This window comes from Agrobacterium sp. K11, from assembly GCF_059429395.1.
Genome location: NZ_JCAHRB010000008.1, coordinates 172,073 through 229,743, shown reverse-complemented (window position 1 = coordinate 229,743; position 57,671 = coordinate 172,073). Strand labels below are relative to the sequence as shown.

Genomic DNA, 57,671 nt, shown 5'->3' with positions numbered 1-57,671 from the left:
AGCGTCCGGTAAAGCAGATCGGAGAAGAGATTGATGCCGACGAAGATGGCGCCGATCACGATCGTGCCGCCAAGAACGGCATTCATATCCGCATTCTGCAGGGAATTGGTGATGTAGAGGCCGAGCCCCGGCCACGCGAAGATGGTTTCGGTCAGCACCGAACCTTCCAGCAGACCGGCGTAAGATAGCGCAATCACGGTCACCAGCGGCACGGCGGCGTTGCGCAGAGCGTGAAACCAGATGATGCGCGTTTCCGAAAGCCCCTTGGCGCGCGCCGCAACGATATATTCCTGGGCGAGCTCATTCAGCATGAACGAACGCGTCATGCGGCTGATATAGGCCAGCGAAAAATAGCCGAGCAGCGAGGCGGGCAGGATGATGTGGCGGAACAGATCCCACAATACGTCCCATTGCCGTTGCCAGATCGCGTCGATCAGGAAGAAACCCGTGACCGGCGTGAAGGTGAATTCGTAGACGATATCCATCCGGCCGGGATAGGCGACCCATTGCAACCGGGCGTAAAACACCAGGAGCGCCAGGAGGCCAAGCCAGAAAATCGGCACGGAATAGCCGATAAGGCCGATGACGCGCACGACCTGGTCGGCAAAGCTGCCGCGCTTGACCGCGGCAAGCACGCCGAGCGGAATGCCAAAAACGGCGCCGATGATGGTGCCGAGCGTGGCAAGCTCTATGGTTGCCGGGAAAACCCGCTTGATATCCTCCATCACCGGGTTGGTGGTGAGGACTGAGATGCCGAAATCACCCGACAGCGCCTGCTTCAGATAGATGAAGAACTGCTGCCAGAGCGGCAGGTTGAGGCCGAGCTGCTCACGCACGCGCTCGACCACATGCGCAGGCGCGCGGTCGCCGACAATCGCCAGTGCGGGATCGATCGGCACAACGCGGCCAATGAAAAATGTGACCGCCATCAGCCCCAGAAAGGTGGTGATGACGGTGACGGCGAAGCCAAGAATGGCCTTCGCGCGGGCGTTGGCACGGCGTTTGCCCTGCCTCGCCCGGCTGTTTGCTTCAACGATGCTCAAGAGACCGATCCTTCCGGATCATTCCTTGGAGATCGTATAGACGTAGTTGGTGTCGAAGCTCGGTCCGAGCTTCAGGCCCTTGAGCTTCGCGGAGTATCCCGCCACTTCCGTCTGCTGGAAGATGATGACGAACGGGCCTTTTTCGAGAACTTCCTTCTGGAGGTTCTGATAGATGGCGGCGCGCTTGGCATTATCCTTTTCCAGAAGTGCCGACTGCGTTTCCTTCGTCAGCTCCGGAACGTCCCAGGCGTTACGCCAGGCAAGCGTCTTGTTCTTGCCTTCTTCGGAGTTGTCGTAGTTGATCGTGAAGGTTTCGGCATTCGAGTTCGGGTCGAAATAGTCCGAACCCCACTGGCCGATGTAGATATCGTGCGTGCGGGCGCGGTACTTGGTCAGCGTCTGCTTGCCGTCGCCGGGAATGATTTCCAGCTTGATGCCAGCCTGCGCCAGCGTCTGCTGTACGCTTTCGGCAATTCCGGTCACCGGCTGCGTGTTACGCACATCCATGGTCACGGTGAAGCCGTCCTTCAGACCAGCCTTTGCCAGCAGTTCCTTGGCCTTTGCGACGTCGAGCTTGTATGGGTTCTCGTCAAGCGCGCCGAGCTGGCCCTTTGGCAGGAAGGTCTGGTGGATTTCGCCGATGCCCTTGATGATCGTCGCGCCGATCGCGTCGTAGTCGACGAGATATTTAAAGGCCTCAACGACCTCAGGCTTCTTCAGGTTCTCGTTCTTCTGGTTGAGGCTGAAGTAATAAACGGTGCCCTTGGGCGCGGAGGTGACGGCAAGGCCTTCCTTCTTGGAAACGGCTTCCATATCACCCGGCTCGAGGTTGCGGGCAACGTCGATATCACCATTTTCAAGCGCCAGGCGCTGGCCGGAGCTTTCCTTCATGTGACGATAGACCACGCGCTTCAACTTCGGCTTCTCACCGTAATAGTTGGGGTTGGCCTCCAGAATGACGGCTTCGTTGGCCTTCCAGCCAAGGATCTTGTAGGGGCCGGAACCGGCATAACCTGTTTTCAGGAACGCATTGCCGAAATCGGTGTCGTATTTGTAATCGGCGCTCGGCGTGACGGGCTTGGCCTTTTCGGTCACCAGCTTCTTGTCGACAACTGCGGCAACGGTCGCGGTCAGAACGTTCAGCACGAAGCTCGGTGCATAGGGCTTGTCGACCGTCAGTACGAAGGTGTTGGCGTCCGTTGCTTTCGCCTTCTCAGTGACGTTGTCGCCCTTGAGGCCGAACTGCGTCAGAAGGAATGCTGGCGACTTGTCGAGCTTGATGGCACGTTCAAAGGAAAAGGCAACATCATCTGCCGTCACCGGATTGCCGGAGGCGAATTTCAGGCCTGTCTTCAGCTTGAAGGTATAGGTGAGACCGTCTTCAGAGGTCGTCCAGCTCTCGGCTAGATCGCCGATCACCTTGGAGGTGTCGTTGAGATCGATGGAAACCAGCTTACTGTAAGTGTTGCCGGTAACTTCAGCTGCCGAAAGCTCGAATGCCTCACCCGGATCGAGCGTGATGATGTCGTCGATGGCGAAACCTTCAACCAGCGTATCGGCCGGCGTGGCGGCAAAAGCGTGCGGCGCAGACAGCATCATCAGCGACAGAGCAGCGCTGGTGCTGAGGATACGCATGGACTTGTTGAGCGATTTGATCATAGGATCTCCCCTTTTGTTATGAGATTGATTTAGTTCGCTTTTATTTGCCTTCAGGCCGGCTCGTGCCAGGCCTGGGATAGGACGCGCAGCCAGTTTTCCCGGCATATTTTAGCAAGTTCTCCATCACCGTAGCCCGCCGATTTCAGCGCCGCAACCAGATTGTGGTTGCCGCTGGCATCGGCAACGCCAACGGGTACCGTCGCGCCGTCGAAATCCGATCCGAGCGCCACGCAATCGACGCCCATACGCTCCACCATGTAGTCGATGTGGCGCACCATGTCGGAAAGCGGCGTGTCGGCAATGTCGCGCGCATCCGCCCGCAACATGGTGACCGCGTAGTTGAGGCCCACCAGACCGCCGCTCTCCTTGATGGCATCCATCTGCCGGTCAGTAAGATTGCGGGCGACGGGGGTGAGCGCATGTGCGTTGGAATGGCTGGCGATCAAAGGCTGGTTCGTGGTCTTCGCCACATCCCAGAAGCCCTTTTCGGTGATGTGGGCGAGATCGATGAGAATGCCGAGCCGGTTGCACTCCTTGACCAGCGCAAAACCGGCATCGGTAAGGCCGGGCGCGGTATCGGGCGACATTGGATAGGAGAAGGGAACGCCGTGACCGAAAATATTGTGCCGGCTCCAGACCGGACCGAGCGAACGCAGGCCGGCGGCATAAAAAACCTCAAGCGCATCGAGATCGGCACCGATCGCCTCACAGCCTTCCATGTGCAGCACGGCCGCGAAAATATCCTCGGCAAAGGCCTTGCGGATATCGGCCGTCGAGCGGCAAAGGCGCCAGGCGCCGGCACGGTCAAGCCTGAGCGCGATCGCAGCCTTTTCCATCGCAATATCGAGCGAGGGCTGGCGTTCGAGCGGCGCCGCAAGCGGTGTGTCGTAATGACCCTGCGCGTCCGGCTCCTGCAGGACCAGATCGCCGGAAGGAATGTAGATGGCGCAGATGCCGCCGCCGAGACCGCCTGCACGTGCACGCGGACCGTCGATATGGCCTTCGCGGGTACCGTTCTTGAATTCAGCCACCGGATCGCCACCGGCCTTGCTGTTGCGCCACAACCGAAGCAGCACATCATTATGACCGTCGAACACTGCATGCATGTCAAGAAATTCCAGTAAGCGGCAAAACCAAAAGGGGGCGGGCAGACGCCGGAATAACACCGCGCGAGAGCAAACCGGCGCATTTTTCGCCGACTGCTATAGTCTGTCAGAAACGATCTTAGGACGATCTCTCACGGCTCCGCAAGACGCAAATTAGGCACCGATGAAATTATCACCACTTGCCTTTTGCCGGGAATTGCGCAACGTCAAGCCTGCCAGCCGCCTACGGCTTTTTTCAGCAGCGGCGTCGCGAAAACACCCCTCACCCGCTCCGGCCATTCCGGCCCGAAAGCAGCGATTTTTTGCACCCAGCGATCCGATTGCAGCATGGCAGCGCCGATTACCACCGGCTTGATGCCGGATGAGGCGAGAAGCGAAAGACCTGAAATGATCGAGCTGCCGCTGGAGATGACATCGTCCACCAGCACCACCCGCCTGCCCTCGATGAGGGGTAACATGCGCGGATCGATGTAAAGCCGTTTTTCCTGCTTGGTGGTAATGGAGGACATCGGCACCGACAGTTCCTCCAGATACCAGAATTTGCGCGAAGTGCCGAGCGGCACATATCGCGAATGGCCGAGGTGACGGGCAACGGCTGCGGCAAGCGTCAGCCCCAGAGTCGGCAGGCCGATCACGACATCTGGCTTGAGGGGGCGAAGCTTTTCCGCAAGGTCGGCGGCCAGCACTTCCAGCACGTCAAAAGAGGCCTGATTGACGATGAGCGAGGCGAGCGCATGTTCGCCATCCGCCAAGGGCCGGATCGGCAGGCAGATCTGCCGCCCGTCATCCAGCTCCGCCGGAAAGAAAGCCGAATGCGGGCCTGTCGTATCGAATGAACGGGGCGGTAGAACATCCTGCCAGAACTCATGCGGCGCGGCGGGGGATGATGCGGCGGGCGATGCGGATTGCGGCATCGGTTTTCCTTTCAGAAGCGGGACGGCAAAAGCGGAAGTGATTTTCATCCGCGCCATCCCCGTTCGGCATATCAGGCATTTCGACAACCGCAGGCATGCGGCGGGTTCATTTCATTGGGTTTTTCAGCTAGAAGGAAACAAAGCAACAGGCATTCGGACAAGCCCACCTATGGCGTGGGTTTTCCCCATATTCAAGGACAAGCTACCCATGAGACTGCTGGACCGCATCGGCGAGGACCTGCCATTCCTGACGGAGCTTCGCCACGATCTCCACGCCCATCCGGAACTGGGCTTTGAAGAGGAGAGAACCAGCGCCATCGTCGCCGATCTTCTCGAAAGGGCGGGAGTGAAGGTGCATCGCGGCCTTGGCGGTACCGGCGTGGTCGGCACGCTGCAGGTGGGCAACGGCACCCGCAGCATCGGTCTTCGCGCCGATATGGATGCGCTGGCCATGCCGGAAATTCCCGACCGGCCCTATAAATCGAAGTTCCCCGGCAAGATGCATGCCTGCGGCCATGACGGCCACACCGCCATGCTGCTGGGCGCTGCGCGTTATCTCGCCAGTACCCGCGATTTTTCCGGCACCGTCCATTTCATCTTCCAGCCGGCCGAAGAAGGCCGTGGCGGCGCCAAAAAAATGGTTGAGGACGGGCTTTTCGACCTGTTTCCCTGCGATGCAGTTTATGGCCTGCACAACATGCCGGGGCTTGGCATTGACGAAATGGCCGTGGTGGAAGGACCGCAGCTTGCCTCTTCCGATAGCTGGCGCGTCACCTTCAGGGGCATTGGCACCCACGGCGCCAAGCCGCATCTCGGCCGCGATCCGGTAACGGCGGCGGGCACCTTCCTCGCTTCGCTGCAAAGCATCGTCGGCCGCGTCGTCGATCCGCTGCAACCTGCCGTCGTCAGCGCCTGCTCGGTGCACGCGGGTGACCCCAAGGCGCTCAACGTCATTCCCGATCTGGTCGAAATCGGCGGCACGGCGCGGGCCTATGCGCCGGATGTGCGCAGCCAGCTTGAAACGGAAATCGGCAGGCTCGCCAACGGTACGGCGGCGATGTTCGGCATCGAGGCAAGCTATGAATTCATCCGCCGCATTCCGCCCGTCATCAACGATGCCGATGCGACGAAACGGGCGCTCCGAGCCGCCAAGACCGTCTTCGGCAACAAATCCCGCACCGCCTTCCCGCCCTCGACCGCCGGCGACGACTTCGCCTTTTTCGCGGGCGAAGCCCCCGGCTGCTACGTCTGGCTCGGCAACGGCCCCGCGGTGGATGGCGCGCTGCACCACAACACCTCCTACGACTTCAACGACGCGGCAATCGTTCCCGGCGTCGCTTTCTGGGCAACACTGGTGGAGCAGGAACTGGCGGCGGAATAAGGCCGAAAGCCACTTTTTGCATTCCCAAATCTGAAAAGCCGGGCAGCGGCAGACGCGCTGCCCGGCTTTCTCGCTTAGATATTCCGGCGGTTCAACAAATATAGCGCCGTCAGGACAAGGCAGGCCATGATCGATGAATAGGCGATCACCGGCCATGCCGCATCACCCGGCAGAATGACGACAGCCAAGGTGCCCGCTATTCCCACAAACAGACTTTGAATGCAGAAATAGAAGGCGACGGCTGTTCCAGCCATGTGCCCGAACTCCTCCAGCGCGCCATTGGCGGTGACTGAAACCGTAAAAACGATTCCGACCGCCATGACCCACATCGGTACGATAAACGTCAAAAATGACGGAACCGCCCCGACTTCACCTGCAGTGAACAGAAACGCCCCCACCAACAACAGGGCCATGCCCCTCACGAGACTGCCCTGCACACCCCATCTGGCAACGAAAAACTTCGCAAAACGGGTGGTAACGATCATTGCGATTGCGACGGTTGCAAAAGCCATGCTGAACTCCACCTCGGAGAGACCTGCCCTGCCGATCATGACAAGCGGAGCGGTGGAGAAGAATACGAAAAACGTTCCCATGGCAGTGCTGAACCCAAGCGTATAGGTCCAGAAGCGACCACTGCCCAACATGCGCAAAGGCGATGGGCGTGACATCGTTGCCGTCGCCGGTCGGGTTTCGCTCCAGTTCATCCCTGCGGCAACCGTCGCAATGAAAGCTGCCGCGCCCAGGGTGACGAAGATGGCACGCCAGCCGAATTCATTGGCGATGACCGCCCCGACAATCGGACCGAGTGCCGGGACGAATGCGAGAATGGAGCTGAACGTTCCGTATATCGTCGTTGCTTCCGGACGATCCGCATAGACGTCGCGAACGGTGGCGAAAGTGGCGACCAATGCCGCCGCCGCGCCGACCGACTGAAGGAACCGGAAAACGATAAAGGCGCTCGCCGTTGTCACAGCTGCGAGGCAGAACGAGGCCACGACGAACAGCAGGGCACCGCCGATCAAGACGGGCCGGCGGCCGATGCGGTCGGAGATGGGGCCAAACACGATTTGCCCAAGGCCGAGCATCACCATGTAAACGGTGAGCGTGAGTTGAACCACCACCGGTGTCGTGCCGAGGGCTTCCGGCATGATGGGGACGACCGGCAGGTAAATATCCATGGCCAGCGAGGCGAGAATATCAAAGGGAGCCATGAGCAGCATTGCTGCCAACAGCGATCTCCCCCAAACGGGAGTTGGAATAGACATTAGAATTGATCCGCTCAAATGAGGACATTTGGCGGCGTCTGCCCGAAGAAACAGGGATCGTTCGACAGAACGCCGCAACAACGAAATATCGTCGTTGCGGCTACTTATCTGATGACTTCGAGGCACCCATGTTCAACATCCATATAGAGCGACAGGTAAACAGGGGTTGGATTTAGCAATATGCCGGCTTTTTGGCAACGCTCGACCCTGGGTTACTTCACCACCGCAAGCACCGGGCTATCCATCACCCGTCCCGTCAACACATCGGCAATGCCCATATCTGTCTGGTGAGGACCGATGTTGCAGGCGAGCGTGGCACCGAAACAGGCCTTGAAAACGAGATAGGGCGGTTGCCATTCGACCACCTTGCCGACAGCGGCGCGCAATTCCTCGAAAGCCTGTGCTACGTCTTCAAGCGGCGCATCGGAAACGAGGCCGGAGAGCGGCAGGGGTAGAAGCGCGGTCACCTTACCCTCAGAGGCGACAGCCATGCCGCCGCCCGTCGCAATCACCGCATTGGCGGCCAGCGCCATGTCTTCGGCATTACCGCCGAAGACAGTGAGGTTGTGGCTGTCATGCGAGACGGTGGTGGCGAAGGCGCCGTTCCAGCGTCCCCAGCCTGTAAGGAAGCCGGTCCTGGTTACTGGCTCGGCCTTGCCGTGGCGGTGGGTGACGGAAATCATCGTGGCGCCTTCGGGGGGAACGACGAAACCATCCTTCACCTCGGCTTCCGCCTCGCCCCATTGCGTGAAGCGTGGGCGGTCGATGGTGGCAAGGCGCACCCTCGCGCCCTCGCAGGCAACCCTGAAATCATCGGCTGCGCGCAGCGGCAGCTTCATCGAGCCTTCGAGCGCCGTCGCATCGCAGGCCGGAACGTCGATGAGCATGCGCCCGCCTTCAGCGACTGCTCTGCCACCGGCCAAGACATGACGGGCTGAAAAACCACTCAAATCCTCGAAAACGACGATATCGGCGCGGCGACCGGCGGCGATGAGGCCGAGATCGGCACGGCCAAGCCTTTGCGCAGCATTCAGTGTTGCGGCGCGCAGCGCCCATTCCGGCTTCAGGCCATAACGGACAAGGCGGCGCACCACATCATCCAGCCCGCCGCCCCGCAACAGATCGTCCGGGAAAACATCGTCAGTGCAGAGCGTCAGCGTCTGCGGCAGGTGGCCGAGCGCATTCAGCGCCTCCACAAATTCCGGCAGCAGATGATCGTGCGAGCCGCGCAGCTCGATGGTCAACCCCGCCCGAAGCTTCGCCATCAGGTCTTCAGCCGAGACCAGCTCGTGATCGGAAGAAACGCCTGCCACCATGAAGGCGTTGAGATCGGCGTCCTTCAGGCCGCGCGCATGGCCACAGATCAGCTTTTCCGAGACAAGACCGGCCTGTACGATGCCGCTCATCCGTGGATCGCGGTCGATGACGCCGCGCATGTTCATGATTTCCGCAACCCCGCCAATCTGCGGCCACGACAGGATATCAGCGAGAATTCCGGCATCGAAATCAGCGCCGCCGCGCTCCAGACCCGGTGCTGATGGCACTGAGGAGGGTGCAAGCAGAATGGCGCGCAGCGGCAGGTTTTCGATGGATTTCGCCGCCCAGCGCACCCCTTCGACACCATGGACATTGCCGAATTCATGCGGGTCCCAGACGATAGTGGTGACGCCGCGGGCAACCACGGCTGCCGCATAGGCAGCGGGCGTTATCATCGAGCTTTCGATGTGCATATGCGTGTCGATCAGGCCGGGCGAGACAAAGGCGCCCGACGCGTCGACGAGCTGCGCAGCATCGCTGCGGCTTGCCGGTTCGTGAACGCTGGCGATTAGCGGACCGACAATGCCGATATCAGCGGCGCGAAGCTCCCCCGTCACCACATCCACCAGCGTTCCGCCGGTAATGAGAACATCGAAAGCCGCATCGCCGCGCGCAGCGGCAACCGCGCGGGCGCGCAGCGCATCGTCGTTGAGATCGACCGGCTCGCGTATCGGGGATTGTGCACTCATCGGGCAGCCTCGCGGCGCAACGCCTCGAGAACCGCAGCCTTTGCCGCTTCGGCATTCACGGTGTCGGCGAAATGCGCGTTGAAGGCGGCAACCTTGTCGGCACGCGGCTCAACCACCGTTCGCCCGCGCGTTAGCGCCGCGTGAAGCTCGACATCGATCCGCGTATGGCGCCAGCCAAGCAGCTCGGAGGTGAAGCCGACAGCGGCAACGGGATCGTAAAGCGCCATGCCCGGTCTGCCGCGTCTCGTGGCGATGCCGATGAAACCTTCCAACAGGTCGGCAATCAGGCCGGCGTTTTTGCCGCCAGCATTTCGGATCGGCAGCACATCGGCTGGCGAGGCGGTGACCTTGCGGCAGGCGTCCAGATCGACCATGCGCAGCGGCAGGTCATGGGAAAGCACGATGGCCAGCGCTTCCGGATCGGCAAAGGCGTTGAATTCGGCAGATGCGGTGTGGTTGCCGCTCGTCACGCCGCCACCCATCCAGGTCAGATCGGAAATTTTCGCGGTAAGATCGGGCCGGGCGAGGCAAAGGGCGGCGATATTGGTAAGCGGGCCGAGCGCGAGGATACGCTTTTCGCCTGCCCCCTCAAGCCAGCCGCACAGCGCAGTGAAAGCGTCGCTTTGCGGTAGAGCGGGGGCATCCGGCAGGCTACGGCCGACGGTCGGAATGCCGCTGTCACCCAGAATGCATTGTGCGGTTTCGAGCGCGCCAAGGACGGGTTTGACACGGCCCTGATGGACCGGCATGGACCAACCGAAGGCGGCGACCGCGCCTGCGGCGTTGCTGCAGACAACATCCAGCGTCGCATTGCCGAAGACCAGCGAAATGCCGTCTATGGCAAGGCCTGCCGATTGCACCACCATGATGGCGGCGATATCGTCAAAGCCCATATCGGTATCGATCCACACACCCATGATCAGCCAAACACCTTGAGGCTTGCCGCCTTTTCGACCGGAAGGTCGAAGGCGAGCGTATCACCAATCGTATGGGCGGTCAGCGCAGCATCGGTCTCCGCCTTGATGGGACCAAGCAGCGTATCCAGCAGGTACTCACGGGTATTTCCGGCAAAGGATGTGCCGCGCACGGTTGCCTGGAAAGGACCTGAACCAAGGGTGACCATGCGCGGCCGCCAGGCCAGTCCAGATGCTGAAGGGACTGGTCCGGTAAGCGGTGTTGTGCCGTTTTCGGTTTTCAACGCGCCGCCTTCCAGCGCGAAGATGTTTTCAAAGCCGACGAAATCCGCCACGAAGGCGGAAACCGGCGCATTATAGATCTCTTCCGGTGTACCGATCTGCTCAATCTTGCCGCCCTTCATGACGACAATACGGTCGGCCAGTGCGAGCGCCTCGATCTGGTCATGGGTGACGAAGATCATCGTCACACCGGTTTCCTTCTGCACGCGCTGCAATTCGGTGCGCATTTCAAGCCTGAGGCGCGCATCAAGGTTGGAGAGCGGCTCATCGAGCAGCAGCACCTTCGGCTCCATGACCATGGAGCGCGCCAGCGCCACGCGCTGCTGCTGGCCGCCGGAAAGCTCGGCCGGCTTGCGCGATGCGAAGTTCGACAATCCCACGGACTTCAGACCGGAGGCGACCTTGTCATCAAGCGCCTTGCCGTTCATGCCCTTGAGTTTCAGGCCGAAGGCGACGTTTTCGTAAACCGTCAGGTGCGGAAACAGCGCATAGGACTGAAACACCAGCCCGACGGCGCGCTTGTTGGCGGCGACGCGGGTGATATCGGCGCCGTCGAGATCGATGCGCCCGCCCGCCACCGGCATCAGCCCGGCAATGGCGCGCATCGTGGTGGTCTTGCCACAGCCGGAAGGACCGAGCAGCGCGAGAAGTTCACCCTTGCGGATATCGAGGTCGAGATCCTTGACGGCGATGCTGTTGCCGTAGGCGAGCGACACTTTTTGGAGCGAAAGGTAATTTGCGTCAGACATAACGGGAGAACCCCAGAAAACGTTCGGCCAGGAAGACGATGCCGATGGAAAGGAAGGCGAGCAGCGATGAGAGTGCGGCGACAGACGGATCGAAGACGATTTCCATGTAGCCCAGCATATCGATTGGCAGCGTGCGCACGCCCGGACCCGACAGGAACAGCGACACGGGCACCTGATTGAAACTCGTCACGAAACCGAGGATGAAGGCCGACAGGATGCCGCCGCGAATATTGGGCAGCACTACACGGAAAAATGCGCCAAACCGCGACGAGCCGAGCAGCACCGCCGCCTCCTCGATATCCGAACGCAGATTGTTGAGGCTGGCCGAAACCACCCGTACCGCATAGGGCAGGATGAGCGCCGTGTGCGCGAGAAACAGGGCAAGCGTGATGCCGATGCCGAAGGGCACGACGAAATAGCGCAGCAGCGCCAGACCGACGATGATACCCGGCACGATGATCGGCGCCGAAACGATCGTGCGCACGGTTTCCGCAAAGGGCAGCTTGTAGCGCGACATGGCGTAGGACGCGGGAATACCGAGGACGAGCGCCGTGAATGTGCCGCCAATGGCGAGGAACATCGACATCGCGAAGCTTTCACGGAAACTTTCGACGGTGAAGACCTTCGCGATCCATTTCAGTGAAAAGCCCTGCGGCGGAAAGGCGAGCGTGTCGCCGGCCGAAAATGAGGCCGCAACGATGATGAGGAACGGCCCGATCAGGAAGCCGACAACGAGCAGGAGCGTGAGCGGAATGAAGAGCTGCCGGGTCATTTCTTGTTCCTTGCGGTGGCGATGCGCTTCAGCAGGATATTGGCGGCAAAGCTCATGACGATCAGGATGAAGGCGATGACGCTGGCGGCGACGAAATTGTTGGAGACCGTCACCTGCTGATAGAGCAGGGTTTCCAGCATCAGCACTTTGGAGCCGCCGAGAATGGCCGGCGTGATATAGGCCGTGAGCGAACCGGTGAAGACCAGCGTGCCGCCGACAACAAGCCCCTCCTTGGTGAGCGGCAGGATGACCTTCCAGAACACCTGCAGCCAGTTTGCGCCGAGAACGCGAGCGGCTGCGATCGTATCCTTGGGCATATTCTCCAGCGCACTGATGAGGGAAATGATCATCAATGGCAGGAACAACTGCAGAAGGCCGATGAAAACAGCCGTTTCGGAAAACAGTATACGGATCGGCGCATCGCTCAGTCCTACCGCCTGAAGCGCCTGGTTGACGATGCCGGTTCTGCCGAGAATGACGATCCAGGCATAGGTGCGGGCGACCGGCGAGATCATCAGCGGCAAGACGACCAGATTGACGACATGTCCTTTCGCGCCCTGCGACAGATTGACGATGGCGAAAGCCGCCGCATAACCCACCACCGCAGATACGATGGTGACGAGCGCGCCAAGCTTCAGGGTGCGCAGGAAAACCGCCCTGTTCAGCGGATCGGAGAAGAAATCGGCGTAAGCGGACAATGTCCAGCCGTCAGTGGTGTGAAAGCCCTCCGACAGAAGCATGAAGACCGGCACAAGAAAGACCGCCGCCGCGAAAATTGCGGCGGGCAATGCAAGCGCCAGCGCTTCGGCCCGGTTCTGAAACATCGCTTTATTCCCTGAACGGCCTGCGGCCGATTGTTACTGCAAGCGGCCAGGGCCAGCTTGCGGAATTGAGAGGTGGAAAAGCGGTCAGGGGACGACCAAACCGCTTTTCCGGGAATGGAGCCGCCCTTTCGGACGTTTTAAATGCCCCATTCCAAACCTTGATAAGGACTTACTGACCGACCTTGGCGTTCCACTCCGACAGCCACTTGTCACGGTTGTCGAGCGTCACGGCGGAAGGAATGAGCTGCAGGCTTTTTGCGGTTTCGTCGCCATAGGTGATGTTGTTCGCCACCTCGTCGGACACCTTGACTTCCTTGTTGGTCGGGCTGTCCACGAGCTTTTCGGCCAGCGCCTTCTGAACGTCGGTCGAGAGCCAGAAATCCATGAACTGCAGCGCCAGATCTTCGTTCTTCGTGCCCTTCGGCACCACGAGCACGTTCATGCCGCCGGTCTGGCCTTCCTTGGGGGTTGCCCAGGCAAGCGGCAGATCGAGCTTGGTAAAGGGCGCCCAGGAGAAGCGGCCGATGGGGGCGGCCCAGATTTCTTCCTGCTGCATGAGCTGCACCAGCTGCGAGGATTTCACGTAGAACGTGACGATATCGTCCTTCTTTTCGCCCACGGCTTCGATAGCGCCAGAAAGATCAGGCGTATCCTTGCCGATGGCCTTGCCCAGCATGTAAAGCGCCGGCGGGCCCTGATTGGTGGTGACATTCGGGAAAGCGACGTGGTCAACGATACCGTCCTTCAAAAGATCGGCCCAGCTGTCGATCTTCATCTTGTCTGTGCGGTAAACGATTGACGTGGCGTAGAAGTTGACGCCAACGCTCATGCCGTCGCCATTCGGATCCTTGGCGATGTCATAGAGCTTGCCGATATTCGGCACCTTGGCGGCATCGATCTTCTGGATCAGGTCCTTGCGGGTGGCGGAAAGCGCATCCGCCATGGAAACAATGGCGAGATCGACCACCGGATTGGCCTTGTTGGCCTCCATCTTGGCGAGGCGCTCAACGCTGTTGCCGGTCTCTACGACCAGCTTGCAGCCGCATTGCTTTTCGAACGGTGTATAGACCAGTTCCTTGAATTCGTCCTGCGCGAAGGCGTAGACCGAGATCGTCAGCGTCTTGTCCTGCGCCTGCGCGGCACCCATCGTCAGCATCAGGGCGGTGCCCGATGCAAGAATGATCTTTTTCATGGTGTGAGTTCTCCTGCTGTCGTGTTTTTGGCTTCAATCGCATCATGCTTTTTTTCGCCGGTGGAGCCGCGCATGATCAGCGCCATCGGTACTTTCGAGATTTCTGCCGTGACCTCGGCAGCTATGCCGTTTTCGATGCCCGCCTCGCCATCGATCGCGCGCAACAGCGCATCCACGGCCAGATCGGCGATGCGGCGCATATCCATGCGCATCGTCGTCAGCGGCGGCGTCACCACGGCGGAGAAAATCAGATCGTCGAAGCCGGTGACACTCGCCTCTTCCGGCACCTCGATGCCCTCGCGCTGCAATTCAGTGAGCGCGCGCAACGCATGCAGGTCGGATACGGCAGCAAAGGCAGTGAAACCATCCCTCACCTTTTCGGTAAGGCCGAGACGGCAACCCGCACCATCCGCCTTTTCAATGGCGTCTACCCACAGCGTCTCCGTGACGCAGGCCTTGCCCAAACCATCGCGAATGCCGCCGAGTCGGTCGTTCTGCACATTTGAGTCGCGGTTCTTGCCGATCAGCACCACCTTGTCGTGTCCGAGGGCTGAGAGATATTCGCCGATCTGCCGGCCGCCGTCCCAGTGGTCAGCGGCTACCGTATTTCCGGGCGTCGAGGGGCTGTCGATCACCGCCACCGGGCAATCGACATCCGCGATACGCGTGCCGCGGCGGGGAACGACGACCATGCCATCCACTCCACGCTCGATCAGCCGGTTGATGGCGTCCGTCTGCATGGCGATCTCGCCGCGGGAGTCGGCGATCAAAACACCATAACCGGCATTGACGGCTGCCTTTTCGATGGCCTGCGCGATCTGTGGGAAGAGTGGATTGGCGATATCCGGCAGCACCAGCCCGAGAACTCCTGACCTGCCGGTGCGCAGCGCCCTGCCCGCCGAACTCGGCACATAACCAAGTTCGCTTGCGGTCTTGCGGATGCGCTCCACCAGTTCCGGCGAAACACGGCCCTTGCCTGACAGCGCATTGGACACGGTTGCAACCGACACGCCGAGTGCCGCTGCTATCGCGCTCAGATTGGTGGCAGGCCGTGAAGACGCCATGATGGTCCGAAAGGGCTGATTAAACGTTTAATCACGATAATCGACCAAAACCGTCCTGTCGAGTCCGGCCAGAGACAAAACCGGGCAAAAATTGAAGCACTAAGTCTAAATGCCCGAAAAAAGTGCGCTTATTTTTCCAGTGGCAGATTGCCCGCCGCACGATAGGCCTCGACCTGCCGTACCAGCCAGTCCCGAAACAGCACGACTGGAACGTGGTTGGCACGGGATAGCGGCGCGACCGCATAATAGGAACTCGGGCTTTTGGCCTGATGATCGTAGGCTTTCACCAGTTGCCGCGATTTCAGTTCGTTATCGATCAGGAAAAGCGGCATCAAAGCCACGCCAAGTCCGGCGATACAGGCCTGTGCCACGCTGGAAAACTGCTCGAACCGCATGCCCTGCGGCAAGGCAAGCGAATGGCCGAGGCTCTCGAACCAGTGGCTCCAGGCACCAGGCCGCGAGGCCATGTGCAGCAGAGGCAGGCCGGCAATATCCTCACCCTTTTCGACCGGATGCGCCTTCAGGAATTCGGGGCTGCATACCGGCGCAACCATCTCATGCATCAGAAAGGTGCTTTCCGCCCCCGGCCAATCCGCCTGCCCGATGTGGATCGCCATATCCAGTTGCTCACGCTCGAAGTCGAACTGGCCGATGCGGGTGGCGAAATTGATGGTGATTTCCGGATGACTGGAGACGAAATCAGGAATGCGCGGCAGAAGCCAGCGGGTGCCGAATGTCGGCAGCATCGCTAGATTGAGCGTATTGCCATGCGTTTTGGTCATGATCTGCAACGAGGCGGCACGTATCTCGCCAAGGGCTGCGGCAATCGATTTCGCGTAAGCACCACCCTCGGTCGTCAGTGACACTCCACGCGCGCCGCGCTCGAACAGGCGCACGCCAAGCTGTTCTTCCAGTGACATAACCTGACGGCTGATCGCCCCTTGCGTCAAGGCAAGTTCATCGGCAGCGGCTGAAAAGCTGCCAAGCCGGGCAACGGAATCAAAGGCGGCAAGCGCACTGGTGGAGGGCAGGAGTTTGCGGCTGAGAGACGTCATGAGCCATTACTATATGTAATGCAAAAATGAGTAAACATGGCTTGTGCCATCAGGGGCTAACACGAATAATCCGGCCAGCAAATCCGGAGGCACACAGTGAGCGAACGCGCAGCATTCAATTGGCAGGACCCTTTTCTGCTGGAAGACCAACTGACCGACGACGAGCGGATGATCCGCGACGCCGCCGCAGCCTTCGGCAAATCGGAACTTATGCCGCGTGTGTCCGAGGCCTATCTTTCTGAGACCACCGAACCGGAACTGTTCCGCCTGATGGGCCGCACCGGCCTTCTGGGCGTCACCCTGCCGGAAGAATATGGCGCCGCAAATGCCAGCTACGTGGCCTATGGTCTCGTGGCCCGCGAGGTGGAGCGGATCGACAGCGGTTATCGCTCGATGATGAGCGTGCAGTCCTCGCTCGTCATCCATCCGATCTTCGCTTATGGCTCGGACGAACAGAAGAAGAAATACCTTCCCGGTCTCGTCTCCGGCGAGCTGATCGGCTGTTTCGGCCTGACCGAACCGGATGCCGGCTCCGATCCGGGCGGAATGAAGACCCGCGCCGAAAAGATCGCCGGCGGATATCGCCTGCGTGGTTCGAAAATGTGGATTTCCAATGCGCCCATCGCCGATGTCTTCGTCGTCTGGGCGAAATCCGAAGCCCACGACAACCAGATTCGCGGCTTCGTGCTGGAAAAAGGCATGAAGGGTCTGTCTGCACCGAAGATCGGCGGCAAGCTTTCGCTGCGCGCCTCCATAACAGGCGAGATCGTCATGGATGGCGTGGAAGTGGGCGAAGATGCGCTGCTTCCGAATGTTTCCGGCCTGAAAGGCCCGTTCGGCTGCCTCAACCGCGCCCGCTACGGCATTTCCTGGGGCGTGATGGGCGCTGCGGAGGATTGCTGGTTCCGCGCCCTGCAATATGGTCTCGACCGCAAGCAGTTCGGCAAGCCGCTGGCCGGCATGCAGCTTTACCAGAAAAAGCTCGCCGACATGCAGACCGAGATCGCTCTCGGCCTCCAGGCATCGCTGCGCGTCGGCCGCCTGATGGACGAGCACAAAATGGCGCCGGAAATGATCTCCATCATCAAGCGCAACAATTGCGGCAAGGCGCTGGATATCGCCCGCCAGGCCCGCGACATGCACGGCGGCAACGGTATCCAGATCGAGTACCACGTGATGCGCCACGCCCAGAACCTCGAAACGGTCAACACCTACGAGGGCACGCACGACGTTCACGCGCTGATCCTCGGCCGGGCGCAGACGGGCATTCAGGCGTTTTTCTAAGACCTTCTCCGCATCATTTCCTTCATGAAAAAAAGGCCTTCGAAAATCACTTCGAAGGCCTTTTTACTTTTCCGGTTCAGGCAATCGCTTAGAACGTGCCTCTGACACCAATGCCGAACATGCGCGGTTCGGTCATGCTGGCCTCGATGCCGCCAATGCCGCGGTTCTGTTGCATATAGGTCGGCGCACGCTCGTCGAAGACGTTCTTCACGTAAGCGTAGACCTCCATCTCCTCCTGGAACTTGTAGCTCGCACGCACATCGGCGATGGTGTAGGGGTCGATCGCATAGGCAGCCGTGTTGGCCGTGTCGGAATAATAACCGTCGATATGACGCACCTGACCCGAGACGGTGAACTTGTCGGTCACATCCCAGCTTGCCCCGATGCTGAACATGTAACCAGGCGATTTCGCGAATTCATTGCCTGCATAGCTGGCATTGCTGGAAATCTGGTCGATTTCGGTCTTCAGCACGCCGGCACTTGCCTTCAACGTCACATTGTCGAGAACCTGATAGTCGGCGCCGACTTCCAGACCATAGGCATGCGCTTTCTGCGCATTGATGGTGTAGGATTGAGTAATGCCTGACGAGATAACGACCGGAATATTGTACTGGGCGTTCTTGTAATCCATGTAGAACAGGTTGCTGTTGAGCGTCAGCCTGTCATCCAGCAACTTCGCGCGCGTGTAGAGTTCGTAGTTCCAGATGGTTTCCTTCTCGAAGGGCAACCATTGGCCCGACGAGATGTTCAGCGATATGCCGCCGGGATTGTAACCACGGCTGATCATGCCGCCAACGGTCCAGTCATCATTGATCGCATAGGCAAGCGTGGCCTTGGGAAGCAGTTCGGAGAATGTCTCGTCAAAATCCACCGCCCTGGCCGAATAGACGGAGCGGCCCGCCCGCTGGATACGGTCGGTCTGGTAACGCAAGCCGCCGGTAAGCGTCCACTGGTCCGTCAAGCGATAGCTCAGCTCGCTGAAGATACCTAGATTGTCCTTGGTATCATCGAATGTCGAAACGCTGTTGTTGTAGGTACCCCGCAGATAAAGAACTTCATCGGCCTGCGTGTGGGCGTAAAATATGCCCGCGACGCCGCTCAGCACATCTTCCTGATCACCGAAGGTCACACGGGTCTCGTGGGACGTGTTCGTCTGATCGATATTGGCATCGCCATTATTGACCACACCCACCCTGCGGCGCGCATCCGAAGCGGAAAATTGCGTCTGGTTGAAGAGTTTTACGCCGTTTTCAAAGTCGTAATTGATGTCGAGAATGCCGGTGTGGGTATTCTGGCTCCAGCTCGGCATGGTGGTGGTGATGTGGTTGAGATCCTCGAAAGGACGCGACGCCGCTTCCTGGCTCGGCCGGTTGGCGGCGTTATAGGAATAGGTCAGCTTGGTCGTCAGGCCCGGAATTTCCGGCGGTTCCCACAGAAGCTTGAAACGCGCGTTGAATTCCTTGAAATCCTGGTTGGTGCCTGCGTGGGCAAAACCGGAATTGATGTAATCGATAAAGGTATCGCGACCCGAATAATCGATTGCCAGACGCGCCGCCAGCTCGTCTTCGATCAACGGGCCCGAGACCGCAAAGGACGCCCGCTTCTGGTGATAATTCCCGATTTCGGCCTGATAGCTTGCTTCCGGCGTAAACGTCGGATCCTTGGTATTGACGAGAATGGCGCCGGCAATGGCGTTAGCGCCCTGCGATGTGGTCTGCGGCCCACGGAAGACCTCGATGCTTTCGACATCCCAGATGGACGTCGCGCCATAGATGAACTCGTTATAACCGAGATAGTGACCATCGACATTGATCGTGGCGCGCGGCACGGTGCCGGCGAAGAATGCCGTTGCTCCGGTGTTCGGGCCCTGCGTGTCGAGACCGCGAATGATCGGGGCGCTAACATTGTCGGTATAAACAACGTTTGGAATGTCCTTGATCGCGTCTGAGACGGTTGGATCGCCTGTCTTTTCCTTTTTCAGTTCATCGCTGGATTTGACCGAGACGGAAGACGCCGTGTTCTTCATGTCGCGCGCGACTTTTTCGCCGGTCACCACAATCGGCTTGAGAACGGTCGTTCCCGAGGCCTCGGCCTGTTGCTCCTGGGCGAAAACCGGCGTCACAAACAGGGCGGCCAGCGTCAAAACGCTGACCCCGCCCATCAAACGGCCGCTAGAACGAAACCCCATAACACACCCCTAATAAACATGAGTATCAAAGTCATATTCAAGTAACGGAAGCGTTATCCGTTTCGCAATAGAGAATGCGTTCCGTATTGTGGACGGATAGGGTTCCGTAACGGGATGTGCCATATTTACAACAAAGTTTATCGACTGGCCGTTGTCGTTTAGTTCCCCGCCTCAAGGGGAAGGCGTTGAAATAACTCAGAAATCGATTCCGATTTCCGGTCGGATGCGCTAGGCATGTTCACGACATAAATCGGGGAGCGGACTTGGACGCCATGGATGACGAGCCGGACAATCTGCCTGAAAACGACGGAGAGAAGCGCTCTGCCCTCATTCAGTCGGTCTCTATTGCTGCCCGTTTTCTCGACCTTCTGGCAAAATCGGACGGGGCGCTTGCGCTCGGCGAACTCGCCAAACGCGCCGGCACAGGCCGTTCCACAGCTCATCGTTACCTGCAAAGCCTCGTGCGGGAGGGACTGGTGGCACAGGACCCTGCAACCGGCAGCTACGACCTCGGCCCAACCGCGCTCTCGATAGGCGTCAGCGCGCTCAGACGAATCAATCCGGTCGAAACCGCCGGTCGACAGATGAAAGCACTGGCCTCGCAGATCGGCGCCAGTTGCGGCGTGGCGATCTGGACCGATCGCGGCCCGACCGTGGTGCAATGGCACAGGAGTGCCAGCTTCTCCATCAGCACCGTGGCGCTGGGGGATGTTCTACCGCTGGATAACAGCGCCTGCGGGCTGGTTTTTCAGGCCTATCTGCCACCAGACAGGACAGCGCCGGTGCGCAAGCTGCAGCCGCCCGCCTTTCGCGGGTCCCGCCCTGACGCTAAAGTCCTGCACGCCATTCGTGAGACAGGCGGCGCGGAACTCAACGAACACCTGTTCTCCACCCTGACCGGCAAGGCCGCCCCGGTTTTCGACGCGCAGGGCGAAATCTGTTGCGTCGTCACCACCGTTTCTTTCCTCGCGACCGCCGAGACCGAGCGGCACTTTCCGCAGCTTCTTGAAGCGGCCGGAAAGGCGACGGCAGAATCCGGCGGCTCGTAAACCTATCCGGCCAGGTGGTCGGCGAAGGTCCTGCCGGAATAGGCGGTGCGGAAGAGCCCGGCATCACCGAGCCTCGGAAGCAGCCGCTCCAGCACCAGCCGCATCGACGCGACCGAACCGCCAGGCACCGCGACAAAGCCGTCTATCGCGCCGGCCGCCACCCATTCGCGGATGCTTTCAAAAGCATCCTCAACCGTGCCGATGATCTGCCAATGGCCCGACCCCATCACTTCCGGTCGCCGCAACAATTCGGCAACGCTCAGCGTTTCCCGTTCGATCAGCCGGCGGAGCAGATTGGCATGGGTGCGGCTTCTCGGTGTCTCGGGCGGCGGCGGCAAGTCAGAAGGGGTGACGATCCGCGTGAGCGACCAGTCGGAAAGGTCAAGACCCGTCAGATTTTGAATGGATGCAAATATGCGGCCATGGTTGGCCCTTGCGTGGGTCTCAGCAAACAGCTCCAGCGCCTCGTTCTTGGTGTCCGCCAGATAAAGACTGAGACCCGGCATCAGCTTCACCACATCCGGTGAGCGCCCATGCCGCTCCGCTCTTTGCCGCAAATCCGCCCGAAGCTCGATTGCCGCCTGCATATCCGGCGTCGAGGCAAAGACCGCATCCGCAACGGAGGCTGCGAAATCGCGGCCTTCGGGGGAAGCTCCAGCCTGCACCAGTGGAATACGGCTGGAATGGGCCGGCAGGTTGAGCGGGCCTTTGACGCTGAAGTGCTTTCCTTCATGCGCGATTGGCTGGACCAGCGACGAATCTGCAAAACGCCCGCTCTCTTTGTCCAGCTTCAGCGCCTCGTTGGGAAAGCTCGCCCAGAGCTGCTGTACTACCTGCGTGAACTCGGCGGCGCGTTCATAACGCTCCTGGGGCGACGGCATTTCTTTCAGGCCGAAATTTTCGTGGCCGTCCAGCGCCGTGACGATGTTCCATCCCGCCCGGCCATTGCTCAGCCAGTTCAGCGATTGCAGTTGGCGGGCAACCACATAAGGCGGCAGGAATGTCGTTGAAACCGTGGATAACAGGCCGACATGGCTGGTCTCCCGTGCGATGGCGGCCAGAAGCATGTTCGGGTCCATGCTCGCAAATCCGCCGCCGGTCTCCAGCCCCTCAGTGCGCAGAAACAGCGTGTCGGGCCGGAAGACAAAATCCACATGCGCAGCCTCGGCGCGCTTTGCAAGATCGACGAAATAATCGCTGGAGAAAACCCCGTCTATACCGCTGTCTTGACGCCGCCATGCCTCGCCGCTGAGCCACGTTGGCGCCAGCGACATGCCGACGTGAAGCTTGAGCGCGACTGACATGAAACACCTCGAATGAAAAAATCATCACGAAATCCGCGATGTGAATCGGCAAATTTCGATTTGTGGAGAATTTTACTATAGTTTAGTGTCGCTTCAAGACCAGCCTGTCGCGCTTGCCGGTACAGAACCCGATTTCCGCGAGTTCGATATGTGAATTCAACAGCTTAGGTAGGACGTGCGTCGAGTCGACGCATGGCCCTATGAATAACAGGAGTTGTAATCCGGTGCTTGATGCCACGGACCTTCATGCGAGTTACGGACACATCCCCGTATTGCAGGGCCTGTCTGCCCGCTTTCAAACCGGCCGCGTCACTGCGCTGGTCGGACCCAACGGCTGTGGCAAATCGACGCTGTTGAAGACCATCATGGGTTTCGTGCCTTTATCATCAGGCAGGATAAGCCTCGGTGACCGCCTGATCGGCGCGATCGGACGCCGCGAACTCGCCCGTCGCATCTCCTATCTGCCGCAGGAATGCCATTGCCCTGACTATATGACGCTTGGCGAATTGATCGAGCTTGCGGGTTATGCACGTTACGGGCTTGGCGGCGGTCCATCCGAACGCGACCGGGCGCTTTTTGCCGAAGCGCTGAAGACCGTCGGGCTGGAAGACAAGGCCAGGGCGCAGGTCAACACGCTGTCCGGCGGCCAGCGCCAGCGCGCCTTCATCGCCATGGTGCTCGCTCAGGACACGGAGGTGATCCTGATGGACGAGCCGGTCAACCATCTCGACATGAAATATCAATATGCCGTCCTCAGCCTCGTGCGCGAACTGACGGACAGGCACGGCAAAACTGTTATCGTCGTGCTGCATGATCTCAACGTCGCCTCCACCTTCGCCGATGACGTCATCATGCTGAAAGCCGGACGGGTTCTCGCCTCCGGGCCTGTTGCGAATACCGTCACATCAGCCAATGTGGCCGACGTCTTTGATCTCGAGGCCGACATATTTTCCCGGCAGGGGCGGCTCATCTGCGTGCCGCGGCTGGAGCGGCAGGAACAGGCCATTCCGGCATGACATCTAAAATAATGCTGATCTTTGCCGCCGCGATCTTGCTGGCCGTTGTTCTCGTCATCAACTTCGTGCTGATGACTGGCGACCTGCCACTTGCCGAAATCGCGACGACGCTCCTGCATGGCGAAGCCGAAACCTATGAACAGTCGGTTCTCCTCTATCAGCAAATCCCGCGCTCACTGATTGCGATCTATGTCGGCGCCACCACGGCCGTCAGTGGCTGCGTGCTGCAGGGGCTTGCCCGCAATCCTCTCGCCTCGCCCTCCACCCTGGGCCTGAATGCCGGTGCGACGCTTTTTGTGGTCGCCGGTGCGCTGGTGTTCGATTTCTCGCCCGAAATACAGGGGCTCATCGCGCTTATCGGCGCCGGCTTCGGCTTTGGCGCCTGCTTCCTCGTTGCCCGGCTGGCCGGGCGGTCAAACGATCCGCGCGGCCTGTCGCTCATCCTGTCCGGTGCGCTTGTCTCCATGCTGCTGATCGGCATCACCAATGCCCTCCTTTTGTCAAACCCCACACGTCGCGCCGAATTCCTGAGCTGGGTCGGCGGCAATATCAACCACGTCTATGCCGAGCGCCTCACCGATTTCTGGTGGATTGGCGCCATTGCGATGGTGATGCTCTGGTCGGTCGCCCGCCCGCTGACGCTCGTACTGCTGGGTGCGGAAAAAGCCGCCTCCGCCGGCGTCAACGTCACGCGCGTTTCCCGGATCGCACTTTTCGCCACCATGCTGGCGTCCGGCTCGGCGGTGGCCATCTGCGGTCCCATCGGCTTCGTCGGCCTCATCGTTCCGCATATGGTCCGGCCGCTGGTCGGGGTGAATTTCACGCTCGCTTTGCCCGCTTCATCCCTTGTCGGGGCGAGTCTCTGCGTGCTGGCCGATCTGGGCGCGCAAACCCTGTTCAGGCCGTATGTGGTCAATACCGGACTGTTCATGGACCTACTTGGCGGCCTCGTCTTCATCGTCATCGTCAAGCGCTTCTATCTTTCGCCTTCGGCCAATAAACTGTCATGAAGAGGGCTGTCATGAAAAGGCAATTGGCCACCGATGGCAAAGCGGTCCTGCGGCTGCCGAGCGGTCTGCAGATCGGCATCGGCAACCTAAAGGCCGGCCTTGCACTGATCCTACTGGCGTTGGTGCTGGCCGCCATTTCCGTTAGTCTTGGAAATACACAGACCGGTCTCATTGACCTTCTCCACGGCGTTGCCGGCGGGCATTTGAGCGACGATCAGGCCTATGCGCTGTGGACGGTACGGCTGCCGCGCATCCTGCTTGGTTTCATGGCCGGATGGAGCGTTGCGCTGGCCGGGGCCATGCTGCAATCGGTCGCCCGCAATCCGCTTGCCGATCCCGGCCTGTTCGGTCTGAGCCAGGGATCAATGACCACCATAATGCTGCTTCTGGTGCTAGTGCCGGCGGCGCCCAAGACCATGGTGGCGCTTGCGGCCGTCGGCGGCGGCCTTGCGGTAGCTTTCCTGCTCATCGCGCTCGTGGGGCGCGAACGTTCCAGCGGGCTCGCCATCCTGCTGATGGGCATCGCAATCGAATCCGCCCTTTCATCAGTCTCATCAGTGCTTTTGCTCTACACGCCAACGGAAACATCGCTGTCGCTTGCAGACTGGATGGCGGGTTCGCTGTTTCAGGCGAGCTGGCCGATCATCCTCGTATTCGCGCCTCTTTTCGCGGTCAGCCTTGTGGGCATTTTCCTCATCGGCCGGGCGCTTGCAGTCTTTGATCTCGGTAGCGAGATGGCCATGGCGCTCGGAGAAACGGTCAAACGCTCGCGCCCGCTCGTCATCGTTTTTGCGGTCATCCTCAGCTCCGCTTCCGTCACCGCTGTCGGCCCCTTGACCTTTCTCGGCGTCATCGCCCCGCATCTCGCCACCTTCGTGTCGCCCGCCGTCGGTCGCGCCAGGCTTTTCCTGTCGGGGCTGACGGGCGGCATTCTGGTGGTGACCGCCGATACGCTTTCGCGTGGGCTGGTGGCCGATACGCCAATGCCGATAGGTCTTGCGCTGACGCTGATCGGCGTGCCGCTTTTCATCCTCACGCTGCGCCTGCAGGCGCTGCGCAGAACCAACCGCCACTGAAGAAATTGAACAAAGGGTATGCCATGCGATTTGCCATCCTCGTTGCAGCACTTCTGACCGCCGGAAGCAGCCTTGCCGCAGAGCGAACCGTCACCGATGCCGCCGGCCGCACGGTCTCCATCCCCGAGCAGCCGCAGCGCATCGTCGTCATGCACGAACCGCTGCTGGGCGTGCCGCTGATGGATCTTGGCGCCAACGTTGTAGGCGCCTATGGCCGCAACAGCGACGGCAAATTCGCAACCGCCGTTGATTTTATCGACACCGTTCTCGGTGAAGGCCGCACGAAACCGAAAGGTTTCGGCGCGGTGGGTCAGATCGATCTGGAAAAGCTGAGAGCGCTGCAACCTGACCTGATCGTCGCCACTGAAATGGACAGCGGCAAGGCCGAGCAGCTTTCCACCATCGCGCCCGTCTATCTGCAGAAGGTAAGCACTGGCCACACCTATGGCTTCAGCGTCGAAGAGAATCTTTCGGGTCTCGTTGGCAGAAGTGACGCTTTTGCCGAGCGCCGGAAGACCTATGACGAGAAACTCGCCACCGTCGAAAAAGCACTCGGCGAAGACGCAAAAGGCAAGACCTATCTCGCAATTCTGCTGACCGACCAGATCAACGCGGTCGGCGACATGTCCGGTGCGGCGCAGGCGCTCGAGGATCTGGGTTACGCACGGCTGAAAATCGACAACGCAACCTCGTCGGGTGGGCTGGGTTCCACCCTGGCGATGCCGCTCAGTGCCGAGGCTTTTGGCAAGCTCAATCCGGATCTGCTGGTGGTGATGAACAGCTATAACAGCCCCGCCCGAGGCGAAGCCGGAACGCGCGCCGCACTTGAAAAGATCATTCCCGGCTGGGAACGCTTCGTCAAACCGGCGCGTGACGGCCGGATCGTCTTTCTCGATTCCAGCCGGGTCACGACGCCGTCCATCCCAAGCGCGCTGCACACGCTGGACGCGGTGGAAAGCTGGGCAGGCCGCCGTTAAACGCCTTTTCGACAAGCGCAATTCCGGCGCAAACCATGCGCCGGACATAAACTTGAGTTTTTGAAGAAACTTATATTGCGACCGCCGGAACCGCCTGTTATGGTTCGCGCATCTTGACACAACGACGTCGGATCTCCCGCCGGAAAACTCCGGTGCGCGATTGTCCGGCATGCCGATCCGGGACAGCGAAACTGCCGATCCCCATCGGCGATATCCCAGGGAAGACAGCAACATGAGCATTGCACAAAGCATTGAAACCGGCGTTCCGGACCGGACCCCCAAACGCCATCGTTACGCCGTCAAGCTACGCTGCCTTGACGTGGCCCGCGTGGAAAAACTCAGCCGGTCCATGGTGCGCATCGTATTGACCGGGCCTGAGCTTGAAGGCTTTGCCAGTCTCGGTTTTGATGACCACGTCAAGATGTTCTTCCCGCTTCCCGGCGAAACCGAACCTAACCTGCCGGTGATCGGCCCGAACGGCCTCGAATTTCCCGAAGGCGCGCCGCGCCCGCTCGCACGCGATTACACGCCGCGCAGCTTCGATGCCGAGAAGGGTGAACTCGCCATCGATTTCGCCACGCACCATGATGGCCCCGCCAGCAACTGGGCAAAATCCGCCAGGGTGGGTGACAAGGCATGGATTGCAGGCCCGCGCGGCTCGTTCACCATTCCCTTCACCTTCGACTGGCATCTGCTGATTGCCGACGATACCGGCCTTCCCGCCCTTGCACGGCGACTGGAAGAAATGCCCGAGGGCACCCGCGTCGTAGCGCTGATCGAAGTTGAGACGGAGGCTGATCGCCTGGACCTCGCCACGAAAGCTGACGCGTCGATCATCTGGGTAACGCAGGAGGCCGCGGGCGGCGCCAATCACGACGCCCTGACGGAGGCGCTGCGTACCCTTGAACTGCCTGATGGCGATTTCTTCAGCTGGGTCGCCTGCGAATCGAAAGCGGCGAAAGACCTGCGCGCCATCCTGATCGGCGAGTACGGCGCGAACCCCAAATGGACGCGCGCTTCCGGCTACTGGCGGCGCGGGGCAAGCGGCGTTCACGATCATTTCGATGAATGAACCGGCAATCGCGGCGGCTGGCAAGCTGGAGGCGGACATGATGACGACGGAACTCAAAGCCCATCTCGCCAAGGTTCTGGACGATGAGGTGGGACATATCGGCCCGAACGCCAACCTGTTCGGCTGCGGACTTCATTCCCTCGCTCTCATGCGCCTGATCCCGCCGCTTTCGCAGCTCGCCGGCACGCGACTTCACTATGACGATCTCGCCCGTCAGCCCACGCTTGCCGCCTGGCAGGCGCTGATCGAGCAGTCGCGCGCGGGCTGCTGATCCCCGCAAGAGGGAACTTTTCCCGCCAAGCGCGACCTACCTCAACATTAGACTTCCAAGGAGAGGACCATGGCAGCAGATAATTCGCGCATGCTTGCGCGCCGCATCGAACAAACCTTCGACAATGCGGACGAAGCCCCACGGAGCGGATCGCAGCCAAGCCAATATGAGGAGCGGGTCTGGTTCCAGCAGTTTCAGGACCCCGATCAGGTCTTCCGGCATATTCTCACCTACCGCATCGGCGGCGAGAGCGACCTTCTGCGCCTGACATCGGCACTGGAGACGGTTTGCGAGGCATGGCCCGAACTGCGCGTGCGGTTTTCCTTTGGAGAAGACGGCACCCTTGCCAAGAGCGTAGAGGCCCCTTCGGCATCTCTCGTGCAGCTGTTTCAGACGGCATCGAAAGACGAAGCGGTGGCCCTTCTGCACGACCTTCAGGCAAGCCCGTTCGACGCGGAAATCGATCCGCCGTTTCAGGCCATCGTGCTCTTGAGCGAAGGAGAGGTACTGCTGGCGCTTCTGGTGCATGGCCTGCTTGGTGAATCCCTCTCGCCGCAGATTTTGCTGGGCGCTGTTGCCGCAGCCTATGCTGGCGAGGCACCAAAGCCGCTTTCGCCACGCATCACCGAAAACGCCATCGTCAATCCAGTTCCGCTCCCCTGGCTGCAAGGACCGGCCTCCAGCACGCCCGTCGTCTCTCTGCGTAATAACGGGACCAAGCCGGCGAGCCACTGCCACAGTGTCGATCTTCCGACTGCCCTTCTCGACCCAAACGGCTCGACCGCAACGGACGCGCTTCTGGCACGCACCGGTGCCCGTTTCGCGCTTTTTCTGGCGGCCAGTGGCGATCTCGACACTGTTACCCTGCGCCTGCCCCTGCAACCCGGGAACGAGGCCGGCCTGCCGCTTCCGGCAGATGCGGTCGCCCGCGTCTCGATCTCACGTAGCCAGTCGCCGCAGGAGGCCGAAAAAGCCGTGCTGGCTGGGTTGGCCCGACATGGCGAACACAACGACGAGGTTGCCACCTTCACACTTCAGACGCTGCCAACATCGGCTGAAACCTCATCCGTGGAGCGGCTCCGGTTCGAGCGCCTGCCGCTCCCCTCTCTCCAGTCCGGCCTTGGCCTGACGCTCGCTGCCGGCAGCACGGTTGATGGCCACATCCGTCTGGAACTGACCGGCGGCAAGGAGGCCTCGCCGCATGCGACGGCATTCCTGCTGGAGCGTTTCATCGCCCATCTCGAAGGCGGTGCGGATTTTTCCGGCATTACGCATCAAACCTCGTCCGCAGGGCCGGAGGCTGCAGCATCCCTGCCCGCCGCCTCCCGCTCCAGCGACGACGAGACTGCCGCGACAATTCTTGCCGAATTCCGCGAAGCGCTTGCGTCGCCAGACATGGGACCGGATGACGATTTCTTCGATTTTGGCGGCCATTCGCTGATCGCGACCCGCATCATCGGACGCCTCTTGAGCAATCACGGCATCGAGCTGCGTTTCAACGACCTGTTCAGCTATCCCACCGCCGCATCGCTCGCAAAACAGGCGACGCGTCTCGAAACCGCCGCACCGGCACAGGCGGAAGCAACCGCGACCGGCTCGCTGACGGCACCGCTTTCGCTTGCGCAGATGTCGCTCTGGAAAGCCTATGCCGCCTTCGGTTTCGGCGAGATTTTCAACATCCCCTTCGCGCTCGATTTCCTCGATCCGGTGGATGAGAGCGCCTTCGAATGTGCATTCATCGATATTATCGAGCGTCATCCCGGTCTGCGAACCCATTTCTATGTCGAGGATGGCACGGTTCTGCAAAAGATCGTGCCGATGCACGACCTGCCCGGCTACAAGTGGTTCTGGACGAGCGAGGAAAGCGAAGGCGTGGACCGGCACACGGAAGCGTCCTGGCGGTTCGACCTTGCCCGTGAATTGCCGATGCGGCTGCGTTTCCTGCGCAATCCGCAAACCGACGGCCAGGTGCTCTCTTTCCTCTTCCACCATATCGTACTGGACGAATGGTCGGTAAACCTGATGATGGACGAGTTGACCGAGGCCTATAGGGCAAGAGCCACCGGCAAGGCTCCCGTCTTTGCGAGCAAGCCCGCACCCTTCCATGAATTCGCCAGAAAACAGGTGGCATCCGGCGTCAACGGCGACCACCTTGTCTACTGGACCGATATGCTGCGGGACGCGCCGAAGGGCCTAGTCCTCACTGGACAGAACAGCACGCCGACAGATGCTGCACACGACGAGGCGCCGGCGGGCGGCTGGATCGAGTTCAAGCTGGAAAAACACGTCAGCGACGGACTTTACGCCATCGCCAAGCAGAACAGCGCTTCCCTGTTCAACGTCGTTTATGCCGCCATCGCCGCGTCGCTGCGCCATCTGGGTGGGTTGAGCGATCTCGTGGTCGGCACATCGGCGTCCGGGCGCACCGACAGCGGCTATTTCGATACGATCGGTTATTTCACCACGGTCGTTGCCCATCGTGTGCGTTTCCGCGAGGAGATGACTGTCGGCGAACTGATCTCCTCGGTGAAGAACATGGTCAACGGCTCTCTTGAACACAGCGAAATCCCGATCGATCTCGTCGAAGAGGCGCTTGGCATGACACCGGGTCGAGATCATCTGTTCGAGGTATTCATCCAGATTCACGCCAAGAACAAGCTGAACGGCACTCTTACAGGACCGGACGGCAAAGCCGTCGAGTTCCGCCAGATCGATCCCGACAAGCACGAATCCATGCTGGGGCTGCAATTCGAGGTGATGGAAGAAACGATTGGCGGAGAACGCTCCATCCGCGTGTTGATGAGCTACCGCTCCGACCGTTACGGCCCCGAAGATGTCGACCGGCTGCGCACGACCACCAGCGGCGTCTTCAGCCGTTTCGCCGAAGCAGGCGCTTCGGGCCGTGTGCTGACCACGCTGGCCTGAGTGCTGGCGAGGCTTCCCAATAAACCCGGCTCCGCATGGCGGCGCCGGGTTTTGCTTTTTGACAAATGTCCGGAAAGCTCTCTTCCGTCATGCTCGGGCCTGCCCCGAGCATCTGCGACGTCTGGATTTAATTGGACGTGATTGGATCCTTGGGACAAACCCAAGGATGACGTTGTGTGGGAGGAGAGCATGTCACCCCATCAGGCAGGTTTTGCATAACGGAGCCGGGTTTATCACATCCGCACCCAGTCACTCCCGACCAAATGCAGAGTGACGGCAGAGAGATTTCCGTCCCCTTTTTGCAGAGCACCCGGCTTCTCAAACCGCCAGACGGAAGGCCGCGGAAACCTCTTCGGCCGGAGCCGCCAGCGCCTCGTCGCGCAGCATGGCATGCAGAAACAGCGGCAACTCCTCGCGGTAACGCGCGAAATCGTCGGCTTCGGTCAGTGCGGAATCCGCGTCGATATGCAGGTTCAGATCACTGCCGTCATCCTCGCCACGGAAGGTCAGGTTGAACCCGTCGCCCGGACCATTGGCGAGAATGTGCCTGATAACGGCAAGCCCTGCAAATACCGGCGCGCTGAAGGGCAGGACGTTGATAAGCGGTGAGAAGAAAAACCGCCGGCCCTTTGATATGTTGCGATCGGCGGCGATCTGTTCGATGCGGTAGCGGCCATGCAGGCGTTGCCGGCGCAGATTGGCGGCATTGCGCGCAAGGAAGCTACCAAGGCTCTCCTGCGGTTCTATCGTCAGATGGAAAGGCAGGATATTGACGAGCATGGCGGGCATATGCGCGCCGACACTGCCCCAGCGGCTCATGAAGGGCAGCCACAGCGTCAGCACATCGCGATCCGGGCGCGGCAATACGCGGTGAAGATAAAGGCCTGAAAGCAGCACCAGCAGGTCCGGCCAGCCTATCTCCAGTGCGCTGGATATCTGTTGCAGTCTTGTGCTGAAACCTTCCGGCAACCCCGCATCGGCATGCAGGCCGCCGCCACCGTAATCCTCGCAATCCTTGTCCAGCACGGGCAGATCCACCGGCGGCGCGAGATAGGCCGTCCAGAACTCGCGGTCCTTTTCGAAACGGCGGCTTTGCCGGTAGGCGTCCTCTTCGGCAAGAAAACTGGGGAAAGGATGGAAATCCGGACCTGCCTCGCCCTTGCCGCAGTAGTGCCCGTAAAGCTGCCCGCAGCGCTGCTCCACCAGTGTAAGACCATAACCGTCGACGACGATATGATGGGCACGGATATACCAGAGGTAGCGATCGTCGGCGATGCGGTAAAGCACCTGGGCGGAGAGCTTGTCGGTTCGAAGATCAAGCCTTGCCTCGACATCCGTGTTCATGCGCCGCAGCGCTTCTTCGAAAGGCGCGGGATGGGCACGGAGATCGACAAGCTCGACCATCGGAGCGTGGAGCGGATCGCAGCATTGCTGTGGCGTCTCACCATCCTCAGTGACACGAAAGCGGATCGACAGAACTTCCGATTCGCGCACGGTGCGCCTGATTGCCTCAAGCAAGGCGCCTTCGTTCACGGCACCCGAAAGCTCGATGTAATGGGCGACGGTGGAGACCGGCTCGTCGGGATGGAAGGAAAACTCCTCCCAGAAATCGAGTTGCGGCTGGGTCAGGGGAAGCCAGCCGCCGGCAGGATCGATATGCGCCATCTGTTTTTCCTTGAATTATTTCCGTGATTTGGGCCGCAATAACGCGGCTCATGCCGCCGAAGCCGGTAAAAGCGAACTGACCTGTTTGGCGTTTCGGCAACGCAGGAGTTGCTGCGGCGAAAGCTCCACGCCGAAGGCGCTGCGAATTTCGGCCGAGACGGTTTTCAGATGCGAGGGCAAAAGGCCAAGCGCCAGCAGATCACTGCTCGTGTCCACATTTGCCGGGTTTTTGCCCAGCACGCCGAGATAGATATCCAACACCCGGCGATCGCCCTGATCGGCGGCTTTGACTGTTACAGCTGCGGGTGCCTTTGCCGGTTCCGCTGCCATCAGCAATTCGCGGGCGCGGCGGCGATCCGGCTTGCCATTGGCCGAGAGCGGCAGATCGGCCACATTGAGAAAGCGACCGGGCACATGCGATTCCGGCAGATGCCTGCGGGCGAAATTGCGCAGATCGGCGGTGGAAAGCTCAAGGCCGGGCATCGGAACATAAAGCACGCCGATAGCGGCCTCCCCCTTTTGCTCGGCACCGTAATCCACCACCAGTACACGCTGGATGGAGGGGTGGCGGATAAGTTCATTTTCCACATCCGGCAGTGAGACCCGTACCCCGCGCACCTTGACGTAACCGTTGACGCGGCTGGCGAACATGATCTTGCCATCCGGCCGGTAACGGCCCCGGTCTCCGGTGCGGAAAGCGCGCACCGCATGTCCATCCGTATCGCTGACCGTCACGAAATCCGTCTGGGTAATGGCGCCATCTTCCAGATAGCCGATCGCCACATTCACGCCAACTGTGTGGATGCGCCCGACAACGCCCGCCGGGCAATGGCCGCCATGATTGTTGAGGATGAAATAGCGATTGCCTGGTAAGGGATGCCCGTAGGGTATCGCCGTGGTATCGGCTGTCACGATCTCGTGCCAGATGCTCCAGATGGTCGTTTCCGTCGGCCCGCCCAGCGATATCAGCCGAAGTTCAGGTTTCAGCCGGCGCAACTCCTCGATAACCACGGGCTTGATGTAATCACCGCCCTGCGCGACGAGCCGGAGCGAGCCGAGCTGGTCGCCACGACGGCAGGACAAGAGCATCTCAAGGATCGCCGGCACCGAGCACCACAGCGTAACGCCTTGTTCGGCCACCAACTCGTTCCAGCGCACTGCATCCTTTTCTTCGCCGGGTTCCGGCAGCACCAGTGTCGCACCGGCGGCAAGCGACCCAAAAACATCGAAGACCGACATGTCGTGGTGCAAGGGCGTGACGGAGATGAAGACGTCTTTTTCCGTCACCGCCCATTCCGAAAGCGTGCTGCCGATGACATTGGCCGTGGCCCTGTTAGAGAGCACGACGCATTTCGGCTTGCCAGTGGTACCGGAGGTATAGAGGTAATAAGCGGGTGCTTCGCTTGCTGAAAGTGCCGCCAGTTCCACCGTATTAACGGGCAAGCCAGAGGCGGCTGGCGCTGCGAGAAGCTCCTCGGGACCGACAGCGTCGAATCCTTGCGGAACGGAACGGGCAACGATCATGGCCGGGTGGCAATTGGTCAGCAGATAGTGCAGGCGATCTTCCGGCGAGCTCGCATCGATCGGCACCCAGATGGCGCCGATAAGTGCTGCGGCCAGCGTGACGGCTGTGTGCTCCGGACTGCGTGGCAGGCACACCGCTACGACATCGCCCCGGCCAATGCCGCGCGTCATAAGGCCCGCCATCGCCCGCGCCACCGCGTCGCCAAGTTCGTGATAGGAGATGCGCCGTTTGCCGTTGATCAGGGCCGTGCGCGATCCGTCTCCTTCGAAAAGATGCGAGGCGATCAGTTCCAGGAATGGCGGGCAGACGAAGTTCCGCTCGTCGCCATTCAGCCGATAGTGAGACAGGTCGACGATCTCGCGGGAATTCATCGAAAACGTCCCGCTGGCGATGATCGCGGTAATCGCACGCTCTATGGCGCCGAGAATGCCAACCACCATTCCGGCATCGATCGCCTGCTCCGCATAGTCGATAGCAAGGACGAGATCGCCATTCGGGTTTTGCGAAAAACGGAAATCCAGCGCGACTTGGGGCGTCTGGGTAAGCCCGTCCGTCCAACGAAGCGTCGAAGCTTGCGACAGCGTGGGCCATGAAAGACCGTTGGTGATGACGACAGGCAGGGCGAGCCCACCCGGATTGGCGTTGAGAAGGATGCGATTGAGATCTACCCCTGAAAAAGCCAGATGGTTGAGGCCCTCAAGCACATCGGTTTGCAAAGCTGCGGCCCGCTCCGCAAAATCGCCCCTGGCCGCATCCCATTTGACCGCGATGAAGCTCGAGCGATTGGCAAACGCGCCTTCCACCTGCGGGGCGACGGGAATGCCGACGACGAGGGCACCTTCGTTCAGCCAAAGCGACAGCACATCGAGGATTACCGCCGTCAGCGCCGAATTCTTGAACAGCCGCTCTTTTGCGCCGATCCGTGAAAAGGCGGTAAAGCGTTGTTTTTCCACGGTCAGGCTCTGGCGGCTGTAACGCGAAACGGCGATGGTTTCGAGCGGGGCTTTCCACGGCAGTTGCGAGGGCACTTCCACACCCTCAAGTTTCTCAGCCCAGTATGCGGCATCCTCGGCACGGGCCGCTGCTACATCTTGCTGCGCGGCGATGGTTGCTACGGTTGATGCGGGCGGCACGACACCATCGAAGAGTTCCGCCGCAAGGCTGGCTATTCCCCGTCCATCGAGAATGAGGGCGTCGAAGCGCAGGAAGACCGCCACGCTGTCCCCCACTGGAACCTCCGGCAGACGAAACACCGTGACCTGCCAGGGAGAGGCGGCAAGATCGAAATGGGCGTGGGAGAAATCCTGCCGCACGGTGTCGATCCGCTGTTCGGCTTCGGCAGCGGACAGGTCCGAAAGATCAACAATATCAAGGTTTAGCTTCGGCTCATCCGAGACCACCTGCACCAGACGCCGCTCATCGATGTGGGTGCGCAGGCTTTCATGCCGCTCGACCATTGCGGTGAGACGCGAGCGAAGCAATGCCGGATCGATATTGCCGCGATATTCGCGGAACTCCTGCATCGCCACGCCGCTCAGCGGCAGATGGGTACCGCGACCGAGCAGATAGGCCTTTTGCAAGGCTGAGAGTGGCCATTCCATGGATTTTCCTTTTGTCTGCACTGTCGCTTCAGGCGCTTGCAAGCCTAATCGCGCCACGGTCTCGGAAACGAGATCGGGGCTGGCGGCGAGGTGACGAAGAAGGGCGGTATAGGCGTCGAACAGGGCTCGCAGCCAGCTTTCCGGCAGCGCATCGAGCCGCACATCCCAGTTGATCAAAAGCCCGCCATCGAGCGCTGCAACCTGCGCATCCAGCGCAACTCCAGGCCCCTGCGAGACGGTGTGGATCATCGGGCCGAACACTCGCGCCACATTTTCCGAAAACAACTCGCCCCCGGGCAAATCGACACCCGCGGTCAAGACAACCGGTGAGGTCTGCAAACCGCCGCGCAGGCGGGAAAGGTCGCGCATGACGCTGACCCCGGGATAGGACTGGTGCGCCAGGAGCCCGTTCATCTCTCCGAACAGCCGTCCAAGCAGTCGCTCAAGGCTCTCCTCAGGCCGGATATCAACGCCAAGCATGAGCACATTGGAGAATTCGCCGACGATGCCATCGACCCCTTCCACCAGCGGCGCGCGCCAGAAAGCCGGCACGGAAAGCCGGAACTTTTCCGTATTCGTTGCCTGCGAAAGCACCACTGCAAAGACACCAAGCAACAGGGTCGACGTGGTCACGCCGCAGCGCCGCGCCACCCGTTCCAGACGGCTGCGTTCAGCCGGAGAAAGTCTTGCTGCAAGGCGATCGGTGTGAACGGCGCGTGACGGGTCCTCGGGCAAAAACGGCAATGGCGGTGCCTCCGGAATATCAGCAATATGTTGCCGCCACCACAGCCGGTCCCTTTCACGCTGGGCTTTGAGTTCCGGATCGGATGCAAGACGTTCCGCCCAGCTGAAAAACGATGGTGGTGTATCCCCCAATGGCTCGAGTTCGTCCGCGTCGGCTTCATAAAAGCGGGCGAGATCTTCCAGCACGATACGCATACTGGCGGGATCGATGGCCAGCATGTCGGTATCCAAATGCAGCCTGGCGCGACCTGCGGGCAGCAGGCTGAGCGACACTGCCGCCGGCGGGGCAACGCGCAGATCGATCTGGCGATGGCTCCACGCCTCACGTTTGGCGGAAAGACGGTGCGCAAGCGCCTCCTCACTGAGAGACGCCATGTCCTCCACGTCGAGGCGGAGCGGCCGGCCGACGGGGTCCGCCGTCTGTCGCCCTTCCGCATCAATCCTGAGGCTAAGCATGGGGTGACGCCGGCAAAGCCTTTCGACCGCGACGGCCAGTCTTTCCGCCTCCAGCCCCCTGCCTTCGAACTCGAGATAGAGATGCGGCGTAACTTTTCCGAGTATCCCGTCCGCCTCTCGGCCGACCCAGTAGGCAACCTGCATGGGGGTTAAATTTGGCATGTGAATTTGCACCGATTGACAAAACATGATTATCATAATCAAGTATAAGCCACCGTCAACCACTCGCACAGGAGGCATCCCATGAAAACGGGAGCACTCAGGACGAATGACGTCGATTCCGACGAAATTACTGATTTTGATAGAGAATTTCTGTTCACTTCTGGCTCGGGCGAACTGCGTGCCAGAGGCATTCGCGAAAGGATAACGATTCCTGCCCATGGCGCCGAAGACGCGGGAAGCCCTTTGCAGAAGGCGATAAAGGCCGCTTTTGAGAGGGCGCGCAGGGCCGGACAGGACAATCCCATCGCCATTGGCGCCATCCCCTTCGACGTCAACGAGCCATCCTGCCTATATATCCCCAACAACCATGAGTGGAATCCAAAGGGTACCGCTTCGATCTCGACTGATTCGGCCATGCCAACGCTTGTCGGCCAGAACAGCCTGCCCGATGAAAATGGTTTCAAGCGCGCCGTCGAGCATGCCATCGTCAATTTCCGCCATTCCGATGTCCGCAAGGCAGTGCTTTCCGTAATGCGCGAACTGACCTTCGCCTCCGAGGTCAATGTCGAAAGGTTGCTGGCCAGCCTCGCCAAACAGAACCGCGAGGGTTACCAGTTCCGCATTCCGCTACCCGATGGCGGCGATCTGATCGGCGTGAGCCCCGAACTCCTCATCCGCAAGCAGGGTGAAAAAGTCATCTCGAACCCGCTCGCGGGCTCGGCAAAACGCATGGCTGACCCGGTGGCGGACAAGGCCAATGCAGACCGGCTTTCGGCTTCGGAAAAAGACCATTACGAGCATAGCCTCGTGATCGAAGATATACGCTCGCTGCTTACGCCTTGCTGCACTGAAATCGACGTTCCCGAAAAACCCTCCCTCATCAACACGGCCGCTCTCTGGCATCTTTCGACGCGCATCGAGGGTCGCCTTGCTGATCCCGAGACCAATGCGCTGCAACTCGCGTGCCTGCTGCATCCCACACCTGCTGTTTGCGGTTTCCCCACCGAGCGTGCCCGCAGGCTTATTCGCTTCGTCGAGCCTTTCGAGCGTGGGCTGTTCACCGGCATGGTCGGCTGGACGGATGCCGAGGGTAACGGCGAATGGGTGGTGACAATCCGTTGCGGCACCGTGCAACGGCAAACCGTGCGGCTGTTCGCAGGCGCCGGCATCGTTGAAGCCTCGGAACCCGAATCCGAATGGGCCGAGGTGCAGACCAAGCTCAAGACCATGCTGAACGCCTGCGGTCTTTCTGCCTAATTTTCCCAGGGACACACCATGACAATCGAATTTGAACGCTGGCCCGAAGATCTGGCGCGCCGATACCGCGACCGCGGCTACTGGATCGACAGACCGCTCAGCGACATCCTCACCCAGCAGGTAGAACTTCGGCCGGACGCGACCGCGCTGATCTGCGGCGACCGCCGCTTCACCTATGCCGATCTCGACCGGCAATCTTCCAATCTTGCCGGGCATCTGGCTGCCGCCGGGATCGGCAGGGGCGATACGGCACTGGTGCAATTACCAAATATCGCGGAGTTCTATCTCGTCTTTTTCGCTCTGATGAAAATCGGCACTGCACCCGTCAATGCGCTTTTCAGCCATCGTCGGCTGGAAATGACCTCCTATGCGGAACAGATTGCGCCAAAGCTGGTGATCGGCTCGCGTTCCCACGAGCTTTTTGCCAATGACACGTTTCTGGAGGCGCTGAAGCTTGCCTCTCCGCGGCTTGCCGTGACGCTGCTGCTTGGTGAGGCGGAACCGCAGCGCAGCCTCGAACAATGGCTCTCATCACCCGCCGAAAATGCGCCGCATTACGGCCCTTCGGCAGCCGATGAGGTAGCGTTGTTCCAGCTTTCCGGCGGCAGCACCGGAACACCGAAACTGATCCCCCGCACGCATAACGACTATGACTACAGCGCCCGGGCCAGTGCGGAAATCTGCGAGCTGACGCCGCAGACCCGTTTCCTCTGCGCCATTCCGGTGGCGCATAATTACCCCATGAGTTCGCCGGGTGCGCTTGGCGTGTTCCACGCTGGCGGCACCGTGGTAATGGCGGCCAATCCCGAGCCGCTTGCCTGCTTCGACCTCATCGAAAAACATGGCATCGACATTGTGCCTCTGGTGCCGCCTGCCGTGGCGCTGTGGTTACAGGTGGCGCCCGCCCATCGCGAACGGCTGAAATCCCTCAAGCTGCTGCAGGTCGGCGGCGCAAGCTTCGCTGAAGCTTTAGCCCGTCAGGTGCCGCAGGTGCTGGGTTGCGCCCTCCAGCAGGTCTTTGGCATGGCGGAAGGTCTGGTGAACTATACCCGCGCCGGTGATCCCGACCATATTGTCTTCACCACGCAAGGGCGGCCGATCAGCCCGGATGACGAGATCCGCATCGTTGACGAGGACGGCAACGACGTCCCAGAAGGCGAAGCCGGCATGCTGGCGACGCGCGGCCCCTATACGTTTCGCGGATATTACCGCGCCGCCGAGCACAGCGCGCGCGTCTTCGACAACCAGGGTTTTTATTATTCCGGCGATGTCGTTCAGCGCACGCCCGAAGGTTACCTGCGGGTGGTTGGCCGGGTGAAAGACCAGATCAATCGCGGCGGCGAGAAGGTCGCATCGGAAGAGGTGGAAAACCTGATCCTTCAGCATCCGGATGTGACGCATGCCGCACTGGTCGCGATGCAGGACGAACTCCTCGGCGAAAAAAGCTGCGTCTTCGTCGTTTCCCGCAATCCCGCTCTCAAGGCACCGGCCATCCGCCAGCATCTCTCTGGTCTGGGTGTTGCGGATTACAAGCTGCCGGACCGGGTGCGTTTCATCGACACCATGCCGCTTACTGCCGTCGGCAAGATCGACAAGAAACGTCTACGCGACATGCTCGCAGCGCCAATCCCGGCGTAACGGAGCGTGCACGCCTCAACCATTTGAAAATTGCGTGTCGCCCATGCCGATGCGCCAAACTATCGAGGTCAATATGACGATCCCCACCATTTCCGATTATCCGATGCCGGTCGCAGCAAGCTTTCCGGCCAACAAGACCAAATGGCAGCCGGACGCCAAGCGCGCCGTGCTGCTCATCCACGACATGCAGCGTTATTTCCTGCGGTTCTACGAGGCCGACGGCAGGTTGATGACAACCCTCATCGACAATCTTGCAAAGGTAAAGGCATGGGCGGTTCAGAACGGCGTGCCGGTCATCTACACCGCCCAGCCGCACGATCAGCCTGCCGCCGACCGCGCGCTTCTGAACGACATGTGGGGACCGGGCCTGACCGTGGTCGACCCGGAGTTGCAGAAGGTCGTGGACAAGCTTGCGCCGACGCCCGACGATGTGGTGCTGACCAAATGGCGCTACAGCGCCTTCCAGCGTTCAGACCTTGCCGAGCGTATGAAGGCGTGGGGCCGCGACCAGATCATCATCGGCGGAGTCTATGCCCATATCGGCTGCATGATGACGGCTGTTGAAGCCTTCATGAAGGATATTCAGCCCTTCATGCTGGGTGATGCCGTCGCCGATTTTTCCGAAGCCGAACACCGCATGGCGCTGCAATATGTGGCAACACGCTGCGGCGTGGTGATCGACACTGCAAGCCTTGCCGGCGCGGGAGAGACCACCGATATCAGCGAATGGCTGAAGGCCCGCGTCCTGCAAATGGTGGAGGACGAGAGCGACATCGACCCGGATGAGAACCTGATCTTCTATGGGCTGGATTCGCTGCAGGTGATGAAGCTTGCCGGCGAACTGAAGGAACGCGGCGTCATCGTGGGCTTCGAAGAGCTTGCCCGCGTACCGACGCTTTCTGCCTGGTGGGCGCTGATCGAAGAAAAGCGGCTCGCGGCCTGAGCGGACGGACAAGATGATGCAGAACAGATTTAACGGGCGGCGCGTGCTGGTGACGGGTGCCGCGCAGGGCATCGGCCGCCGCATCGCCGAGCGTTTCACCGAGGAAGGGGCGGAGGTCATCGGCCTTGACCTCATTGCCGATGCAACCGATGCAACCTTCCGCCAGATCACGCTCGACATCACGGACGCGGCGGCAGTGGAGGCGGCGAGCAAGGCGATCGAGAAGGAATGGGGCGGGCTAGACATTCTCGTCAATGCCGCCGGCATCCTCCGGCTCGGCGACAGCGAAAGCCTGACGCCGCAGGACTGGAACGCCTGCATGGATGTCAATGCTGCGGGGCCGTTCTACCTGCTGCGGCAATGGAGCGGCGTCTTCAAGCGGCAGCGGCGCGGGGCAATCGTCAACATTGCCTCCAACGCCGCCGTTGTGCCGCGCATCGGCATGCTCGCCTATTGTGCTTCCAAGGCCGCACTCGTCAGCCTCAGCCATTGTGCAGCACTTGAACTCGCGCCCTATGGCGTGCGCTGCAATGTGGTGTCACCCGGCTCCACCGATACGCCGATGCTGGCCGGCATGCTGAACGATCCCAGCGGCGAACAGCGACTGGTCGCCGGTCTTCCCGAGCAGTTCAAGCTCGGTATTCCGCTCGGCAAGATCGCGCGGCCGGACGACATCGCCGACACGGTGCTGTTCCTCGCCTCCGATCAGGCAGGCCATGTGACGATGCAGCAGATCGTGGTCGATGGCGGCGCCACGCTTGCCGCCTGAGCATCGGTCCGCGTGAAGAGGATGACAGATATGGCCAACGCGCCGGCGTTTCACGGCGAAGCTGTTTCCGGCGATCCACCCGAGGCCATCTGGCCTTGGCCGGACGACAGATGCGATTGTCATTGCGTCACCCTTCATTACAGCGCCGAAGAAGGGCGCGGCGGCAAGGTCCCTCCCTTGCCGCCGCAGCTTTTGCGCGCTGCGCCCAGACGCAAGGCGGAATTTATCGCCGGGCGCAGATGTGCTGCCGAAGCCATACGCCGTCTGACCGCCCGCGCCGCCTTTCCCGGCATGGGAGAGGATCGCGCCCCTATCTGGCCCGAAGGCGTGGTCGGCGCGATTTCCCACAGCCACAAGCGGGCAATTGCGCTTGCCGGCTCTTCCGAGCGGTTCTGCGGCATTGGCATCGATATCGAAAGGCTTCTGAACGAGGAGGAAGCTCGCGATATTGCCCCGCAGGTACTGACCGCAAACGAACGCCTCAGTCTTGGAAACGACATCGATCCCTTCATGACCGGGTTGATCTTTTCGGCCAAGGAAAGCCTGTTCAAAGCGCTTTATCCGACCGTCAGACGTTTGTTCTTTTTCGAGGCGGCGGAGTTATCCGGCTATGAAGAGTGCGGTTCAGCATTCCTTCGGCTGACGACCGACATCAGCGGCGAGTGGCGCAAGGGAACGGACATTCCTTTCCACTTCTGCCGCTTCGAAGGCTTTTTGCTCACCCGTATCCTTCTCCCGCATTAAGGGAAAAATACAGAATCCTTTCCTGTGAAGATCATATTTAAAGTCGTTATTCCCGTCATTTGTGTGAAACACTGAAACGGTACGCACCGTGTTGGAATGATTCCAAACATGCAACGGTGGAGAAACGATATGACCGACATCGATACGAGCAAGCTTTCCTGGGATGCGTGGGACGAGCTGCAAAACCCGCCGCCGGCCGAAACCGATTTCGACCGCGTGGTCGAGACCGCGATTTCCCGCCGCGGCTTTCTCGGTGGCGTGCTTGCCTTCGGTTCGGCCGCAGCAGCCATGGGCACGCTCGGCAACCTGATGACCAGCACCTCGGCGGAAGCGCAGGAAGCGGCAGCCGGCCGTTTCCCCTTCAAGCCGGTGGCTGCCGCGACCGACCACACCATTCACGTGCCGGAAGGCTACAGCTGGAAGCCGGTCGCCAAGTGGGGCCAGCCGCTGTTCTCCAACGTGCCCGACCTCGACCCTGCCAAGGGTGTCACCGTTGAAAACTCCGACAAGGTCTTCGGCGAAAATACTGACGGCATGGAACTGTTCATGGTCGGCAACCACCAGCTGATCGCCGTCAACCATGAATATGTAAACCCCGAAACCAACCTGCCGCATGCCGAAAAGGGCAACCCGAAAACGGCCGACGACGTCAAGATCCTGCAGAACATGCAGGGCGTCACCGTCATGGAAGTTGCGGAAGGCACCGAAGGCTGGGAAATCGTTCTCGACAGCCCGTTCAACCGCCGTATTCACCACAACACCCCGATGAAGCTTTCCGGCCCGGCCGCAGGCTCGGACCTTGTCAAGACCGCCGCAGATCCGAAGGGTGTCGACTGTCTGGGGACCTTCAACAATTGCGGCGCCGGCCGCACGCCCTGGGGCACCTACCTCACCTGCGAGGAAAACTTCAACGGCTATTTCGGTACCACTGATGCCGCCTTCAAGCTGCCGGATGACTACAAGCGCTACGGCATCGTCGCCGAGACCCGTTACGCCTATGAGAAGTTCGATGCGCGTTTCGATGTCGCCAAGAACCCCAACGAGCCGCGCCGCGCCGGTTACGTGGTCGAGATCGATCCTTCGGACGCCTCCTCCACCCCGATCAAGCGCACCGCCCTTGGCCGCATCAAGCACGAAAACGCCGCCGTGGTGATTGCCCGTGACGGCCGCGTGGTGGTTTACATGGGCGATGACGAGCGTGGCGAATTCCTCTACAAATTCGTCTCCAACGGCATTTACGTGCCCGGTGGCGACACCTCGAAACTGCTAGACGAAGGCACGCTCTACGTCGCCAGGTTCTCGGACGACGGCGCTGGTGAATGGTTGGCTCTCACGCCTGAGACGACAGGCATGAAGATCGATGAAATCTGCGTCTTCACGCGTCAGGCCGCTTCCAAGGTGGGCGCGACAACGATGGACCGCCCGGAATGGGTCGCCATCAACCCGGTCGCCATCGAAGCCTATTGCGCCCTTACCAACAACAGCCGTCGCGGCGAAATGAAAGACGGCAAGTTGCGCGCCAATGCTGGCGGTGACGCCATGGCGATCAATGCTGCCAACCCGCGCGAAAAGAACGAATACGGCCAGATCGTGCGCTGGTACCCGGAAAACGACGATCACGCGGACGGCAGATTCAAGTGGGACCTGTTCTGCATGGCCGGCAACCCCACCGTTCACAAGGATGCCTATGCCGGCTCTTCGAACATCAACGAAGGCAACATGTTCAACTCGCCCGATGGCATGATGTTCGACTCGACCGGTCTCCTCTGGATCCAGACCGACGGAGAAGACAGCAACGAGGGCAACTTCGCTGGCCAGGGCAACAACCAGATGCTGGCAGGCGATCCGGCCACCGGCCGTATCGAGCGTTTCCTGACCGCGCCGAAGGGTTCCGAAGTTACCGGCCAGACATGGTCTGGCGACAAGCGTACCCACTTCGTCGGCATCCAGCACCCCGACGCCCCCTTCCCGGATGGCGAAGGCAAGCTGCCGCGCTCCACCGTTATCGCCGTCAAGCGTGACGACAACGCGCAGATCGGCTGACGCTTTGGCTTTGGCGGAACCGGGTCTCGGAATAGCGGAGATCCGGTTCCTGTCACCCGTGACCAAGGGTCGATGCGGCCTGACTGAATTTTCACTCGCCAGTGGACAAGAGAGGCATTACCGCTTCAAATCTCCCCACACGATACCAGTCAGGAGAATGACCATGGAAATAATGCGCGCGGGAACACGGGCCTCAACCAAAGGCCCCGAGGCGTGGTTTACCGGCACGGTCCGTATCGATCCTCTGTTCAACCCGTTCGATGCAGAGCGGGTTCAGGGCGCTCAGGTCACCTTCGAACCAGGCGCGCGAACCGCATGGCACACGCACCCGCTCGGACAGACCCTGATCGTGGTTTCAGGGTTTGGAAGGGTGCAGCGCGAGGGTGGCCCCGTGGAAGAAATCCGCCCCGGCGATACCGTATGGTTCGCACCGGGCGAAAGGCACTGGCACGGGGCGGCACCCGATGTCGCCATGACGCATATCGCGCTTCAGGAAGTGAAAGACGGCAAGGTCGTGGACTGGATGGAGCACGTCACGGACGATCAGTATGGTGGCTGAAGCGGCCTGGCCGAAATGGCGCTCGTCCTGCCTGCCGGACGATCTCCAGCGTTAAGCAACATCCGGAAGAGCCGAAATATTTCGGGGGCGCGATTTAAACTTTGACTCGTATGCGCATTGGGTGAACCTTCATCGCGTCGCGGGAACATGGTGGAGAATCGTGATCTTAACCGGTGGAATTGTACTTGCCCTTATCACCGCCAATGCGGTTGCAATTCCATGCCCATGACACTCAACCGGCGCGATGTGGTGGCGGGGTTGTCGATTGCCGGCCTGATGTTACCGGAAGCGATCGCCTATTCGGGGATTGCCGGCGTTCCGGCCCAGCACGCCATCCTTGCCGCCATCATGGGCTGCATCGTCTATGCCATTTTTGGCCAGAGCCGTTTTGCGGTCGTCTCGCCCACATCCTCCTCCGCCGCAATCCTGGCGGCAATGCTTGCGACGCTCTCGGTCACACCAGCGCAAAAGATGCTGCTCGTTGCCATTACGGTCGCTCTGGTCGGCCTGCTGTTTCTGCTTGCGGCTGCCACGCGGCTCGGCGCCCTGTCGAGTGTCATCTCGCGCCCGGTGCTGCGCGGTTTTGCCTTCGGCCTCGCCATTCTGATCACCATAAAGCAATTGCCGAGCCTCTTCGGGATAAAGGCGCAGTCGGGCGAGCCGCTTTCCATTCTCCTGCAAATCCTCTCCCGCCCGCAGGACTGGAGCCTTGAAAGCATCGCCGTCGGCGTTGCGGCACTCGCCGTGCTGCTTCTCCTGCGCAGGCGCCCCGCCATTCCCGGCAGCCTCGTCGTCATCGTGGCAGGCATTGCCATCTCGATCCCGCTCAACCTTCAAAGTCGGGGCGTCGCCGTTGTCGGCCAGATCGATCTTGCCGGCATATGGGCCGGCCCGTTTTCGGTGTCGCTCGATGATGTCGCGCATGTTGCCCGCTTCGCGCCGCCACTCGTCCTCATCCTATTTGCGGAATCATGGGGCACCATCCGAAGCTTTTCGCTTCGCCATGGCGAGATTGTCGATTCCAATCGCGAACTCAGAGCATTCGGGCTTGCCAATATCGCCAGCGCCGCCATGCAGGGCATGCCGGTTGGTGCGGGTTTTTCCGCAGGCGCAGCAAGCGAGGCGGTTGGGCCGCAAAGCCGGCTTGCCTCTGCCATCGCCGCAATCGGCCTTGCGGTCTTCAGCCTGCTCGCCGCCAGATGGTTCGCTTTCATCCCGGAAGCAGTCCTTGCCGCCGTGATCGCCGTGGCGCTGCTGCATGCGCTCGACCCCGCGCCGATCATCCGTTTATGGCGGCTCGGCAACGACGCCTATCTGGCACTTGCCGCTGCAGCCGGCGTACTTGCGTTCGGTGTGCTGAACGGCATGCTTGTCGCCGTCGCCCTTTCCTTCGCCGTCTTCGTTCGCCGGCTTTCCCTACCGCATGTCATGCATCTTGGCCGGCTGGGCGATAGCCATGACTTTGTCGACATGGAACGCCACCCGGATGCGAAGGATGTGTCAGGCATGATTATTCTCCGGCCCGCACAGCCGCTTTTCTTCGGCAATGCGGAACCGATCCTTGCCGCCGTTACCAAATACATCGTTGCGCGGCCGGAACTGCACATCGCGATTGTCAGCCTTGAGGAAACATTCGAACTGGATTCCACCGCGCTTGATGCGTTGCTGGAGTTCGATGCAGCGATGCAGCGCAGCAGCATCGTGGTCTATTATGCGCGCATGCACGACCATGTGCAGGATCTGCTGCTTGCCGGCGGCGGATCCGACATGGTTGCGCGCAGCAATTTCAGTGTCGATGATGCCGTGACGGCGGCCATGCATCGGGAGGACAGCCATGCCACACAATCTTGAACCGCATCTGACCCCGGTTGAAATCACCTCACTCAAACCAACGCAGATGACAGTCGGTCTGCGCGAGGTGGAGGACAAGCGGCGGCAATGGGCCGCCATCCGTGAGGAAAAGGGAGCCGACTTCCTCGGACACCATATGGTACCCGTCGTCCTTGGTCACAAACAACGTCTTTATCTGGTGGACCACCACCACCTCGCTTTGGCTTTGCATGAGGAAGGCGTGAAACATGTCCTGACCAGTATCGTTGCCGATCTTTCCCATCTCGACCGGCAGGAATTCTGGTCGGTGATGGACCATCGCAACTTCGTCTATCCTTTCGACGTGGATGGCGTGCGCCATCCTATCGAAAACCTTCCCAAACGGATCGTCGATCTCAAGGACGATCCCTTCCGCGCGCTGGCCGGCGCGATTCGCGACGCTGGCGGTTTTGCCAAAATAGACGCTCCCTTCAGTGAATTCCTCTGGGCGGATTTCCTGCGCCGCCGGGTGGGAGGCAAGAAGCTGCGACATTCCTTCGAGGACGCGGTTGAGGAAGCGATGCAACTGGCACGCTCGCGCGATGCGCGGCATCTGCCTGGATGGTGTGGAGCGGACCAATGACCACCCTTCCCTTGCTTTTCCGAGTGATGGCGGCTGCCATCGCAGTTTTCGTCCTGGGCGCGGCGAGCCTGCCTGCGCAGGAACTGCCGCCGCCAGCGAGACCGGCCCCTACGGAACAGACGACAGAGCAGAAAGTCGACCAGTTGATACAGCTTCTGGGACAGGACGATGTTCGTGCCCTTCTCACACAGAAGCTTGCGGCGGCCGGCACAGAGCAGCCGCCAGAACTGACGCCGCAGAGCCAGTTGAGCGATCTCGACCAATGGGCAAGCAAGCGGCGCGAACACCTAGGCCGCCTCGCAAGGGACCTGCCCGGCATGTCCACGCAGATCATCGCGGCGCTGGGAAGGCTTTGCGACGAGATCCGCAACTACGGTGCAGCCGTCTTTTTGCTGCACGTATCCATCCTGTTCGGTGCGGGCCTTGCCGGCGGCATTGCCACGAACCGGATCATAGCGATGCAGGCCTCCCGCAGGAACGTCGCGGATATCGGCAAGGAGGCCTCGTCTGTCGTATCGCGGAGGCTTTTGCCCGTCTTCGGCTACGGCATTGCTGCCACCGCCATGTTCCTTGCCATCCAGTGGTCACCTTTGCTGAGCGCCGTTCTCCTGCCCTGGCTTGCAACCAGCATCGTGTTGCCGCTGCTTTTTGCCTTCACGGGCCTGCTGCGGCGGGTCGTTGGCCGCGAGGCCAATGCCCGGCGCGATTTCTGGATCGTCCGCTGGACATGGCTCCTGACCCTTGCCAGCGTCTTCTGGGCGTTGCTCAGGACGCTCGAGAATCTCGATGTCCCGCGTGACACGCTTGGGCTTCTGTCCTCCGCCATGATCGGCCTGCTGTTCCTGCTCGCATGCATCTGGATCTGGCGTCGTCCGGTCGGCGATCCCGGCTCGGAGCGGGCTAGGTCAATCGATGTCGCGCTGATCTTCGGCCTCATCATCCTCTTCGGGTTGCGGCTCGCCGGCGCCGGGGTCCTGTTCTGGATCGGGCTTTATGCGCTGGTTCTGCCCGGCCTTGCCTCGACGCTTGGCATCGCGGCGCGAAAGCTGGCAACCGACATCGGCACCTATGGGGAAAGCGATCTTCGCCCGGTACTGGTCGAGCGAGGCGTGCGGCTTGCAATCGTCGGGACTGCCATCCTGTGGCTGATCTTCCTCGTGCGCGCGCATCCGAATTCCCTGCCCGATGGCGCATTGCTGACGTCGATCGTCGTCGGCATCCTGCACGGGGCGCTGATCCTGCTTCTTGCCGATCTCGTCTGGATCGCGATCAAGTCGATGATCGCACGGCGGCTGGAGTTGAGTACACCCGCCGGCAACCCGATGAGCGGCCAACCGGGTGGGGGCCAGCCGCAAGATGACCGGCTTTTGACCATCCTGCCGATCCTTCGCAACATGCTCGGCATCATCATCGCCGCGGTTGCGGTCATGACGGCGCTTTCGGAACTCGGCGTCAATATCGGGCCGCTGCTGGCGAGCGCCGGCATCTTCGGCATCGCCATCGGTTTCGGTTCGCAGACGCTGGTCAAGGATATCATCAGCGGCGTGTTCTACATGATCGACGACGCCTTCCGCGTCGGCGAATACATCCAGAGCGGTTCCTATCGCGGCACGGTGGAATCCTTCAGCATCCGCTCGGTCAAACTGCGGCACCATCGCGGCCCGATTTTCACCGTGCCGTTCGGATCGCTCGGCGCCGTCGAAAATATGAGCCGCGACTGGTCGATCGACAAATTCCTCGTCACGGTCGCCTTCGATACTGACATTGCCAAGGTCCGGGCCATTACCAAGGAGATCGGCAAGGCGCTGAAGGAAGACCCGGAATTCGGACCGTTCCTGATCGAAACCGTCAAGCTGAAGGGTGTCGAGCAATTCGGCGAATATGGCATGACGCTTGGTTTCGGCATGATGCTGCGCGCCGGCGGGCAATCCTCCATGGTGCGCCGCAAGGCCTATTCGATGCTGAAGGATGCCTTTGCGCAAAACGACATCCAGTTCGCCAGCATGGCGGGCGCCTATCCCACATCTACACGAAGCGCGCGGCCACAGGAGCCCGAAGCAAGCGACGGGACGGGGCCGGTGGAAGAATAGGCCTCCGGCAACCGCGCCCCAACCTTAGCCCATTCGTTCGGACATATATTCGCCCGGCGAAGCTGGAAACACCACGGTCTTGTTGCCGTTGAGGAAGACACGGTGATGGATATGGGCATGAATGGCGCGCGCCAGAACCTGGCTTTCCACGTCCCTCCCGAGGCTCACATAATCCATGCCGCTCTGGGCATGGGTGACGCGGATCGTGTCCTGTTCGATGATCGGGCCTTCATCGAGATCAGCGGTGACGTAGTGGGCCGTCGCGCCGATCAGTCGCACGCCGCGCTCATAGGCCTGCTTGTAAGGGTTTGCGCCCTTGAAGGAAGGCAGGAATGAATGGTGGATGTTGATGATGCGGCCAGACATTTCCTGGCACAGCCGTTCCGACAGAACCTGCATGTAGCGCGCCAGCACGACGAGTTCGGCGCCTGCATCGCGCACCACCTGCAGTATGGCCGCCTCGGCTTCCGGTTTCGTCTCCGGCGTGACGCGAATGTGGTGAAAGGGAATATCCTCGTTCACCACCTGCTTCTGGTATTCGAGGTGATTGGAGATGACAGCGACAATCTCCACAGGCAACGCACCAATGTGGGAACGATAGAGCAGATCGTTCAGGCAATGGCCGAAGCGTGAAACCATGATCACGACTTTTGTTTTCCGCGAGAGATCATGGATATCGTATTCCATATCGAAATCGGCGGCGACGGAAGCGAACCCTGCGACGAGAGCAGCGGGTTCCATCCCTTCCTCCGAAACGAAGCTCAGCCGCATGAAAAAGCGGCCCGTTTCCAGGTCGGTGAATTGCGAACTGTCGTTGATGTTGCAGCCGGACCGCGCGAGATATCCGGACACGGCGGCAACGATGCCGCTGCGTGCCGGGCACGAGACTTTCATGACATAGCTGGTCAAATCCTGCTCCCCTTGATGGATCAGCGATCGGGCACATTGGCGGTGATGCCGCCCTGCCCGATCATGGCTAACGAGACCGATAATAGCGTGTTACGCGCCGTAGATCGGGAAGTCCTCACACAGCGCTGCAACCTCGGCCCGCACGTTCGCCTCAATCTCAGCATTGCCTTCGGCACTGACAGCCAGCGCGTCGATGACGCGCAGGATCAGCACGCCGATCCGCTCAAATTCGGCCACGCCAAAACCGCGCGTTGTGCCGGCCGAACTGCCGAGCCGGATGCCCGAGGTGACGAAGGGCTTTTCCGGGTCGTTGGGAATGGAGTTCTTGTTGCAGGTGAGGCCTGCCCGCTCAAGAGCGATTTCGGCAACCTTACCGGTAACGCCCTTCGGACGCAGATCGACCAGAACCATGTGGCTGTCGGTTCCACCAGACACGATCCCCAGACCGCCATCCGTCAGCACTCGCGCCAGAGCCTGTGCATTGGCGATGACCTGACCGGCGTAGTCGGCAAAGTCCGGCCGCAGCGCCTCGCCGAAGGCCACGGCCTTGGCGGCGATCACATGCATCAGCGGGCCGCCCTGATTGCCGGGGAAGACGGCCGAATTCAGCTTCTTCGCCAGATCGGCATCGTTGGTCAAAATGACGCCGCCGCGCGGGCCGCGCAGGGTCTTGTGGGTGGTGGAGGTGACGACATGGGCGTGCGGCACCGGGTTTGGATATTTGCCGCCGGCGATCAGGCCGGCATAATGGGCCATGTCGACCATCAGCCATGCGCCAACCTCGTCGGCGATCTTGCGGAAGCCTTCGAAATCGATCTGGCGTGGATAGGCCGAGGCGCCTGCGACGATCAGCTTCGGTCTGGTTTCCAGCGCCTTTGCCCGAACCTTTTCCATATCGATCAGATGCGTCTCTGCATCCACCTCATAGGAGACGACATCGAACCACTTGCCCGACATGGTGACCGGCGACCCGTGGGTCAGGTGGCCGCCATGGGCCAGCGAAAGCCCCATGATCCGGTCGCCCGGCTGAAGAAGTGCCAGAAACACCGCCTGATTGGCCTGCGCGCCGGAATGCGGCTGCACATTGGCGAATTCCGCGCCGAAAAGTTGCTTCAGCCGGTCGATGGCGACCTGCTCGACCTTGTCGACGAATTCGCAGCCGCCATAATAGCGTTTGCCAGGATAACCTTCCGCATATTTGTTGGTCAGCACCGAGCCTTGCGCCGCCAGAACGTCGGCGGACACGATATTCTCCGAAGCGATCAGTTCGATCTGGGTTTTCTGGCGATCGAGTTCCTCGGCGATGGCGTCGGCGATCACCGTATCCGAAACGGCATTATGGGACAGACGGTTGAGCATTGTTTCCTCCTCAAGGATCAGGCGATTTCGGCGGCAAGTTCCTTGCAGCCGGTTTCAAGCAAATGGCCGAGATGCGGCGCTAAACTGTTCCAGATATCCATACGGAAACCATCCGGCGCATCGCGCCACAGCACCACGGTCACGCCATCGAAAATCGTTCTGCGGGCCTCGCCAACCGCAATGGTGTCGATGTCGCGGGCGCAGCCGAGTGTCAAAAGCTCGGCGGCGAGCGGCCCCTTGATCGCGAGCGTCACTTCTCTTCCGGAAATATCGACGAGACTATGCGGATGGCCGGCATAAACGCCAGCGCAGGCCGCAATCACCCCGTCGATCGCGCCAACGGGAGCAAGGATCGTCCATTCGTCGGGGCCAAGGCGCACGGCCTCGATTTCGCCTGCAGCAGTGCGAGCGCCGATCCGGTCGGGCAAGGTCAGGCCAAGGGCTGTATTGAGCGGGACCAGATCGCCGCGCGCACGCAGCGACAGCCGCCCCTGCGCGGCCAATATGCTGACCCGGGCTGCTTTGCTCTCGGCCAGCGTGCCGGGAACGGGGGAGGAAACGCGCATGTTCATTGTCATCTCCGGGTCAGATCTTCAGGCGGGTGTTTTCGGGATCGACAAAGACCATCCCGGTGATTTTTGCGGCAATCGTGCGTTCGGGCATCGGAATATAGACGGTCTCTCCCATCCGCTCATGGCCGCCCTCGACCAGCGCCAGCGCAATCGGCTGGCCAACCGCATCCGAATGATAGGATGAGGTGACATGACCGACCATTTTCATCGGGATAGGCTGCTTCGGATCGAAGACAATCTGCGCGCCCTCTTCCAGCTTCGAGCGGTCTTCGGTCAGAAGACCGACGAGGTGACGACGGCCCTTGGCGACGAGATCGGGGCGCGCGAGGCCACGCTTGCCGACGAAATCCGGTTTGGTCTTGCCCACGGCCCAGCCCATCGCGGCATCATAGGGCGTGACCGTGCCGTCGGTATCCTGGCCGACGATGATGTAACCCTTTTCGGCACGCAGCACATGCATGGTTTCCGTGCCATAGGCGGTGATGCCGTATTGCTGGCCGGCCTCCCACAGGATTTCCCAGAGCTTGCGGCCAAACGGCGCGGGCACGTTGACTTCGAAGCCGATCTCGCCGGTGAACGACACCCGGAACAGCCGCGCCGGCATGCCGGCCACCGTGCATTCCGCGCAGGACATATGCGGGAAAGCCTCTTCCGTCAGCTCGACTCCCTCGACCAGCGGAGCGAGCAGCTTTGCCGCATTCGGGCCGTTCAGCGCAATGGTAGACCATTGCTCGGTGGTGGAAGTCAGCCAGACGTTGAGATCCGGCCATTCGGTCTGGAGGTAATCCTCCATCATGTTCATCACCCTTGCCGCACCGCCGGTGGTGGTGGTGACGTGGAAGCGATCCTCGGTCATGCGGCCGATGACGCCGTCGTCGCGAATGAAGCCGTCATCACCCAGAAGCAGGCCGTAACGGCAGCGGCCCGGCGCGAGCTTCGACCACGGGTTGGTGTACATGCGGTTCATGAACTCGACCGCATCCGGCCCGACGACCTCGATCTTGCCGAGCGTCGAGGCGTCGAACATGCCGAGGCTTTGCCGCACCGCCCGGCATTCGCGGCCGACTGCCGCATCCATGTCTTCAGCTGGTTTGGGGAAGTACCAGGCGCGCCGCCATTGGCCGACCGGTTCGTAAACCGCGCCATGCTCCTCAGCCCAGCTGTCGATCTGCGTCTTGCGCGTCACCTCGAAATGCTGACCGCGATGATAACCGGCGAAAGCGCCGAAGGTCGTCGGCGTATAGGGTGGGCGGAAGGTCGTCAGGCCTACTTCCGGCTGGCGTTTGCCGAGCGCTTCTGCCGCGATGTTGAGGCCGTTGATATTGGACATCTTGCCCTGATCGGTCGCCATGCCGTTGGTGGTGTAGCGCTTGACGTGCTCGATGGAGCGCATGCCCTCGCGCACGGCCAGCCGCAGATCCTTGGCGGTCACGTCGTTCTGGTAATCGACGAAGGCCTTGGCCTTGCCGGCATCGCGATCACTCGGCAATTCCGTCAGCGATACGCCGCTGCCGGTGCGGTCGTGCTCCACCGCATAGTCGCGGGTATCGCCCGTCTTGCCCAGGGCTGCAGCGATCTTCCGGCCCTGCTCGGCGCCATCCTTAAGCACCGCTTCAATGCCCCAAAGCCCGCGCCCGGCGCCGGCAATTGCACAATCCTCATTGGTCATGGCCGGCAGGAAGGTGGTCCGCTGATCGTCCCAGGCAATCTTGCCCTGCGTATGGGAAAACAGATGCAGCGACGGCGTCCAGCCGCCAGACATCAGCAACGCATCACAGACGATTTCCTGCCCCGCGCCGACCGTGGAGCCATTCACCGGATTGACGCGGACTGATTTCACACGCAACCGGCCCGAAGTCGCCGTCACGGTATGCGACAGCCGCACCGGAATGCCGAGCGCGCGCGCCTCGTTCACCAGTTCCTCGCGCACCTTCGCACGGGTATCGACGATGGCCTGCACCCTCGCGCCTGCGCCATGAAGATCGAAGGCGGCATACCAGGCGCTGTCATGGCTCGTCACCACCACCGGCCTGTTGCCGACCTTGACGCCATAGCGGTTCAGATAGGTCTGGGCGGAGCCCGCCAGCATCACGCCCGGCCGATCATTGCCATGGAAGACCAGCGGTTTCTCGAGAGCCCCCTGCGCCAGCACCACATGGCGCGCCCGCACCCGCCACAGGCGTTCACGCGGCATGTCCTTGGTCACGGTTTCGAGATGGTCGGTCAGCTTTTCGCAAAGCCCAATCATGTTCTGGTGGTAGTAGGCAATCGCCGTCGTGCGGGTCATGACCCTGACGCCGCGCTCCTTCAGCGCCTTCAACTCGTCCGCCAACCAGTTCCATGCTGGCTGGCCGTCGATCTGCGCCTGCGGCTCGGACAGCAGCGTCCCGCCGGCTTCGGCATTTTCGTCCACCAGCACGACCTTGAGACCATCGACCGCCGCTGCGCGCGCCGCAGCCAGACCCGCAGGACCGGCGCCGACGATCAGCAGGTCGCAATGCAGGTTGCGCGAGGCATAGGTATCGGGGTCTTCTTCCGTGGGCGAGACGCCGAGACCGGCCGCCGCGCGGATGAAGGGCTCATAGACCTTGTTCCAGAAGCTCTTCGGCCACATGAAGGTCTTGTAGTAAAAGCCCGCCGAAAACAGCATATAGGCCATGTCGTTGACTGCGCCGATATCGAATTTCAGGCTCGGATATTTGTTCTGAGAGGTGGTTTCCAGCCCGCTCCAGATTTCCTGCACCGTGGCGCGGGTATTTGGCTCGAACCGGCCGGAGCCGCGGCGGGTGCCGATCAGCGCATTCGGCTCCTCGGAACCCGCCGCTACAGGGCCGCGCGGGCGGTGGTATTTGAACGAGCGGCCCATGAGATGTACGCCATTGGCGAGAAGCGCGGAGGCGACCGTATCCCCCTTTACGCCGCGATAGGTCTTCCCATCGAAGGTGAAGCTTACCGAGCGGGCGGCATCCACCCGGCCACGGCCGGGAACGCGATAGGAACTCATTTCGACACCTCGGAGCTGGCTGGTGCGCTGGATAGGGACGAGAGATCAGGACGCGGCTCGCCTGCGCGATAGGTCGTCAGGAAACGGTCGCTCACCGTGTCGCGCACCGCATTGAAGAAGCGACCGCAGCCATGCAGGTGCCGCCAGCGCTCGAAATGCGGACCCCTGGCGTTTTCGCGGATGAACAGGAATTCTTCCCACTGCTCATCACTCTGAGATGAGGGGTCGGCCGCGCGCACGACATGGGCCTGCCCGGCATAGGTGAATTCGGCTTCGGGCAGCGTTTCATGGCAATAGGGGCAACGGATCAGCAGCATGGGTTAGCTCCTCAGTGCGCCACGGCAGCGGCGGCGGCCTCGTCGATCAGGCGGCCGGAGCGGAAACGCTCCAGCGTGAAAGGCGCGTTGATCGGGTGCGGTTCGTTTTTCGCGATGGTCCAGGCGAAGGTGTGGGCAGCGCCCGGCGTGGCCTTGAAACCACCCGTGCCCCAGCCGCAATTCACATAAAGCCCGTCGACCGGCGTCTTGCCGAGAATGGCAGAGCGATCCGGCGTGACATCAACAATGCCGCCCCATTTGCGCAGCATCCGCATGCGGTTGAAGATCGGGAAGATTTCGACGATGGCGGCGATCGTATGTTCGATCAGTGGCAGGCCGCCGCGCTGCGAATAAGAGGTATACTGGTCCGTACCCGAACCGATCACCAGCTCACCCTTGTCGGACTGGCTGATATAGGCGTGAACCGCATTCGACATGACCACGCAGGGGAAGATCGGCTTGATCGGCTCGGATACCAAAGCCTGCAGCGGATAGCTTTCGAGCGGCAGGCGCACGCCTGCGGTATCCATGACAACGGAAGTATGGCCAGCGGCGGAAACCGCCACCTTCTTCGCCTTGATGAAACCTCGCGCCGTCTCGACACCCGCGACGGACCCGTCGGCGTTGCGGCGAATGGCGGTGACCGGGCAATTCTGGATTATATCGACGCCACGGGCGGCAGCACCGCGCGCATAACCCCAGGCAACCGCATCGTGGCGCGCCGTGCCGGCACGTTCCTGAAGCGCACCGCCCATCACCGGGTAGCGGGCGTTTGGCGATATGCTCAGCGGCGGACAATATTCCTTGCATTCTTCCGGGGTAAGCCAGCGATTGTCGACACCGTTCAGACGGTTGGAATGGATGTGGCGCTTGAAGCTCTGCACATCGTGGACATTATGGGCGAGCATCAGCACCCCGCGCCGCGAATACATGACGTTGTAGTTCAGTTCCTGGCTCAAGTTCTCCCACAGATCGACGGCGTGATCGTAAAGACGCGCGCTTTCGTCGTAGAGATAGTTGGAGCGGATGATGGTCGTGTTGCGGCCGGTATTGCCGCCGCCGAGCCAGCCCTTGTCGATGACAGCGACATTGGTGATACCGTGCTGGCTGGCCAGATAATAGGCCGCACCCAGACCGTGCCCCCCGGCGCCGACGATGACCACGTCATATTCGGCTTTTGGCTGGCTATCGGGCCATTGCTCGTCCCAGTTCTTGTGGCCGGTCAGGGCATTCCGCAGGAGATTGAAGGCATTAAAACGCGTCATGAGCGGGCCTGCTGGTTGGAACTCTCGGTATTCAAAAGCCTACGGAGATTTACAGCGGCCGGGCTGGACAATCGCGTCTGATTGCGTGAATATTTGCGCCATGAGCTCTCATCGCGCCAAGAAACGCCTCAGCGTCGCCTTCCTGCTCGCCGACCGGTTCACGCTGTCGGCCTTCGCCAATTTCGTCGATGTGCTGCGTCTTGCTGCCGATGAGGCTGATCGTTCCCGGCCGATCCTGTGCGAATGGTCCGTGCTGTCGGCGACCCTCGGCAATGTGCAATCGAGCTGTGGTGTGAAGGTGCAACCGGATACGCGGCTCATCGACGCCGTGCATTACGACTATATTGTTGTTGTCGGCGGACTGATCAGCGACCACAGCGCCCTGCCGCCGGAGGCATTGCGGTTCCTGAAAGACCGTGCGGCAGCGGGCACTCCCCTTATCGGGCTCTGCACCGGCGTTTTCATTCTACATGAAGCCGGCCTGCTGGATGGTTATCGCTGCTGCGTGAGCTGGTTCCACCATCAGGATTTTCTCGACCGATTTGACGCCGAGCAGATGGTCTCCGACCAGCTCTTCGTCATAGATCGTAACCGCCTGACCTGTTCGGGCGGCCATGGTGCTGCGCATCTGGCGGCGTTCCTTGTTGAGCGCCATGTCGGCCAGTCGGCCGCCATCAAAAGCCTCAATATCATGATGATCGACAGTGCGCTCAGCGGCGAAAAACCCCAGCCCGGCCAGCAGAGCACCAGAACGGCAACCGATCCCCTGGTCAGAAAGGCGATCCTGCGCATGCAGCAGAACATCGAGGTTCCGAGAACCGTGCTGGAACTCGCGCGCGATCTCGGCCTTGGCCGACGCAGCCTCGAACGGCGTTTCCTTGGAGACCTGAAAGCAACGCCCTCCAAGGTCTATCTTGAGCTGCGGCTCGACCGCGCCCTTTCTCTCCTGCGCACCACGCGTGACCCGATCACCCAGATTGCGCTCGCCACCGGGTTTTGCGACGCCCCACACTTTTCCCGCACACTTCGTGCCGAGCGCGGCTTCAGCCCCAGCGAATATCGCAAAACGCAGATTGGCCACACGACAACGGACGAAGAATTCGCAGTCGGCGTGTTGTTGCCGCAACCTTGAGGCTTTGCTGTTCGCCTGCGAAAAGTCGGGCCCTGCAAAAAATAGATCAATGTAATTGATATGGTCA

Annotated in this window: 44 protein-coding genes (1 of these 44 cut by a window edge); 21 read left to right on the top strand and 23 right to left on the bottom strand. The window is 60.7% G+C overall.

The genetic code is table 11. From position 1 onward, the window contains the following. From AC5SEO_RS15895 to AC5SEO_RS15880, 4 genes are all read right to left on the bottom strand, one after another. Positions 1-1,043 carry the 5' portion of an ABC transporter permease gene (locus tag AC5SEO_RS15895; protein ID WP_003518099.1) on the bottom strand. It extends 25 nt beyond the left edge of the window, so 1,043 of the gene's 1,068 nt are visible here — the first part of the coding sequence; the start codon lies at positions 1,041-1,043; its stop codon lies off the left edge, out of view. A gap of 18 nt (positions 1,044-1,061) precedes the next feature. Beyond that, positions 1,062-2,702: an ABC transporter substrate-binding protein gene (locus AC5SEO_RS15890; protein WP_003518100.1), complete on the bottom strand. Its 1,641-nt coding sequence runs from the start codon at positions 2,700-2,702 to the stop codon at positions 1,062-1,064. A 50-nt stretch (positions 2,703-2,752) separates the two neighbouring features. Next, positions 2,753-3,808 (bottom strand): dipeptidase, encoded by a 1,056-nt coding sequence (locus AC5SEO_RS15885; RefSeq protein ID WP_003518101.1) that lies wholly within the window; start codon positions 3,806-3,808, stop codon positions 2,753-2,755. A 206-nt stretch (positions 3,809-4,014) separates the two neighbouring features. Continuing rightward, complete coding sequence (locus AC5SEO_RS15880; protein WP_174069093.1) at positions 4,015-4,722, bottom strand: phosphoribosyltransferase; 708 nt, start codon at positions 4,720-4,722, stop codon at positions 4,015-4,017. A 208-nt stretch (positions 4,723-4,930) separates the two neighbouring features. On the opposite strand from AC5SEO_RS15880, the gene AC5SEO_RS15875 reads away from it, so the two are divergent. Further along, positions 4,931-6,103 (top strand): M20 aminoacylase family protein, encoded by a 1,173-nt coding sequence (locus AC5SEO_RS15875; RefSeq protein ID WP_174069086.1) that lies wholly within the window; start codon positions 4,931-4,933, stop codon positions 6,101-6,103. A 74-nt stretch (positions 6,104-6,177) separates the two neighbouring features. Here the strand turns inward: AC5SEO_RS15875 and cml are convergent, their stop codons facing one another. From cml to AC5SEO_RS15830, 9 genes are all read right to left on the bottom strand, one after another. Continuing rightward, positions 6,178-7,368 carry a CmlA/FloR family chloramphenicol efflux MFS transporter gene (gene cml / locus AC5SEO_RS15870; protein ID WP_174069084.1) on the bottom strand — a complete coding sequence of 397 codons (1,191 nt, stop codon included), beginning with the start codon at positions 7,366-7,368 and terminating at the stop codon, positions 6,178-6,180. 212 nt (positions 7,369-7,580) lie between these two features. After that, positions 7,581-9,374 carry an adenine deaminase gene (locus tag AC5SEO_RS15865; protein ID WP_080849779.1) on the bottom strand — a complete coding sequence of 598 codons (1,794 nt, stop codon included), beginning with the start codon at positions 9,372-9,374 and terminating at the stop codon, positions 7,581-7,583. Then, entirely contained in the window at positions 9,371-10,291 is a 921-nt protein-coding gene (locus AC5SEO_RS15860) for a nucleoside hydrolase (protein WP_080849780.1), read from the bottom strand. Before AC5SEO_RS15860 ends, AC5SEO_RS15865 begins: the two co-directional genes overlap by 4 nt. Before the next feature lie 2 nt (positions 10,292-10,293). Next, complete coding sequence (locus AC5SEO_RS15855) at positions 10,294-11,319, bottom strand: ABC transporter ATP-binding protein (RefSeq protein ID WP_495363894.1); 1,026 nt, start codon at positions 11,317-11,319, stop codon at positions 10,294-10,296. Continuing rightward, entirely contained in the window at positions 11,312-12,091 is a 780-nt protein-coding gene (locus AC5SEO_RS15850; protein WP_003504740.1) for an ABC transporter permease, read from the bottom strand. Before AC5SEO_RS15850 ends, AC5SEO_RS15855 begins: the two co-directional genes overlap by 8 nt. Beyond that, entirely contained in the window at positions 12,088-12,915 is an 828-nt protein-coding gene (locus AC5SEO_RS15845; RefSeq protein ID WP_003504739.1) for an ABC transporter permease, read from the bottom strand. Before AC5SEO_RS15845 ends, AC5SEO_RS15850 begins: the two co-directional genes overlap by 4 nt. 169 nt (positions 12,916-13,084) lie before the next feature. Then, positions 13,085-14,107: an ABC transporter substrate-binding protein gene (locus AC5SEO_RS15840; protein ID WP_003518109.1), complete on the bottom strand. Its 1,023-nt coding sequence runs from the start codon at positions 14,105-14,107 to the stop codon at positions 13,085-13,087. Next, positions 14,104-15,171 (bottom strand): LacI family DNA-binding transcriptional regulator, encoded by a 1,068-nt coding sequence (locus AC5SEO_RS15835; RefSeq protein WP_025595077.1) that lies wholly within the window; start codon positions 15,169-15,171, stop codon positions 14,104-14,106. The genes AC5SEO_RS15840 and AC5SEO_RS15835 overlap by 4 nt, the downstream gene beginning before the upstream one ends. Positions 15,172-15,299: 128 nt before the next feature. Further along, positions 15,300-16,226 (bottom strand): LysR family transcriptional regulator, encoded by a 927-nt coding sequence (locus tag AC5SEO_RS15830; protein ID WP_003518111.1) that lies wholly within the window; start codon positions 16,224-16,226, stop codon positions 15,300-15,302. Positions 16,227-16,322: 96 nt separating this feature from the next. On the opposite strand from AC5SEO_RS15830, the gene AC5SEO_RS15825 reads away from it, so the two are divergent. Next, positions 16,323-17,510 (top strand): acyl-CoA dehydrogenase, encoded by a 1,188-nt coding sequence (locus AC5SEO_RS15825; RefSeq protein WP_003518112.1) that lies wholly within the window; start codon positions 16,323-16,325, stop codon positions 17,508-17,510. A gap of 88 nt (positions 17,511-17,598) precedes the next feature. Here the strand turns inward: AC5SEO_RS15825 and AC5SEO_RS15820 are convergent, their stop codons facing one another. Continuing rightward, a complete protein-coding gene (locus AC5SEO_RS15820) occupies positions 17,599-19,698 on the bottom strand; it encodes a TonB-dependent receptor (protein ID WP_080849782.1) in 2,100 nt (699 codons plus the stop codon). Between the two features lie 272 nt (positions 19,699-19,970). On the opposite strand from AC5SEO_RS15820, the gene AC5SEO_RS15815 reads away from it, so the two are divergent. Then, complete coding sequence (locus AC5SEO_RS15815; protein ID WP_174069092.1) at positions 19,971-20,747, top strand: IclR family transcriptional regulator; 777 nt, start codon at positions 19,971-19,973, stop codon at positions 20,745-20,747. Positions 20,748-20,749: 2 nt separating this feature from the next. Here AC5SEO_RS15815 and AC5SEO_RS15810 read toward each other — a convergent pair whose 3' ends face one another. After that, positions 20,750-22,051 carry an NtaA/DmoA family FMN-dependent monooxygenase gene (locus AC5SEO_RS15810; protein ID WP_080849784.1) on the bottom strand — a complete coding sequence of 434 codons (1,302 nt, stop codon included), beginning with the start codon at positions 22,049-22,051 and terminating at the stop codon, positions 20,750-20,752. A gap of 200 nt (positions 22,052-22,251) precedes the next feature. On the opposite strand from AC5SEO_RS15810, the gene AC5SEO_RS15805 reads away from it, so the two are divergent. The 7 genes from AC5SEO_RS15805 to AC5SEO_RS15775 all read left to right on the top strand — a co-directional run bounded on the left by AC5SEO_RS15805 (position 22,252) and on the right by AC5SEO_RS15775 (position 30,398). Further along, positions 22,252-23,067, top strand: a complete 816-nt coding sequence (locus AC5SEO_RS15805; RefSeq protein WP_080849785.1) for an ABC transporter ATP-binding protein — start codon at positions 22,252-22,254, stop codon at positions 23,065-23,067. After that, complete coding sequence (locus AC5SEO_RS15800) at positions 23,064-24,077, top strand: FecCD family ABC transporter permease (RefSeq protein WP_013762285.1); 1,014 nt, start codon at positions 23,064-23,066, stop codon at positions 24,075-24,077. The genes AC5SEO_RS15805 and AC5SEO_RS15800 overlap by 4 nt, the downstream gene beginning before the upstream one ends. A gap of 11 nt (positions 24,078-24,088) precedes the next feature. Continuing rightward, on the top strand, positions 24,089-25,153 hold the full coding sequence (locus AC5SEO_RS15795) for a FecCD family ABC transporter permease (RefSeq protein ID WP_025595084.1): 1,065 nt from the start codon (positions 24,089-24,091) through the stop codon (positions 25,151-25,153). 23 nt (positions 25,154-25,176) lie between these two features. Then, entirely contained in the window at positions 25,177-26,130 is a 954-nt protein-coding gene (locus AC5SEO_RS15790) for an ABC transporter substrate-binding protein (protein ID WP_174069082.1), read from the top strand. A gap of 232 nt (positions 26,131-26,362) precedes the next feature. Beyond that, positions 26,363-27,202: a siderophore-interacting protein gene (locus AC5SEO_RS15785; RefSeq protein ID WP_080850183.1), complete on the top strand. Its 840-nt coding sequence runs from the start codon at positions 26,363-26,365 to the stop codon at positions 27,200-27,202. Continuing rightward, on the top strand, positions 27,195-27,473 hold the full coding sequence (locus tag AC5SEO_RS15780) for a phosphopantetheine-binding protein (protein ID WP_080849789.1): 279 nt from the start codon (positions 27,195-27,197) through the stop codon (positions 27,471-27,473). Before AC5SEO_RS15785 ends, AC5SEO_RS15780 begins: the two co-directional genes overlap by 8 nt. Before the next feature lie 69 nt (positions 27,474-27,542). Beyond that, positions 27,543-30,398, top strand: coding sequence for a condensation domain-containing protein (locus tag AC5SEO_RS15775; protein WP_174006257.1), 2,856 nt, complete (start codon positions 27,543-27,545; stop codon positions 30,396-30,398). A gap of 318 nt (positions 30,399-30,716) precedes the next feature. Here AC5SEO_RS15775 and AC5SEO_RS15770 read toward each other — a convergent pair whose 3' ends face one another. Both AC5SEO_RS15770 and AC5SEO_RS15765 read right to left on the bottom strand, forming a co-directional pair. After that, positions 30,717-32,063 carry a condensation domain-containing protein gene (locus tag AC5SEO_RS15770; protein ID WP_174006255.1) on the bottom strand — a complete coding sequence of 449 codons (1,347 nt, stop codon included), beginning with the start codon at positions 32,061-32,063 and terminating at the stop codon, positions 30,717-30,719. 48 nt (positions 32,064-32,111) lie between these two features. Further along, positions 32,112-36,533, bottom strand: coding sequence for a non-ribosomal peptide synthetase (locus AC5SEO_RS15765; protein WP_174069090.1), 4,422 nt, complete (start codon positions 36,531-36,533; stop codon positions 32,112-32,114). 99 nt (positions 36,534-36,632) lie between these two features. Between AC5SEO_RS15765 and AC5SEO_RS15760 the strand changes: the two genes are divergently transcribed. The 10 genes from AC5SEO_RS15760 (at position 36,633) to AC5SEO_RS15715 (ending at position 49,046) form a co-directional block, all read left to right on the top strand. Beyond that, the gene (locus tag AC5SEO_RS15760; RefSeq protein ID WP_003518132.1) at positions 36,633-37,808 is read left to right on the top strand and encodes an isochorismate synthase; all 1,176 of its coding nucleotides are present in this window, start codon (positions 36,633-36,635) and stop codon (positions 37,806-37,808) included. Between the two features lie 18 nt (positions 37,809-37,826). Further along, a complete protein-coding gene (locus AC5SEO_RS15755; RefSeq protein ID WP_149916500.1) occupies positions 37,827-39,446 on the top strand; it encodes a (2,3-dihydroxybenzoyl)adenylate synthase in 1,620 nt (539 codons plus the stop codon). 73 nt (positions 39,447-39,519) lie between these two features. Continuing rightward, positions 39,520-40,389: an isochorismatase gene (locus AC5SEO_RS15750; RefSeq protein ID WP_174069080.1), complete on the top strand. Its 870-nt coding sequence runs from the start codon at positions 39,520-39,522 to the stop codon at positions 40,387-40,389. A 13-nt stretch (positions 40,390-40,402) separates the two neighbouring features. Next, positions 40,403-41,158, top strand: a complete 756-nt coding sequence (gene dhbA / locus AC5SEO_RS15745; RefSeq protein ID WP_111788714.1) for a 2,3-dihydro-2,3-dihydroxybenzoate dehydrogenase — start codon at positions 40,403-40,405, stop codon at positions 41,156-41,158. 30 nt (positions 41,159-41,188) lie between these two features. Next, a complete protein-coding gene (locus AC5SEO_RS15740) occupies positions 41,189-41,902 on the top strand; it encodes a 4'-phosphopantetheinyl transferase family protein (protein WP_111788735.1) in 714 nt (237 codons plus the stop codon). 129 nt (positions 41,903-42,031) lie between these two features. Further along, positions 42,032-43,945: a PhoX family protein gene (locus AC5SEO_RS15735; RefSeq protein WP_174069079.1), complete on the top strand. Its 1,914-nt coding sequence runs from the start codon at positions 42,032-42,034 to the stop codon at positions 43,943-43,945. Between the two features lie 163 nt (positions 43,946-44,108). Further along, a complete protein-coding gene (locus AC5SEO_RS15730) occupies positions 44,109-44,504 on the top strand; it encodes a (R)-mandelonitrile lyase (protein WP_112153115.1) in 396 nt (131 codons plus the stop codon). A 219-nt stretch (positions 44,505-44,723) separates the two neighbouring features. Continuing rightward, positions 44,724-46,355, top strand: coding sequence for a SulP family inorganic anion transporter (locus tag AC5SEO_RS15725; RefSeq protein WP_410171217.1), 1,632 nt, complete (start codon positions 44,724-44,726; stop codon positions 46,353-46,355). Next, positions 46,339-46,956 (top strand): ParB-like protein, encoded by a 618-nt coding sequence (locus AC5SEO_RS15720; protein ID WP_060642874.1) that lies wholly within the window; start codon positions 46,339-46,341, stop codon positions 46,954-46,956. Before AC5SEO_RS15725 ends, AC5SEO_RS15720 begins: the two co-directional genes overlap by 17 nt. Continuing rightward, complete coding sequence (locus AC5SEO_RS15715; RefSeq protein ID WP_112153116.1) at positions 46,953-49,046, top strand: mechanosensitive ion channel domain-containing protein; 2,094 nt, start codon at positions 46,953-46,955, stop codon at positions 49,044-49,046. The genes AC5SEO_RS15720 and AC5SEO_RS15715 overlap by 4 nt, the downstream gene beginning before the upstream one ends. 24 nt (positions 49,047-49,070) lie before the next feature. On the opposite strand, the gene purU is transcribed toward AC5SEO_RS15715, so the two are convergent. From purU to AC5SEO_RS15685, 6 genes are all read right to left on the bottom strand, one after another. Next, entirely contained in the window at positions 49,071-49,955 is an 885-nt protein-coding gene (gene purU / locus AC5SEO_RS15710) for a formyltetrahydrofolate deformylase (protein WP_013762268.1), read from the bottom strand. Between the two features lie 90 nt (positions 49,956-50,045). Beyond that, the gene (gene glyA, locus AC5SEO_RS15705; RefSeq protein ID WP_019566911.1) at positions 50,046-51,314 is read right to left on the bottom strand and encodes a serine hydroxymethyltransferase; all 1,269 of its coding nucleotides are present in this window, start codon (positions 51,312-51,314) and stop codon (positions 50,046-50,048) included. Positions 51,315-51,331: 17 nt separating this feature from the next. After that, positions 51,332-51,886, bottom strand: coding sequence for a sarcosine oxidase subunit gamma family protein (gene soxG, locus AC5SEO_RS15700; protein ID WP_162696108.1), 555 nt, complete (start codon positions 51,884-51,886; stop codon positions 51,332-51,334). Between the two features lie 13 nt (positions 51,887-51,899). Then, positions 51,900-54,890: a sarcosine oxidase subunit alpha gene (locus AC5SEO_RS15695; RefSeq protein WP_112153118.1), complete on the bottom strand. Its 2,991-nt coding sequence runs from the start codon at positions 54,888-54,890 to the stop codon at positions 51,900-51,902. Beyond that, positions 54,887-55,207, bottom strand: a complete 321-nt coding sequence (locus AC5SEO_RS15690; protein ID WP_019566908.1) for a sarcosine oxidase subunit delta — start codon at positions 55,205-55,207, stop codon at positions 54,887-54,889. The genes AC5SEO_RS15695 and AC5SEO_RS15690 overlap by 4 nt, the downstream gene beginning before the upstream one ends. An 11-nt stretch (positions 55,208-55,218) precedes the next feature. Continuing rightward, complete coding sequence (locus AC5SEO_RS15685; RefSeq protein WP_003518155.1) at positions 55,219-56,472, bottom strand: sarcosine oxidase subunit beta family protein; 1,254 nt, start codon at positions 56,470-56,472, stop codon at positions 55,219-55,221. Positions 56,473-56,572: 100 nt separating this feature from the next. Here AC5SEO_RS15685 and AC5SEO_RS15680 point away from each other — a divergent pair, with 100 nt between their 5' ends. Next, on the top strand, positions 56,573-57,604 hold the full coding sequence (locus AC5SEO_RS15680) for a GlxA family transcriptional regulator (protein ID WP_112153119.1): 1,032 nt from the start codon (positions 56,573-56,575) through the stop codon (positions 57,602-57,604). The last annotated feature ends 67 nt before the right edge of the window (positions 57,605-57,671 follow it).

Excerpts from the sequence above, each read along its gene's own strand:
- AC5SEO_RS15890 (WP_003518100.1), bottom strand. The coding sequence starts at position 2,702 with ATGATCAAATCGCTCAACAAGTCCATGCGTATCCTCAGCACCAGCGCT.
- AC5SEO_RS15885 (WP_003518101.1), bottom strand. The coding sequence starts at position 3,808 with ATGCATGCAGTGTTCGACGGTCATAATGATGTGCTGCTTCGGTTGTGG.
- AC5SEO_RS15880 (WP_174069093.1), bottom strand. The coding sequence starts at position 4,722 with ATGCCGCAATCCGCATCGCCCGCCGCATCATCCCCCGCCGCGCCGCAT.
- AC5SEO_RS15875 (WP_174069086.1), top strand. The coding sequence starts at position 4,931 with ATGAGACTGCTGGACCGCATCGGCGAGGACCTGCCATTCCTGACGGAG.
- cml (WP_174069084.1), bottom strand. The coding sequence starts at position 7,368 with ATGTCTATTCCAACTCCCGTTTGGGGGAGATCGCTGTTGGCAGCAATG.
- AC5SEO_RS15865 (WP_080849779.1), bottom strand. The coding sequence starts at position 9,374 with ATGAGTGCACAATCCCCGATACGCGAGCCGGTCGATCTCAACGACGAT.
- AC5SEO_RS15860 (WP_080849780.1), bottom strand. The coding sequence starts at position 10,291 with ATGGGTGTGTGGATCGATACCGATATGGGCTTTGACGATATCGCCGCC.
- AC5SEO_RS15855 (WP_495363894.1), bottom strand. The coding sequence starts at position 11,319 with ATGTCTGACGCAAATTACCTTTCGCTCCAAAAAGTGTCGCTCGCCTAC.
- AC5SEO_RS15850 (WP_003504740.1), bottom strand. The coding sequence starts at position 12,091 with ATGACCCGGCAGCTCTTCATTCCGCTCACGCTCCTGCTCGTTGTCGGC.
- AC5SEO_RS15845 (WP_003504739.1), bottom strand. The coding sequence starts at position 12,915 with ATGTTTCAGAACCGGGCCGAAGCGCTGGCGCTTGCATTGCCCGCCGCA.
- AC5SEO_RS15840 (WP_003518109.1), bottom strand. The coding sequence starts at position 14,107 with ATGAAAAAGATCATTCTTGCATCGGGCACCGCCCTGATGCTGACGATG.
- AC5SEO_RS15835 (WP_025595077.1), bottom strand. The coding sequence starts at position 15,171 with ATGGCGTCTTCACGGCCTGCCACCAATCTGAGCGCGATAGCAGCGGCA.
- AC5SEO_RS15830 (WP_003518111.1), bottom strand. The coding sequence starts at position 16,226 with ATGACGTCTCTCAGCCGCAAACTCCTGCCCTCCACCAGTGCGCTTGCC.
- AC5SEO_RS15820 (WP_080849782.1), bottom strand. The coding sequence starts at position 19,698 with ATGGGGTTTCGTTCTAGCGGCCGTTTGATGGGCGGGGTCAGCGTTTTG.
- AC5SEO_RS15815 (WP_174069092.1), top strand. The coding sequence starts at position 19,971 with ATGGATGACGAGCCGGACAATCTGCCTGAAAACGACGGAGAGAAGCGC.
- AC5SEO_RS15810 (WP_080849784.1), bottom strand. The coding sequence starts at position 22,051 with ATGTCAGTCGCGCTCAAGCTTCACGTCGGCATGTCGCTGGCGCCAACG.
- AC5SEO_RS15805 (WP_080849785.1), top strand. The coding sequence starts at position 22,252 with ATGAATAACAGGAGTTGTAATCCGGTGCTTGATGCCACGGACCTTCAT.
- AC5SEO_RS15800 (WP_013762285.1), top strand. The coding sequence starts at position 23,064 with ATGACATCTAAAATAATGCTGATCTTTGCCGCCGCGATCTTGCTGGCC.
- AC5SEO_RS15795 (WP_025595084.1), top strand. The coding sequence starts at position 24,089 with ATGAAAAGGCAATTGGCCACCGATGGCAAAGCGGTCCTGCGGCTGCCG.
- AC5SEO_RS15790 (WP_174069082.1), top strand. The coding sequence starts at position 25,177 with ATGCGATTTGCCATCCTCGTTGCAGCACTTCTGACCGCCGGAAGCAGC.
- AC5SEO_RS15785 (WP_080850183.1), top strand. The coding sequence starts at position 26,363 with ATGAGCATTGCACAAAGCATTGAAACCGGCGTTCCGGACCGGACCCCC.
- AC5SEO_RS15780 (WP_080849789.1), top strand. The coding sequence starts at position 27,195 with ATGAATGAACCGGCAATCGCGGCGGCTGGCAAGCTGGAGGCGGACATG.
- AC5SEO_RS15775 (WP_174006257.1), top strand. The coding sequence starts at position 27,543 with ATGGCAGCAGATAATTCGCGCATGCTTGCGCGCCGCATCGAACAAACC.
- AC5SEO_RS15770 (WP_174006255.1), bottom strand. The coding sequence starts at position 32,063 with ATGGCGCATATCGATCCTGCCGGCGGCTGGCTTCCCCTGACCCAGCCG.
- AC5SEO_RS15765 (WP_174069090.1), bottom strand. The coding sequence starts at position 36,533 with ATGCAGGTTGCCTACTGGGTCGGCCGAGAGGCGGACGGGATACTCGGA.
- AC5SEO_RS15760 (WP_003518132.1), top strand. The coding sequence starts at position 36,633 with ATGAAAACGGGAGCACTCAGGACGAATGACGTCGATTCCGACGAAATT.
- AC5SEO_RS15755 (WP_149916500.1), top strand. The coding sequence starts at position 37,827 with ATGACAATCGAATTTGAACGCTGGCCCGAAGATCTGGCGCGCCGATAC.
- AC5SEO_RS15750 (WP_174069080.1), top strand. The coding sequence starts at position 39,520 with ATGACGATCCCCACCATTTCCGATTATCCGATGCCGGTCGCAGCAAGC.
- dhbA (WP_111788714.1), top strand. The coding sequence starts at position 40,403 with ATGATGCAGAACAGATTTAACGGGCGGCGCGTGCTGGTGACGGGTGCC.
- AC5SEO_RS15740 (WP_111788735.1), top strand. The coding sequence starts at position 41,189 with ATGGCCAACGCGCCGGCGTTTCACGGCGAAGCTGTTTCCGGCGATCCA.
- AC5SEO_RS15735 (WP_174069079.1), top strand. The coding sequence starts at position 42,032 with ATGACCGACATCGATACGAGCAAGCTTTCCTGGGATGCGTGGGACGAG.
- AC5SEO_RS15730 (WP_112153115.1), top strand. The coding sequence starts at position 44,109 with ATGGAAATAATGCGCGCGGGAACACGGGCCTCAACCAAAGGCCCCGAG.
- AC5SEO_RS15725 (WP_410171217.1), top strand. The coding sequence starts at position 44,724 with ATGCCCATGACACTCAACCGGCGCGATGTGGTGGCGGGGTTGTCGATT.
- AC5SEO_RS15720 (WP_060642874.1), top strand. The coding sequence starts at position 46,339 with ATGCCACACAATCTTGAACCGCATCTGACCCCGGTTGAAATCACCTCA.
- AC5SEO_RS15715 (WP_112153116.1), top strand. The coding sequence starts at position 46,953 with ATGACCACCCTTCCCTTGCTTTTCCGAGTGATGGCGGCTGCCATCGCA.
- glyA (WP_019566911.1), bottom strand. The coding sequence starts at position 51,314 with ATGCTCAACCGTCTGTCCCATAATGCCGTTTCGGATACGGTGATCGCC.
- soxG (WP_162696108.1), bottom strand. The coding sequence starts at position 51,886 with ATGAACATGCGCGTTTCCTCCCCCGTTCCCGGCACGCTGGCCGAGAGC.
- AC5SEO_RS15695 (WP_112153118.1), bottom strand. The coding sequence starts at position 54,890 with ATGAGTTCCTATCGCGTTCCCGGCCGTGGCCGGGTGGATGCCGCCCGC.
- AC5SEO_RS15690 (WP_019566908.1), bottom strand. The coding sequence starts at position 55,207 with ATGCTGCTGATCCGTTGCCCCTATTGCCATGAAACGCTGCCCGAAGCC.
- AC5SEO_RS15685 (WP_003518155.1), bottom strand. The coding sequence starts at position 56,472 with ATGACGCGTTTTAATGCCTTCAATCTCCTGCGGAATGCCCTGACCGGC.
- AC5SEO_RS15680 (WP_112153119.1), top strand. The coding sequence starts at position 56,573 with ATGAGCTCTCATCGCGCCAAGAAACGCCTCAGCGTCGCCTTCCTGCTC.